General features: G+C 63.1%; 48 protein-coding genes (2 of these 48 running past the window's edge). 26 read left to right on the top strand and 22 right to left on the bottom strand.

The genetic code is table 11. The features are described 5' to 3' along the window. Both AB5Y81_RS12100 and AB5Y81_RS12095 read left to right on the top strand, forming a co-directional pair. Positions 1-489 carry the end of an ATP-binding protein gene (locus AB5Y81_RS12100; protein WP_279484093.1) on the top strand. 843 nt of this gene lie to the left of the window's left edge, so only the last 489 of its 1,332 coding nucleotides appear in the window; its start codon lies beyond the left edge, outside the window; it ends in the stop codon at positions 487-489. Positions 490-513: 24 nt separating this feature from the next. Next, positions 514-1,239: a hypothetical protein gene (locus AB5Y81_RS12095; RefSeq protein WP_279484092.1), complete on the top strand. Its 726-nt coding sequence runs from the start codon at positions 514-516 to the stop codon at positions 1,237-1,239. 149 nt (positions 1,240-1,388) lie between these two features. On the opposite strand, the gene AB5Y81_RS12090 is transcribed toward AB5Y81_RS12095, so the two are convergent. Further along, positions 1,389-1,916, bottom strand: coding sequence for a metal-dependent hydrolase (locus AB5Y81_RS12090; RefSeq protein ID WP_368146672.1), 528 nt, complete (start codon positions 1,914-1,916; stop codon positions 1,389-1,391). A gap of 276 nt (positions 1,917-2,192) precedes the next feature. Between AB5Y81_RS12090 and AB5Y81_RS12085 the strand changes: the two genes are divergently transcribed. From AB5Y81_RS12085 to AB5Y81_RS12070, 4 genes are all read left to right on the top strand, one after another. Beyond that, positions 2,193-2,489 (top strand): helix-turn-helix domain-containing protein, encoded by a 297-nt coding sequence (locus AB5Y81_RS12085; protein ID WP_341536309.1) that lies wholly within the window; start codon positions 2,193-2,195, stop codon positions 2,487-2,489. Further along, entirely contained in the window at positions 2,473-3,789 is a 1,317-nt protein-coding gene (locus AB5Y81_RS12080; RefSeq protein ID WP_279484089.1) for a HipA domain-containing protein, read from the top strand. The genes AB5Y81_RS12085 and AB5Y81_RS12080 overlap by 17 nt, the downstream gene beginning before the upstream one ends. A 96-nt stretch (positions 3,790-3,885) precedes the next feature. Beyond that, positions 3,886-4,128 carry a DUF3297 family protein gene (locus AB5Y81_RS12075; protein WP_005302916.1) on the top strand — a complete coding sequence of 81 codons (243 nt, stop codon included), beginning with the start codon at positions 3,886-3,888 and terminating at the stop codon, positions 4,126-4,128. Between the two features lie 197 nt (positions 4,129-4,325). Continuing rightward, positions 4,326-4,868, top strand: coding sequence for a beta/gamma crystallin-related protein (locus AB5Y81_RS12070; RefSeq protein WP_279484088.1), 543 nt, complete (start codon positions 4,326-4,328; stop codon positions 4,866-4,868). A 69-nt stretch (positions 4,869-4,937) separates the two neighbouring features. On the opposite strand, the gene AB5Y81_RS12065 is transcribed toward AB5Y81_RS12070, so the two are convergent. Next, positions 4,938-5,381, bottom strand: a complete 444-nt coding sequence (locus AB5Y81_RS12065; protein WP_279484087.1) for an inhibitor of vertebrate lysozyme family protein — start codon at positions 5,379-5,381, stop codon at positions 4,938-4,940. A gap of 181 nt (positions 5,382-5,562) precedes the next feature. Further along, positions 5,563-6,774: a NupC/NupG family nucleoside CNT transporter gene (locus AB5Y81_RS12060; RefSeq protein ID WP_211028522.1), complete on the bottom strand. Its 1,212-nt coding sequence runs from the start codon at positions 6,772-6,774 to the stop codon at positions 5,563-5,565. Positions 6,775-7,256: 482 nt separating this feature from the next. Between AB5Y81_RS12060 and AB5Y81_RS12055 the strand changes: the two genes are divergently transcribed. From AB5Y81_RS12055 to AB5Y81_RS12030, 6 genes are all read left to right on the top strand, one after another. Further along, positions 7,257-8,411, top strand: coding sequence for an ElyC/SanA/YdcF family protein (locus tag AB5Y81_RS12055; RefSeq protein ID WP_279484086.1), 1,155 nt, complete (start codon positions 7,257-7,259; stop codon positions 8,409-8,411). Between the two features lie 372 nt (positions 8,412-8,783). After that, positions 8,784-9,758, top strand: coding sequence for a taurine ABC transporter substrate-binding protein (tauA, locus tag AB5Y81_RS12050; RefSeq protein WP_279484085.1), 975 nt, complete (start codon positions 8,784-8,786; stop codon positions 9,756-9,758). A gap of 23 nt (positions 9,759-9,781) precedes the next feature. Next, positions 9,782-10,549: a taurine ABC transporter ATP-binding subunit gene (tauB, locus tag AB5Y81_RS12045; protein ID WP_279484084.1), complete on the top strand. Its 768-nt coding sequence runs from the start codon at positions 9,782-9,784 to the stop codon at positions 10,547-10,549. Continuing rightward, on the top strand, positions 10,546-11,376 hold the full coding sequence (gene tauC / locus AB5Y81_RS12040; protein WP_268037217.1) for a taurine ABC transporter permease TauC: 831 nt from the start codon (positions 10,546-10,548) through the stop codon (positions 11,374-11,376). Before tauB ends, tauC begins: the two co-directional genes overlap by 4 nt. Further along, positions 11,373-12,227, top strand: a complete 855-nt coding sequence (gene tauD / locus AB5Y81_RS12035) for a taurine dioxygenase (RefSeq protein ID WP_213343863.1) — start codon at positions 11,373-11,375, stop codon at positions 12,225-12,227. Before tauC ends, tauD begins: the two co-directional genes overlap by 4 nt. A gap of 232 nt (positions 12,228-12,459) precedes the next feature. Then, positions 12,460-14,139 carry an alpha/beta hydrolase gene (locus tag AB5Y81_RS12030; RefSeq protein ID WP_279484083.1) on the top strand — a complete coding sequence of 560 codons (1,680 nt, stop codon included), beginning with the start codon at positions 12,460-12,462 and terminating at the stop codon, positions 14,137-14,139. 104 nt (positions 14,140-14,243) lie between these two features. Here AB5Y81_RS12030 and AB5Y81_RS12025 read toward each other — a convergent pair whose 3' ends face one another. The 6 genes from AB5Y81_RS12025 to cyoA form a co-directional block, all read right to left on the bottom strand. Next, on the bottom strand, positions 14,244-15,605 hold the full coding sequence (locus AB5Y81_RS12025) for an MFS transporter (RefSeq protein WP_279484082.1): 1,362 nt from the start codon (positions 15,603-15,605) through the stop codon (positions 14,244-14,246). Positions 15,606-15,772: 167 nt separating this feature from the next. Beyond that, positions 15,773-16,669 carry a heme o synthase gene (cyoE, locus tag AB5Y81_RS12020; RefSeq protein ID WP_017780806.1) on the bottom strand — a complete coding sequence of 299 codons (897 nt, stop codon included), beginning with the start codon at positions 16,667-16,669 and terminating at the stop codon, positions 15,773-15,775. A gap of 11 nt (positions 16,670-16,680) precedes the next feature. Then, positions 16,681-17,010, bottom strand: a complete 330-nt coding sequence (locus AB5Y81_RS12015) for a cytochrome o ubiquinol oxidase subunit IV (protein WP_005302933.1) — start codon at positions 17,008-17,010, stop codon at positions 16,681-16,683. Then, positions 17,010-17,621 carry a cytochrome o ubiquinol oxidase subunit III gene (locus AB5Y81_RS12010; RefSeq protein ID WP_005302934.1) on the bottom strand — a complete coding sequence of 204 codons (612 nt, stop codon included), beginning with the start codon at positions 17,619-17,621 and terminating at the stop codon, positions 17,010-17,012. Before AB5Y81_RS12010 ends, AB5Y81_RS12015 begins: the two co-directional genes overlap by 1 nt. A 4-nt stretch (positions 17,622-17,625) precedes the next feature. After that, on the bottom strand, positions 17,626-19,602 hold the full coding sequence (gene cyoB, locus AB5Y81_RS12005; RefSeq protein ID WP_005302935.1) for a cytochrome o ubiquinol oxidase subunit I: 1,977 nt from the start codon (positions 19,600-19,602) through the stop codon (positions 17,626-17,628). After that, positions 19,602-20,672 (bottom strand): cytochrome o ubiquinol oxidase subunit II, encoded by a 1,071-nt coding sequence (gene cyoA / locus AB5Y81_RS12000; protein ID WP_080630592.1) that lies wholly within the window; start codon positions 20,670-20,672, stop codon positions 19,602-19,604. The genes cyoB and cyoA overlap by 1 nt, the downstream gene beginning before the upstream one ends. Before the next feature lie 607 nt (positions 20,673-21,279). Here cyoA and AB5Y81_RS11995 point away from each other — a divergent pair. After that, a complete protein-coding gene (locus AB5Y81_RS11995; protein WP_279484081.1) occupies positions 21,280-23,205 on the top strand; it encodes an NAD(P)/FAD-dependent oxidoreductase in 1,926 nt (641 codons plus the stop codon). Next, positions 23,202-24,395, top strand: a complete 1,194-nt coding sequence (locus tag AB5Y81_RS11990) for a cytochrome c (RefSeq protein ID WP_279484080.1) — start codon at positions 23,202-23,204, stop codon at positions 24,393-24,395. Before AB5Y81_RS11995 ends, AB5Y81_RS11990 begins: the two co-directional genes overlap by 4 nt. Before the next feature lie 62 nt (positions 24,396-24,457). Here the strand turns inward: AB5Y81_RS11990 and AB5Y81_RS11985 are convergent, their stop codons facing one another. Both AB5Y81_RS11985 and AB5Y81_RS11980 read right to left on the bottom strand, forming a co-directional pair. Further along, positions 24,458-24,793 carry a DUF3634 family protein gene (locus tag AB5Y81_RS11985; protein ID WP_042049182.1) on the bottom strand — a complete coding sequence of 112 codons (336 nt, stop codon included), beginning with the start codon at positions 24,791-24,793 and terminating at the stop codon, positions 24,458-24,460. A gap of 121 nt (positions 24,794-24,914) precedes the next feature. Then, positions 24,915-25,883, bottom strand: a complete 969-nt coding sequence (locus AB5Y81_RS11980) for a nucleoside hydrolase (protein ID WP_216973143.1) — start codon at positions 25,881-25,883, stop codon at positions 24,915-24,917. Between the two features lie 292 nt (positions 25,884-26,175). On the opposite strand from AB5Y81_RS11980, the gene AB5Y81_RS11975 reads away from it, so the two are divergent. Beyond that, positions 26,176-26,733: a HutD family protein gene (locus AB5Y81_RS11975; protein ID WP_279484077.1), complete on the top strand. Its 558-nt coding sequence runs from the start codon at positions 26,176-26,178 to the stop codon at positions 26,731-26,733. Between the two features lie 24 nt (positions 26,734-26,757). Here the strand turns inward: AB5Y81_RS11975 and AB5Y81_RS11970 are convergent, their stop codons facing one another. Continuing rightward, on the bottom strand, positions 26,758-26,964 hold the full coding sequence (locus AB5Y81_RS11970) for a hypothetical protein (protein ID WP_268037225.1): 207 nt from the start codon (positions 26,962-26,964) through the stop codon (positions 26,758-26,760). Positions 26,965-27,152: 188 nt separating this feature from the next. Further along, positions 27,153-27,593, bottom strand: a complete 441-nt coding sequence (azu, locus tag AB5Y81_RS11965) for an azurin (protein ID WP_005302949.1) — start codon at positions 27,591-27,593, stop codon at positions 27,153-27,155. Between the two features lie 332 nt (positions 27,594-27,925). On the opposite strand from azu, the gene AB5Y81_RS11960 reads away from it, so the two are divergent. Further along, entirely contained in the window at positions 27,926-28,966 is a 1,041-nt protein-coding gene (locus AB5Y81_RS11960; RefSeq protein ID WP_139398452.1) for an FAD:protein FMN transferase, read from the top strand. A 155-nt stretch (positions 28,967-29,121) separates the two neighbouring features. On the opposite strand, the gene AB5Y81_RS11955 is transcribed toward AB5Y81_RS11960, so the two are convergent. Together AB5Y81_RS11955 and AB5Y81_RS11950 are read right to left on the bottom strand one after the other, a co-directional pair. Then, positions 29,122-30,327, bottom strand: a complete 1,206-nt coding sequence (locus AB5Y81_RS11955; RefSeq protein ID WP_279484076.1) for an MFS transporter — start codon at positions 30,325-30,327, stop codon at positions 29,122-29,124. Between the two features lie 255 nt (positions 30,328-30,582). Continuing rightward, positions 30,583-31,008, bottom strand: coding sequence for an Hsp20/alpha crystallin family protein (locus AB5Y81_RS11950; protein ID WP_042051231.1), 426 nt, complete (start codon positions 31,006-31,008; stop codon positions 30,583-30,585). Between the two features lie 255 nt (positions 31,009-31,263). On the opposite strand from AB5Y81_RS11950, the gene AB5Y81_RS11945 reads away from it, so the two are divergent. The 5 genes from AB5Y81_RS11945 (at position 31,264) to AB5Y81_RS11925 (ending at position 39,494) form a co-directional block, all read left to right on the top strand. Continuing rightward, complete coding sequence (locus AB5Y81_RS11945) at positions 31,264-32,910, top strand: tetratricopeptide repeat-containing response regulator (RefSeq protein ID WP_010633387.1); 1,647 nt, start codon at positions 31,264-31,266, stop codon at positions 32,908-32,910. A 49-nt stretch (positions 32,911-32,959) separates the two neighbouring features. After that, a complete protein-coding gene (locus AB5Y81_RS11940) occupies positions 32,960-33,922 on the top strand; it encodes an ion channel (protein WP_211028501.1) in 963 nt (320 codons plus the stop codon). 112 nt (positions 33,923-34,034) lie between these two features. Continuing rightward, positions 34,035-34,841 (top strand): exodeoxyribonuclease III, encoded by an 807-nt coding sequence (gene xthA / locus AB5Y81_RS11935; RefSeq protein WP_005302963.1) that lies wholly within the window; start codon positions 34,035-34,037, stop codon positions 34,839-34,841. Between the two features lie 339 nt (positions 34,842-35,180). Beyond that, positions 35,181-36,380 (top strand): efflux RND transporter periplasmic adaptor subunit, encoded by a 1,200-nt coding sequence (locus AB5Y81_RS11930; protein WP_017784850.1) that lies wholly within the window; start codon positions 35,181-35,183, stop codon positions 36,378-36,380. A gap of 9 nt (positions 36,381-36,389) precedes the next feature. Continuing rightward, complete coding sequence (locus tag AB5Y81_RS11925; protein ID WP_043172023.1) at positions 36,390-39,494, top strand: efflux RND transporter permease subunit; 3,105 nt, start codon at positions 36,390-36,392, stop codon at positions 39,492-39,494. Between the two features lie 113 nt (positions 39,495-39,607). On the opposite strand, the gene AB5Y81_RS11920 is transcribed toward AB5Y81_RS11925, so the two are convergent. Beyond that, positions 39,608-40,792, bottom strand: a complete 1,185-nt coding sequence (locus AB5Y81_RS11920) for an OmpP1/FadL family transporter (protein WP_279484075.1) — start codon at positions 40,790-40,792, stop codon at positions 39,608-39,610. A gap of 255 nt (positions 40,793-41,047) precedes the next feature. On the opposite strand from AB5Y81_RS11920, the gene AB5Y81_RS11915 reads away from it, so the two are divergent. From AB5Y81_RS11915 to AB5Y81_RS11900, 4 genes are all read left to right on the top strand, one after another. Then, a complete protein-coding gene (locus AB5Y81_RS11915) occupies positions 41,048-41,485 on the top strand; it encodes a hypothetical protein (RefSeq protein ID WP_005302969.1) in 438 nt (145 codons plus the stop codon). 309 nt (positions 41,486-41,794) lie between these two features. Further along, on the top strand, positions 41,795-43,303 hold the full coding sequence (locus AB5Y81_RS11910) for an efflux RND transporter periplasmic adaptor subunit (RefSeq protein ID WP_279484074.1): 1,509 nt from the start codon (positions 41,795-41,797) through the stop codon (positions 43,301-43,303). A gap of 73 nt (positions 43,304-43,376) precedes the next feature. Then, positions 43,377-46,526, top strand: coding sequence for an efflux RND transporter permease subunit (locus AB5Y81_RS11905; RefSeq protein ID WP_052815048.1), 3,150 nt, complete (start codon positions 43,377-43,379; stop codon positions 46,524-46,526). Between the two features lie 31 nt (positions 46,527-46,557). Continuing rightward, positions 46,558-46,920 carry a copper-binding protein gene (locus tag AB5Y81_RS11900; protein WP_279484073.1) on the top strand — a complete coding sequence of 121 codons (363 nt, stop codon included), beginning with the start codon at positions 46,558-46,560 and terminating at the stop codon, positions 46,918-46,920. Between the two features lie 77 nt (positions 46,921-46,997). Here AB5Y81_RS11900 and AB5Y81_RS11895 read toward each other — a convergent pair whose 3' ends face one another. Continuing rightward, positions 46,998-48,692 (bottom strand): pyridoxal-dependent decarboxylase, encoded by a 1,695-nt coding sequence (locus AB5Y81_RS11895; protein WP_279484072.1) that lies wholly within the window; start codon positions 48,690-48,692, stop codon positions 46,998-47,000. Positions 48,693-48,880: 188 nt separating this feature from the next. Further along, a complete protein-coding gene (locus AB5Y81_RS11890) occupies positions 48,881-49,897 on the bottom strand; it encodes a lipoate--protein ligase A (RefSeq protein ID WP_279484071.1) in 1,017 nt (338 codons plus the stop codon). 437 nt (positions 49,898-50,334) lie between these two features. Here AB5Y81_RS11890 and AB5Y81_RS11885 point away from each other — a divergent pair, with 437 nt between their 5' ends. Then, the gene (locus tag AB5Y81_RS11885; RefSeq protein ID WP_005302980.1) at positions 50,335-52,770 is read left to right on the top strand and encodes a diguanylate cyclase; all 2,436 of its coding nucleotides are present in this window, start codon (positions 50,335-50,337) and stop codon (positions 52,768-52,770) included. Between the two features lie 68 nt (positions 52,771-52,838). Here AB5Y81_RS11885 and AB5Y81_RS11880 read toward each other — a convergent pair whose 3' ends face one another. The 4 genes in view from AB5Y81_RS11880 to AB5Y81_RS11865 are tightly spaced (at most 35 nt apart) and all read right to left on the bottom strand, a layout consistent with a single transcriptional unit that may run on beyond the window. Then, complete coding sequence (locus AB5Y81_RS11880; RefSeq protein ID WP_279485509.1) at positions 52,839-56,024, bottom strand: efflux RND transporter permease subunit; 3,186 nt, start codon at positions 56,022-56,024, stop codon at positions 52,839-52,841. Then, entirely contained in the window at positions 56,017-57,066 is a 1,050-nt protein-coding gene (locus AB5Y81_RS11875) for an efflux RND transporter periplasmic adaptor subunit (protein ID WP_279485508.1), read from the bottom strand. Before AB5Y81_RS11875 ends, AB5Y81_RS11880 begins: the two co-directional genes overlap by 8 nt. A gap of 35 nt (positions 57,067-57,101) precedes the next feature. Then, positions 57,102-57,548, bottom strand: coding sequence for a YeeE/YedE family protein (locus tag AB5Y81_RS11870; protein ID WP_201877587.1), 447 nt, complete (start codon positions 57,546-57,548; stop codon positions 57,102-57,104). A 12-nt stretch (positions 57,549-57,560) separates the two neighbouring features. Then, a protein-coding gene (locus tag AB5Y81_RS11865) for a YeeE/YedE thiosulfate transporter family protein (RefSeq protein ID WP_279485507.1) crosses the window boundary here: on the bottom strand, positions 57,561-57,671 show its end. It continues 303 nt past the right edge of the window; the window shows 111 of its 414 coding nt (coding positions 304-414); the start codon falls outside the window, past its right edge — the gene reads right to left on this strand; its stop codon occupies positions 57,561-57,563.

The following is a 57,671-nucleotide window of genomic DNA, read 5'->3' as shown; positions in this document are numbered from 1 at the left end:
GGCGAGTTCAGCATGTACTCCACTATTCTCGCAGTTGGATTCGGGATTGAGAAAACTGGCGTGATTTTAATTGATGAGCCCGAGAATAATCTTCACCCACAATGGCAGCGAGACCTGATGGAGGCCATCTTCAACGTGTGCTCTGAAGTGCTTGAGAACAGCCATATCATTATCAGCACCCATTCTCCTTTAATTGTTGGTGCTGCTCGTCCAGGTAGTTTCATCGTAGACATGACGAATGAACACCCCAGTACACAGGTCGTCTCGTATGGAGCGTCCGCTGATGAGTTACTTCTAGCTCAGTTTGGTGTTGGATCGAGTAGAAACAAGGTTGTGGTCGATACGGTTCAAAAGGCAGTTGCTATGGTTGAAAGCGGTAACTTTGAAAGTGCTGAATTCCGTCAGCAAATCCCTCAACTTAAGCGCATCCGAGATTCGCTTTCGGCTGATGACCCTATGATTGACGTCATTGAAGCGCTTCTTGAATAATATGATGAGGTAGTTGGAGGATTAATGAACATCGGTTTCGAGAAAATATTCCCAACCCCAGTTGTTTTAGCCCAAACGCTTGTTGCGTTAAATGCTTACACTTGGAATTCAGGCGCAAATGAAGTTATAAACTTTAAAGGGAATCTGAAAGTAGCTCTACGGAAGGCTCAATGTGGTAGATGCTGTTTTTGTCGGCGTCAATTATATGATGACTACGCAACCCATCTTGAACATTTTTTAGATAAAGAAAGTTTTAATGAGTATCGTTTTGAAGTCTTCAACTTAGCTTTATCTTGTGGAACTTGTAACGGTAAAAAGAATGGGGCTTTCTCAACCTGGAGTAAAAGCAACAGAAGGGCGATTGCAAATTTTATTGGCCCCATAACACCATCCCGTTTGAGCCCGTTTTTAAATGGGCCATTGTCGCCGAACTCTCAATACCCAAACCAGCCCGCAGCATTCAGCTGGGTACACCCTCATTTTCATTCATATTCAGAGCATATTTCAATTTCTCGCGGATGGGTGTTCAAATACCTGACAAATGAGGGAAAAAATACGATTAAGGGTGTGAAGCTAAATGATGTAGGTGAAATTGAAAGACGTGCTCTAGCAGAGAAACTTGAAAACCGAGGTAGTCGGCTGTCAAAGCTAGTCTGTGCCATGTCTGAACTAGAATTTCATCGTGCCAGTGACGTAGGAACAGCCTTGGCCAAGGCCATACGAAGAAAACGAGCTTCTATAGGGCAATAAGATGAGTTGACATCGTTTTTAGAAAAGGAAAATCAGAACACCCATCTTTTTGAGCAAAACGTGACATTGCTAGAGCCCAAAAGATGGGTGTCCAAGTATTGATTTTTGTGCAACCACTATATATCCAGCAGATATTCTCAATCCCACCATTACCTCCTCCACACCCGCCATCCCATCAACACCAGCATCAATACACCCCCCGGCAGCCAGACCCAGTAGAGCTCGGAGAGGATCACCGCTTCACCTCGGGCGGTGAGATAGGCCTCCAGCTTGAAGGGGGCGACCCGGATCACCTGCCAGGGGGCAAAGAAACGCTCGTCACGCCACGGCCAGAGCCAGACAACCCCCTTGCCGCCGGTGGTGAGGGAATCGAGCAGGCTGTGGGAGAGCAGAGAGACCAGCAGAAACGACCAGACGGTGGCAGCGCTGGCCCGAAATTGGCGGTGAAACAGCATGGCCAGTGTGGGCAGGGCAAAGGCGAACAACAGGGAGTGGGTAAAGCCGCGGTGGCCAAAGATATGGCCGTAGTCGACCCCCAGTTTGAAGGCGAGCACATCGGCATCGGGCAGCATGGCGATGGCAACCCCTGCCAGCAGCAGGCGCGGCGGGATAATCCGGCTGCCAAGCCCCAGTCCAAGGCAGAGAGGGACGGCGGCGTGAGTGACTATGGTGGGCATAGGGTGAAGCTCCAACTGAAAACATGAGCCTACCCTATCCCCGCTCGGTGAAGCGAAGGTGAAGTGCCATGCTGCTCTGCACACAACATCCTCCCGGCCCCTCTATCATCCCCCAGACCCCCCCTAACCACCTTTCTGTTCTAAAAAGTGAACACTTCTACACTTTTTTATCGCAAACAACGCTGAGACTATAAAAAGTGCACCATCGTACACTTTTTGTTGCTGTTTGCTCTTACCATGAGTTAAGGTGTAACAACCTACACTTTTTCCGTGATCATGATGGCAGATACACCGTTGCCAACCGGCCTGAAAGAACTGGATCCCGCCTCGCTGGGACTGGCGATACGAGAGAGACGCAAAGCAGCCAAGATGACCCAAGAGGTGACTGCCTCACTGTGTGGCATCTCCAAGAAGACCCTGATCAAGATTGAAAAAGGGGGGGATGTCTACCTCTCGACCCTGCTGCAGGTGATGAAGGCGCTGGGACTGAGGTTGCAACTGGTGCAGGAAGCGGGATCACAGGTAACGAGCAGCTACAGCCAACCAGAGGTCGGTGATGATGAATGGTTCTGAGCACCATCGGCTGGAACTTCGGCTGGGTAATCAGCTGATCGGCCATCTCGAATATGACTCCAACCGGGATTCGTTTCAGCTCGGCTATCTGCCAGAGTGGCAAGCGCGCGGATTCCCACTCTCACCGCCACTGGCGTTGGATGGCTCGGCCAGCAGCGCTCAGATCCGGGCGTATCTCGGCAACTTACTGCCAGAAAATCGCGGGCTGGATCATCTGATTGAGGTACTCTCCGTTTCGCGCAGCAATCTCTTTGCCCTGATCCACGGTATCGGCCGCGATGTATCCGGGGCTGTCACCTTCACCCTACCCGCAGAGCCCGACATTCCCACCCGGTTTCGCCCCATCACACCAGAGGAGTTGATGCTGCGCCTCGATCAACCCGAGATTTGGCCGCTGGAAGTCTGGGATGGCCGCCCCCGACTCTCGGTTGCGGGTGTGCAGGCCAAACTCAACCTGCTGCGACTCGAGGGGAGGCTAGGATTTGGCGAAGGTGAACTCTGTTCAACCCACCTCATCAAGTTCGAGCATCACCCTCATCTGGTGATCAATGAATTTGTAACCATGCAGCTGGCCGCACAGCTTAGCATGCCGGTGGCGCGGGTCGAACTGCATACTGTGGGTCAGGGTGAGAAGTCCCACAGAAGCTTGCTGGTGGAACGGTTCGACCGTCGTCTTGATGAGGATGGCATGAGGGTCCGCCGTCGCCACATGATCGATGCCTGTCAGGGGCTGGGGTTCCCCGTCGCCCGAAAATATGAACGCAACTTCGGTGATGGTCGGGACGTGGCCCATATTCGGGAAGGGGTGAGCCTGCCACGGCTGTTCAGCCTTAGCGCTCTCTGCGTCAATCCAGCGCAGGCCAGACTGGACATGCTGCAATGGCTGCTCTTCAACCTCTGCGTCAACAATCACGATGCCCACGGCAAGAACTACAGCTTCTTCGTATCAAAAGCAGGGCTGACGCCCACCCCTTGGTACGATCTGGTCAATGTGGGGCTTTACCCCGAGTTCAACCAGCATCTGGCCATGGCCATAGGCGACGAATTTGCTCCCGAGGCGATCAACGCATGGCAGTTGCTGGAAATGGCCGAGGCATGTGACCTGCCCGAACGCCTGCTGCAACAGACCTTGCAGAAGATAGCCAGCGACATCCTCCACCATTTGGATGCCGCTATAGCCATGGTCGAGACAGACCATCCCGCCGAGCTGGATTATCTGGCACGCTATAAAGATGACGTTGAGCGCCGTTGCCACCATTTTCAGGAGCAGGCGGGGCTGTTGCCCGAACTGCAGCTATAGCCAAACCTTGCCCCCCCATGGGACGTAACCCAGCCTTGAGCCCATGGCGGGCATTGCCTACAATGACCCACTTTTTATCACACTCAGGTAAATAAAATGAGCGACAACAAACCTGCCCTGCCCGACCGTCTGGCGGCCAACCCGCGCAGCCCGCACCATGTGGCAGAGTGCTTCCAGCACGAGATCGGCATTCGCGTGAACGGCAAGGAGCGCACCAATGTCGAGGAGTACTGCATCAGCGAAGGTTGGGTGAAGATCCCCTCCCCCAAGGCCAAGGATCGCTATGGCAACCCCATGCTGATCACCGTCAAGGGCACCGTTGAGGCCTTCTACGCCTAAGCCGCCCTGACCGCGCGCCCCGCCGGGTCCGCCGCCATGCTGTTCAGAACACCGGCCTTGCGCCGGTGTTCTGCTTTGGGCCTTTCATCTTTACGTCGATGGCGGGCAAGGAGTGTCGCAGCGGGCGCCGTCCCCACTTGCGTCGAGGCTGCGTCTCGGCAATCCTTGCCGCCCCTTGAACTGGCAAGATCTCATCCATGCACAAGCTGTTTGTCCTGCTGGCGCTGTTGACCCTGAGCACAGCGGTCCGCGCCGATATCCTTATCAATCCCCAGATCGTGGTGAACGGCCAGAGCCAGGGTGGCGGGCGTATCCACATCTGTACCCTGACCCCCTTCAACAGCGTCTATGCCGATGCGGGGCGCAGCGAGTGGCTGGCGCGCCAGAAGGTGAGCCGCCGCTGCCAGCAGGGCCAAGGCAAAAACAGCCTGTTCTGCGAGGCGGCCAAGGCAAGCTGCATCACCACCACACTCGATGAGAGCGACGATGCCAGCACCCTGCTGGTATTTGACGGTGCCCACCAGAGCGGCGACGCCCTGCGCATCGACCGGGATATTGCGGATCTCGGCCGCTACGGCTTTGCCGACCGCATATCCTCCTTCACCGTGCCGGCTGGCTGGGTGGTACGTTTCTTCGAGGAGACCGACTTTCGCGGTGGCTACTACACCCGCAAGGGCGGCGAGCAAGAGGCGACCGACTTCAACAATCGCATCCGCTCGGTGCGGATCCTGAGCCGCTAGCGCCCAGCCCCATCACCTCTTCGCCATAAAAAAACCTCTGCCTGGGCAGAGGTTTTTGCTTTTCGATGCTTACTGCCAGTTGGGATCGGCCTCAACCTGCTTCATCAGGGCGGCCTGCATCTCCTTGTCCGGCTGGCCGAGCCAGGTGTAGCGGGCAAACTTGGACGGGGTTTCGCGGGCGACGTCGCTATCTGGCAGGTCGATCAGCACACCCCACACCCGCTTGGCCTTGGCATCTACCAGCAGCTGCATGTAGTGGTTGGCGCAGTCGTGGGGCTTGCAGACCGAACCGCTCTGATAGGGGGTGCCGGCCACGGCTTCGAGCGGGGAGCTGGTACCGTTGCCGCTGCGCACCCACTTGGGCAGGTTCTTGATGCCCTGGGTCGCCTTGGCCCAGGGGGCCTTGAAGTCCGCCGACAGCAGCAGATCCGAGGTATAGGTAGCGGCGGCAAACGCCGGCGCGGCGCCGGCCAGCAGCAGGGAGAGCGCCAATGCGCGAGAGAAACGGGTCATGGTGTGATTCCTTGTTATATGAATGCCTGAACGGACGCGGGCTGGCCGCGCGCCATCACGCTACCGCCTGCGCCCGCCCCTGTCGAGCCCACGCCGTGCCGAGGCGTCAGTGGTTGGCGCCAGATGGACGACACCCCGCCGCGCCAGTGGCGAGACGGGGTGTGCATGGGGCAAGAACTGCTTAGCCGAGGGAGGCGAACAGCCCCGCCAGAGTGGCGCTCATCAGGTTGGCCAGGGTCGCCGCCAGCACCGCCTTGAAGCCGAGGCTCGCCACGTCGTGGCGGCGCTCCGGCGCCATGGTGCCGATGGAGCCAAGCTGCACCGCAATGGAGCCCAGGTTGGCAAAACCGCACAGCGCGAAGGTAATGATGATCTGGGTGTGGGCACTGAGATCCTGCTTGATGTTGGCAAAGTCCAGGTAGGCGACGAACTCGTTCATGATCACCTTCTGGCCAATCAAGGATCCTGCCGCCATCATCTCGCTGGCCGGCACGCCGATGAGCCAGGCCACCGGGGCAAACAGGTAACCCAGCACTTGCTGCAGGGAGAGATCGGCCCAGCCGAACCACTCGCCCACCGTGGTGAGACCTGCGTTGATCATGGTAATGACGCTGACAAAGGCCAGCAGGATAGTGCCGATGGCCACCGCGATCTTCATGCCGCTCATGGCGCCACCCGCCAGGGCGTCGATGGCATTGCTGTAGTCGCTCTTGTCGAGGGTGATCTCGGCCTGATCGTTCACCTGCTGCTGCTCAGGCACCAGCAGTTTCGCCATCAAGAGGCCCCCCGGCGCCGCCATGAAAGAGGCCGCAATCAGGTATTTCAGATCCACCCCCAGTCCGGCGTAGCCGCCCAGCACGGAGCCTGCCACCGAGGCCATGCCGCAGGTCATCACCGCAAACAGCTCGGAGCGGGTCATGCCAGCCAGGAAGGGGCGAATAAGCAGCGGGGATTCCCCCTGGGAGAGGAAGATGTTGCCGGTGGCCACCAGGGATTCGGCGCGGCTGGTGCCGAGCAGGCGGTGAATACCGCCCCCCAGCACCCGGATCACCCACTGCATGATGCCGAAGTGATAGAGCACGGCGATCAGCGCGCTGATGAAGATCACCAGCGGCAGTACCCGCACGGCGAAGATGAAGCCGTTGCTGGCCAGATCGCCAAACACGAAGCGGATGCCGCTGTCGGCAAAGCCGAGCAGGGCGGAGACGCCGTTGCTCATGGCGCCGAGCATGATTTGGCCGGGGGGAAAGTAGAGCACCAGGGCGGCAAAGCCGGTTTGCAGGGCGAGGGCCCCGAGCACGGTCCGCCAGCGGATGGCACGGCGGTTTTCACTGGCCAGCCAGGCGATAAACATCAGGGCCAGCATACCGACCAGACTCAATAACAGCGTCATCTTGCACCTATGAAGAGAGAAGTTTCATACGGCAAGTCTGCAGACAGGCATCGCAGGGAGCGGGCGGGAGAGGTGCCGACCCCGCGACACGCAGACCACAAACCTACAGGTTAGTGGCGGGTCCCATCCTGGGGTCATTCACGTTCCGGGTGACGGCGAGTATCGGGTGACGCCAACCAGAACGCAGGGAGCCGCGCGCCGGGTGGCAGGTCGGGCGGCGATGGTACAGTGATCGCCGTCACAGAAAAAGCGGTAAAACGATTGGCACCGTCAACTTTTTCACGGCCGTTCTCCTTTTCGCCGAAAACGCGGCAGGATTGCGCCACAACTGAGCCACTTCACAGGAAAACCACACCTCGCTCCCCCCGAATAGGGCAAACACCGCCCCCTTCCCCGGATAACCGAAGCGGTTCACGTTTTTTCATGCCACGACGCGGTACACTGACCAATCACCAAGTTTATGTTTTTATTGAAAAAGCCCCATGGTCCTGGAATGGCCTGGTGCCATCAACCTTCGGTGGAACGCCATCATGATGAAAAGAACCGCGATTGCCCTGACGCTGGCCGGCCTGCTGACACTGCCTGCCGTGCTCCCTTCCGCAGCCTGGGCTGCCCCGGTACGCTCCCTGCAAAAGGAGCAGAATTACGACCAGTACATCAGCAAGCGCCAAGTGGTGGATCAGCTGCTGACGGACGCCTGGCAGATCTTCAAATCCCCCGCCCGCATCTCTACCGCCGGCTTCACCGCCAAGATGCCGAGCAACATGGAACAGGTGACCGAACTGCTGCTGCAGGCCTACCAGCTCGAGCCCTATCGCACCGACCTGCTCATCTCGGCGGCCAACGCCCAGATCTACAACGGCAACGTGGACAAGGCCATCGGCCTGTTCGAGCAGGCCCTCAGCACCGCGCCCGATGACATCGACCTGCTGACCTACCTCGCCACCTGGCAGACCTTCAAGCACAACGAGGCCGCCGCCAAGGGGTATCAGAGCAAGCTGGCGACCCTCAATCCCGGCCGGGCCGCCGATCTGCAGCGCATCTTCGACACGGTCGAGCGTGTCGTCGCCACCCCGCTCAAGGAGCAGGGTGAGCGCTCACCCAAGCCGGGCAACCGGGCCATCGTCACCCTGGGTTATGCCCTCAATCCCGATGGCTCCATGCACGACATCCTGCTGGGCCGGCTGGAAACCACCCGGGCGCTGGCCAAGGCCAACCCGGCGGCCCTCATCATTCTGACCGGCGGCGTGCCCCAGAACCGTCAAACCGAGGGCAAGCTGATGGCCGACTGGCTGGTGAAAAAGGGGATCGACCGCTCCCGCATCATCGAGGAGAACTACGCCACCAGCACGGTGGAGAACGCCCTCTACAGCGGCTATGCCCTCGCCCGCCACCAGATCGAGTACGCCACCCTGGTGAGCTCCGCCAGCCATGTGCGCCGGGGCCAGACATTGCTGGAGATCGCCTGCTGGCAGAGCGGGCCGGCCGGGATCCGGATAGATAGCGTCAGCTACCCCGACAAGCCGCTCTCCGAGCTTGCCAAGGTTAGCGACAGCGAGCTGCTCGGCATCTACCGGGATGCCCTGCGCACCTATGGGCTCTGGAGCTACCGCTCCGCCCCCCTGCTGGAGCGATGAGCTCAGGCACGCACGCTCACCCGGCCCGTTGCCAGCGCTCCTCTTGCCTCAGCGGCATCCCCTGCCCCATACTAACCCGCCCAACCGGCGGGTTTTATTTTATCCGCCCAATAAGCCAAACCGGTTCGATATTCAATAAATGGGCAAGCATTGCCGTATCTGAATATAGCTTGCCGATATTTTCAGCATTTTTTCAACACCCATTGCCAACCACTAAATATCGACTTGCCATATTGAGATATATGAATAAACGGATTTTATTGCCGTTCTTTTTCTAAGAATCATATTTCATCAGCCATATATTTTCGGTCTTTCCTCAGCGCCCCGATAAATGGGAAAACTGCCGCTTCATTCCCCCGATGGAGCAATATCATGACAGGAAAAGGACATTCCCTCTGGCTGGCGGCGCTCACCCTGCTCAGCCTGCAAGCCAGGGCCGTGGACGTTACTGTGGCCTACCAGACCTCTGCCGAACCGGCCAAGGTGGCCCAGGCCGACGACACCTTTGCCCGCACCAGCGGCGCCACGGTGAAGTGGCTCAAGTTCGACAGCGGCGCCAGCGTGGTGCGGGCGCTCGCCTCCGGCGACGTGCAGATCGGCAACATAGGCTCCAGCCCGCTGGCGGTGGCCGTCAACCAGCAGGTGCCCATCGAGGTGTTTCTGCTCGCCTCCAAGCTCGGCAACTCGGAAGCGCTGGTGGTCAAGCCCGGGCTCAACTCCCCCGCAGCCCTGGCCGGCAAGCGCATCGCCGTCCCCTTTACCTCCACCACCCACTACAGCCTGCTGGCCGCGCTGCGGCACTGGGGAGTGGATCCGGCCAGCCTGCAGATCGTCAACCTGCAGCCACCGGCCATCATCGCCGCCTGGCAGCGGGGTGACATCGATGGCGCCTATGTCTGGGCGCCAACCCTCAACGAGCTGACCAAGGGCGGCAAGGTGCTGACCGACTCGGCCCAGGTGGGCGAGTGGGGCGCCCCCACCCTGGATGTCTGGGTGGTGCGCAAGGCGTTCGCCAAGGCCCATCCCGAGCTGGTGCAGGCCTTCGTCGACAGCACCCTGGCGGCCCAGCGCGACTACCTGGCCAACCCCGACGGCTGGCTCGCCAAGCCGGACAACCTTGCCAAACTGGCCAGCCTGAGCGGCGTGCCGGCCAGCGACGTGCCCGCGCTGGTCAGGGGCAACACCTACCTGAGCGCCAGCCAGCAGGGCGCCGAGCTGGGGGATCTGGTGAACCAGACCCTGGTGGACACCAGCCGCTTTCTCAAGGAGCAAGGCAAGGTACGAAGCGCTGGCCACGATTATCGCGCCTACGTGACCGACCGCTTCGTCAAGGCTCACGCCCGCTGACCCCACATCACAAGGAGGCATGCATGCTGCAGCTCACCCACCTTTGCGCCGATTACGCCGGGCGCAGAGTCCTCGACAACATCAACCTGACCCTGGATGCGGGCGAGCTGATGGTGGTGCTCGGCCCCTCCGGCTGCGGCAAGACCACCTTGCTCAACCTCATCGCCGGTTTTCAGCCCGCCCAGCAGGGCACCATCAGCCTGCAGGGGCGGCCGGTGCGCGGCCCCGGCGCCGAGCGGGGGGTGGTCTTTCAGCACGAGGGGCTGCTGCCCTGGCGCAACGTGCTGGACAACGTCGCCTTCGGCCTGCAGCTGGCCGGCGTGCCGCGCCGCGAACGCGAAGCCAGCGCGCTGGCCATGCTGCGCAAGGTGGGGCTGGAGGAGGCCCAGGCCAAACCGGTCTGGCAGCTCTCCGGCGGCCAACGCCAGCGGGTCGGCATAGCCCGGGCGCTGGCCACCCAGCCGCAACTGCTGCTGCTCGACGAACCCTTCGGCGCCCTCGACGCCTTTACCCGCGAGCAGATGCAGACCCTGCTGCTGCGCCTGTGGCACGAGCAGCGCCGGCAGGTACTGCTCATCACCCACGATATCGAGGAGGCAGTGTTCATGGCCACCGAGCTGGTGCTGCTCTCCCCGGCGCCGGGGCGAGTCATGGAGCGGTTCACCCTGGACTTCGGCAGCCGCTTCGCCGCCGGCGAGCCCTGCCGCAGCATCAAGTCGGATCCCGCCTTCATCGCGCAGCGCGAGTACGTGCTGGAGCGGGTCTTTGCCGAGCGGGAGGTGTTTGCATGAGCCTCACCCTCTCCCGTCCGCTCGACCCTGCCCGCCGGATACGCCTGCGCTGGCCGCTGCCACGCCGGCTTGGGATAAGTCTGCTGACCCTGGGTTCCCTCCTAGCGCTCTGGTGGCTGGTGGCCAGGCTCGGGCTGATAAGCCCGCTGTTCCTACCCCCTCCCGCCCAGGTGCTGCAGCAGTTTGCCACCCTCGCCGGGCCGCAAGGCTTCATGGACGCCACCCTCTGGCAGCATCTCGCCGCCAGTTTACAGCGCATCCTCATCGCCCTCGCGGCCGCCACCCTGTGCGGTGTGACGGTGGGCCTCGCCATGGGGCTCAGCCCCACCCTGCGCGGCATGCTCGACCCGCTGATCGAGCTCTACCGGCCGGTGCCGCCCCTTGCCTACCTGCCACTCATGGTGATCTGGTTTGGCATCGGCGAAACCTCCAAGGTGCTGCTCATCTATCTGGCCATCTTCGCGCCGGTCGCCATGGCCACTCTGGCGGGGGTGCAGGGCAGCAGGCAAGTGCGTCTGCGGGCCGCCCGGGCGCTCGGCGCCAACCGCTGGCAGGTGCTCTGGTACGTCATCGTGCCCGGCGCCCTGCCGGACATGCTCACCGGGCTGCGTATCGGGCTCGGGGTCGGTTGGTCCACTCTGGTGGCGGCCGAGCTCATCGCCGCCACCCGCGGCGTGGGCTTCATGGTGCAAGCCGCCGGCGAGTTTCTCGCCACCGACGTGGTGCTGGCGGGCATTCTGGTGATCGCCCTGATCGCCTTCACTCTGGAACTTGGTTTACGTGCGCTGCAGCGTCGCCTGACGCCGTGGCATGGAGAAGGACTATGAGCAATTCCCTGCATATCACCCCCCTCGGCCCCCACATCGGCGCCGAGATCAGCGGCATCAGCCTGGCCGGGCCGCTCGATGAGGGCCAGTTCGCGCAGTTGCAGCAGGCCCTGCTGACCCATCAGGTGCTGTTCTTTCGAGATCAGCCCATCAATCCTCGCCAGCAGCGGGCGCTGGCCAACCGCTTCGGCGATCTGCACATTCACCCTGTCTATCCCCACGCGCCGGAGGCCGAGGAGATCATCGTGCTCGACACCCACGACGACAACCCACCGGACAACGACAACTGGCACACCGACGTCACCTTCATCGAGACGCCGCCGGCGCTGGCCATTCTGGCCGCCAAGCAGCTGCCGCCGGTGGGGGGCGATACCCTGTGGGCCAGTGGCATCGCCGCCTTCGAGGGGCTCTCCCCCCGTCTGCAGCAGTTGCTGACGGGGCTGGAAGCCGAGCACGACTTCACCAAGTCGTTCCCGGCCCATCGCCACAGCGCCAGCCCGGCCGAGTACCAGCGCTGGCAGGAGGCGGCGGCCCGTCACCCGCCGCTGCGCCACCCTGTGGTTCGCACCCACCCCTTGAGCGGTCGGCAGGCACTGTTCGTCAATGAAGGCTTCACCACCCGCCTGCCCGACTTGCCGGCGCAAGAGAGCGAGGCACTGCTCGCCTTCCTGTTTCGCCATGTCACCAAGCCTGAGTATCAGGTGCGCTGGCGCTGGCGGGAGCACGACATCGCCATCTGGGACAACCGGGTCACCCAGCATTACGCCAACGCCGACTATCTGCCGGCCCGGCGAGTGATGCACAGGGCCACCGTGCTGGGGGACAAGCCGTTCTGGCGCGCGCCCGCGTAACGCCAACATCTGCCCAGCACCGACCGGTTGCGTCGCTGTTATTGATCCCGCATAAAATAACGGTGCGCGTTACCGGTCATTATTTTCAAACAGATCAATGAGACCACCAAATATCACCAGAAATATGTAAATCGACACACCTTGCAATATTTCCATACAACTTCCGGCTGCCATCCGGTCGGCCCCTCCCCGTACTATTTCGGGGTTCAGGCTAGATAAATGGAAATAGACAATGAAATACACGCTGCTCATGACCCTGCTGGCACCGGCATTGCTGGCAGGTTGCAATCTGGAAAAGAGAGAAGAGCCCTTCCAGGCTCGCCATGTTCGCGCCGGCTATGACGCCGGTCAGGTCTGCCAACAGCTGCGCCAGGGCTGGCAGGAGGACGGCATCGCCATTCCCGCCAGTCAGGTCAGCTGTCACTACCTGACGGTGCCGCTCGATTACGACAAGGAGTGGGTCCAGATCAAGGAGACCAAGTGGGAGAAAAGCTCCACCTCGCGCACCGGCAGTGGCTTTTTCTCCGGCGACAGCCGCCATTTCTCCTCCTGGTCGGACAATCCCAGCCGCACCCAGATCAAGCAGCAGACCCGCACGGTCAAGGGCGACACCCTGGATATCTTCTATCTGCACTATCGCGCCAGCGGCGACTATCGCGGCACCCTGTTCTACAACCCGGGCGGCCCCACCTCCGCCACCCCGGATCTCGGCCTCCTGCTCGACCTGCTGCGCAGCGCCAACCCCGCCATCCTTGAGCACTACGACATCGTCACCCTGGATCCCCGCGGGGCCGGTTACAGTGCCCTTGGCCACGAGCTGCGCAGCTGCCTGCTGACCGACAAACAGGGCGTGCGGCCAGACATGACCCCGGCGCAGCTCGCCCAGCTCTTTGCCAGCCGTGACAAGGGTGCCCTGCCGGCGCTCCAGAGCGGGGCCGATCAGGGCCAAGCCTTCGGCGCCACCCTGCGCGAGCGCTGCGACGAGCCGTTGCGGCTGCATGCGCCGCATCTGGGCTCCCGGGCGGTGGTCGAGGACATGGAGCGCCTGCGCCAGCACCTAGGGCGCGATCGTATCACCCCCATCACCTTCTCCTACGGCACTCGTCTGGCCGCCCTCTATGCCGCCCGCTACCCGAGCCACGTGGCCAATCTGGTGGTCGACTCGCCGATGTCTCCCGCCGAGAGCCGCTACCCGGCCATCTTTCGCGGCGATGGCGAGAATGCCAACCGCATCCTGGCCTGGCGCTTCGGGGAGCAGGCGCTGCAGCGCAGCATGGCGGTGACCCGGCAGGTACGCGACAACGGCCGCTATGTGGACAACCAAGGCAATGTGCTCGACCGCGCCCGCTGGGAGGCGGTACTGATCGATGCCATCAGCGGCAGCGAGCGCGACGATCAGCTCGCCTTCTGGCAGCAGGACGACGCCGGCCCCCTGCTGACCCGCCTCGCCGATCAGGCCGACGACAACCCCTATCAGGAACTGCAGGAGATGCCCTTCTTCAGCGCCATCCACTGCACCGACAACAGCGAGCCCTATGGCTGGCAGGGGCTGGACCCGGAAGATGCCGCCTTCCAGGGGGCCGGCGCCCTGCTGCTGGCCAAGAGCTTCCACACCTGCGCAGACTGGCCTTATCCGCGCCAGCCCATCGCCAGCTACGGCGCCGGCGAGATAAAGCTGCCGGATGATGCCAAGGCCCTGGTGCTCGGCGCCGAGTACGACCCCAATACCCCCTTCGCCGGTGCCCGCCAGATGCAGGCCGCCTTTGGCAGCGCCGCCCGCCTGATTCGGGTGGAGCAGAGCAACCAGCACGGCCAGCTCAGCAGCTCCCGCTGCGCCAGGGCGGCCCTCAGCACCCTGCTGCTGGGGGATGGCGCCAGCCTGCCCGCCGAGCAGCGTTGCCTGGCCGACTGAGCCCGCCCCCTGTTGCACACAGCCCAGCTGAGCACAATCCAGCTGAATACTGCCCAATAAAAAGCCCGCCGAATTGGCGGGCTTTTTCATGCCGGCAGGCGTCCTCAGGCGGCGACCAGCGACTCCAGATCGCGCCGGCTCAGGCGCTTGCTGTCCACCTTCACATAGACGGAGTGCTCGGCAGCGGCCAGCAGCACGTCGCTCACCCCCTCGCAGGCGCGGATCTTCTGCTCCAGCGCCGCGTTGGCCTCCACCCCTTCCGGCAACACGATGCGCAGGCTGCTCACGTAGGGTGGCTCGGCCATGGTGAGGCTGACCCCGAGCCAGACCAGCGCCAGCGCGGCGCAGCCGCCAAACACCAGGGCGCCGCCACCCAGGCTGTAGAGCAGGCCGCCGAGGCTGCCGCCGATGGCCACCCCGATAAACTGGCTGGTGGAGTAGATCCCCATGGCGGTGCCCTTGTAGCCGGGGGGCGACTCCTTGCTGATAAGGGACGGCAGCAGCGCCTCCATCACGTTGAAACCGATGAAGAAGATCTGCAGGCCGGCGAGCAGGCCCCACAGCTGCAGGCCGCTTTGCCAGAGCACCAGCTCGGCGACGAGCATCACCAGCACGCAGATCTGGAACACCCGCTTCATCTTTCTGCGCTTTTCGGCATAGATGATGAACGGCACCACGCTGACGAAAGCGATCAGCATGGTGACCAGATAAGCCTGCCACTGACTGTCACGGGGCAGGCCGGCACGCTCCAGCAGCGGCGGCAGCGCCACGAAGCTCGACATCAGCAGGGTGTGCACGCAGAGGATGCCGAAGTTGAGCTTGAGCAGGCGCGGGTTGGTCAGCACGGTGCGCATCCCCCCCTTCACCATGCCGGACTCGCGATTGAGCAGGTGACCGCTCGGGGTCGGCACCAGCCAGAGGGTGACGGCAATGCCCGCCAGCGCCAGCAGGGCGATCAGCCAGAAGAGACCACTGAGCCCCAGCGCATGGGTAATGAGGGGACCGGTCACCATGGCGATGGCGAAAGTGATGCCAAAGCTCACCCCGATGAAGGCCATCGCCTTGGTGCGGTTCTGCTCGCGGGTGAGATCCGACAAGAGCGCCATCACGGCGGCCGAGATGGCGCCGCTGCCCTGCAGGGCGCGGCCGAGGATCACGCCCCAGATGGAGTGGGTCAGCGCCGCGATCACGCTGCCAAGGGCAAACATCAGCAGACCGCCGACGATGAGGGGCTTGCGGCCCACCTTGTCGGAGAGCAGGCCGAACGGGATCTGGAACAGCGCCTGGGTCATGCCGTAGATGCCGATGGCCAGGCCGATGAGCGCCTCGGAGGCACCCGCGAGAGACATGCCGTAGGTGGTCAGCACCGGCAGCACCATAAACATGCCGAGCATGCGCAACGAGAAGACGGAGCCGAGCGCCCAGGTGGCACGGCGCTCGCCCCTCGTCATGGTGAAATCATTCATGATGGCCTCGATAGGTCAGGAAAAAGGAAGACTCAAGGGGTGGCCGACACGCGCCATGCCACACCCGACACAAGGGAAAAGTGCCCGACGGGGCGGCCCCATAATAACAGAGCCGGGAAGGTTCCCGGCTCTGGATTTCATGCATTTTAGGGGGGCAAGTCACACTATCAGGGCAGCATGCTCACCAGCACCGCAGGCTCGGCCTCCGGCTGGAAGTCCACCGACATCATCACGCTCAGGCAGGTAATGGTGACGATGGAGAACATGAACAGCTTGCGCGCCCAGAGGGAGTCGTCCACCGCCGCCTTGTAGCCAGACAGCGCCATCCCCAGCCACCAGACGCTGACCGCGGTGGCCACCACCAGATACTTGTAACCGGCGTAGCCGCCGAGGAACAGCATCAGGGTTGGCACCATAAAGGCCAGGATGTAGAGGGTGATGTGGTGTTTGGCCACGGAGATCCCCTTCACCACCGGCAACACCGGGATGTTGGCCGCCTGATAATCCTTGAAGCGGAAGATGGCGATCGCGTAGGAGTGCGGCATCTGCCACAGGCTGAAGATCGCCAGCAGGATCAGTGCCCCCGAGTCGAACTGACCGCTCACCGCGCAGTAGCCGATGACCGGCGGCGCGGCGCCGGAGAGGCTGCCGACCAGGGTGCCGTAGACCGAGTGACGCTTCATGTAGAGGCTGTAGACCCCCACATAGACAATGAAGCCCAGCACCGCCAGCAGGGCGGCCAACGGATTGGCCGCAAAGTAGAGCAGTGCAATGCCCGCAATGCCGAGGGCGCTCGCGTACCAGAGCGATACGCCGGGGGCGATCAGACCCTTCACCAGAGCACGGTTCTTGGTGCGCTCCATGATGCAGTCGATGTCCCGGTCGATGTAGTTGTTGAACACGCAACCGGAGGCGACCACCAGTGATACACCAGCCATGGTCAGGATGAAGAGGGGCACATCCAGGCTCCCCTTGGAGGCCAGCAGGAACCCTCCGATAACCGAGATGAGGTTACCGAAGATGATGCCCGGCTTGGTCACTTGCAGGTATTGCTTCATCATCATTGCCAACCTGCTCAGTGAACCATCATGTTGATGTTGAGGTTGTACATGATCCACAGGGAACCCACGACCACGATGGCGATGATGAGCACGGTAAAGATCAGTGCCACCAGGTTCCAGCGCTCCTCGGACGAGGTGTTCATGTGCAGGAAGTAGACCAGGTGCACGAAGATCTGCACCACCGCCATGCCGACCACGGTGGCCAGCACGGTGGTGTGGGAGGCAGAACCGTCCATCACCATCCAGAACGGCACTGCGGTCAGGATCAGGGACAGCACGAAGCCGATCAGGTAGCTCTTGGCGCTGCCGTGGCTGGCGCCGTGATTGTCAACGGAATGACTCATTACATGACCCCCATCAGATAGACCACGGTGAAGACGCAGATCCACACCACGTCGAGGAAGTGCCAGAACAGGCTCAGGCACATCAGACGGGTACGGTTGCGATCGGTCAGCCCCTTCTTGGCTACCAGCACCATCATCACGATGATCCAGACAAGACCGCTGGTCACGTGGATACCGTGGGTACCCACCAGGGTGAAGAAGGCGGAGAGGAAACCGCTGCGATCCGGACCGTAGCCCTCGGCAATCAGGTGATGGAACTCGTAGATCTCCATCGCGATAAAGCCGGCACCGAACAGGAAGGTGATGAACAGCCAGGTATTGACCGCCGCCACCTTGTTCTTGTTCATGGCCAGCATGCCAAAGCCGAAGGTGATGGAGCTCAGCAGCAGCAGCATGGTTTCGGCAAACACGAACGGCAGTTCGAAGATGTCCTTGCCGCTCGGACCGCCGGCGGTGCCGTTGACCAGGACCGCATAGGTCGCGAACAGGGTCGCGAACAGGATGCAGTCACTCATCAGGTAGATCCAGAAGCCGAATACCTTGTTGGCGCCGGCATCATGGTGCCCATCCTCATGGGCACCGTGAGTGTGATGTAGAACGTCAGTCGCCATGGAATTAAGCCACCTTGTTGAGATTTTCAAAATGCTGACGCTCGATCCGCTCGATCTCGTCAACCTGCACGTAGTAGTCCACGTCGTCATTGAAGCTGTGGATGATCCAGGTGGCGATCATGCCGACGAAGCCGGCGATGGCCATCCACCAGATGTGCCAGATCATGGCAAAGCCGAACAGGGTGCTGAAGGCGGCGATGATGACGCCGGCACCGGAGTTTTTCGGCATGTGGATCGGGTCATAGTGCTTGGGCTGCTGATAGGCAGAACCGTCCTGCTTGGCTTCCCAGAACGCATCCAGCCCTTTGATCTTCGGCTCGATGGCGAAGTTGTAGAAGGGGGGCGGCGAGGAAGTGGACCACTCCAGGGTACGGCCACCCCAGGGATCGCCGGTCAGGTCGCGGTTCTTCTCGCGGTCGCGGATGCTGACCACGATCTGGATCACCTGGCACAGTACGCCCAGCGCAATCAGACCGGCGCCGCAGGCAGCCACCACCAGCCAGCCGTGGAACTCGGGATCGATGTTCTGGCTGACACGACGGGTCATACCCATGAAGCCCAGCACGTAGAGCGGCATGAAGGCCACGAAGAAGCCGGTGATCCAGCACCAGAAGGCACGCTTGCCCCAGACGTCATCCAGCTTGAAGCCGAACGCTTTCGGGAACCAGTAGGTGATACCGGCGAAGCAGCCGAACACCACACCGCCGATGATGACGTTGTGGAAGTGGGCGATCAGGAACAGGCTGTTGTGCAGCACGAAGTTGGCGGCCGGCACGGAGAGCAGTACCCCGGTCATGCCACCCACGGTAAAGGTGATGATGAAGCCGACGGTCCACAGCATGGGCGAGGTGAACTCGATGCGACCGCGGTACATGGTGAACAGCCAGTTGAAGATCTTCACCCCGGTCGGGATGGAGATGATCATGGTGGTGATGCCGAAGAAGGCATTCACGTTGGCGCCGGACCCCATGGTGAAGAAGTGGTGCAGCCAGACGATGAAGGAGAGCACGGTAATGGCGATGGTCGCCCACACCAGCGAGGTGTAACCGAACAGCTTCTTCTTGCAGAAGGTCGCCACCACTTCGGAGAAGATCCCGAACACCGGCAGTACCAGGATGTACACCTCGGGGTGACCCCAGGCCCAGATCAGGTTGATGTACATCATCATGTTGCCACCCATGTCATTGGTAAAGAAATGGGTACCCAGGTAGCGGTCTGCGGTCAGCAGGGCGATGGTGACGGTCAGGATCGGGAAGGAGGCGATGATCAGCACGTTGGCGCACAGGGCGGTCCAGGTGAACACCGGCAGGCGCATCATGGTCATGCCAGGGGCGCGCATCTTGATGATGGTGGCGAAGAAGTTCACGCCGGTCAGCAAGGTCCCCAGACCCGAGATCTGCAGACTCCAGATCCAGTAGTCGACCCCGACCCCCGGACTGAACTCCAGCCCCGACAAGGGCGGATAGGCCAGCCAGCCGGTCTGGGCGAATTCACCGACCCCGAGGGAGACGTTGATCAGCACCACGGCCGCGGCGGTGAACCAGAAGCTCAGGTTGTTCAGGAAGGGGAAGGCGACGTCACGGGCACCGATCTGCAGCGGCACCACGATGTTCATCAGACCGATCACCAGCGGCATGGCCACGAAGAAGATCATGATGACGCCGTGGGCGGTGAAGATCTGGTCGTAGTGGTGCGGTGGCAGTATGCCCTCGCCGCCGGCCGAGGCCATGACCTGCTGGGTACGCATCATCACCGCATCGGCAAAGCCGCGCAGCAGCATGACCATGCCGAGGATGAGATACATGATACCGAGGCGTTTGTGGTCGACCGAGGTCAGCCACTCTTTCCACAGATATTGCCACTTGCCGAAATAGGTGATGAGACCGGCGATACCCAGCCCACCCAGAATGATGCCGGCGATCGTGACCATGATGATGGGTTCATGGTACGGAATGGCATCGAGAGTTAATTTTCCAAACATCAGTTAGTACCCGCTTTCACAGTCTTGTCGGCCGGCATGTGACCGGCGTGGTCCATCTGCTCGCCCTGGGCCTCATGGTGCATGGCGTCGCCGTGCTCCATGCCTTCATGGCTCATGGAGGCGTCATGCTCCATGCCTTCGTGGCTCATGGAGGCATCATGCGGCATCGCAGCCGATGCTTCGCCGTGTTGCATGGCAGCGTGCTCGCCGTGCTTCATGTCGCCCATGAACTTGTTGATGATGTTGACGAACAGCTTGGGATCGGCGCTGGCGAAGTACTCCACCGGGTGGTTTTCGCTCTTCTTGGCCAGGGTGTTGAACTCATCCATGGTGTTGAGCGCCTTGGAAGAGGCTTTCACCTTGGCGACCCAGGCGTCGAAACCGGCCTGATCCTGAGTGGCGATGGCGTTGAACTTCATGCCGGAGAAACCGGCGCCGCTGTAGCCACCCGAGATGCCCTTGTACTGGCCTGCCTCGTTGGCGATCAGGTGCAGCTTGGTCTGCATGCCCGCCATGGCGTAGATCTGGCCGCCCAGCTGGGGAATGAAGAAGGAGTTCATCACGGTGTCGGAGGTCACCCGGAAATTGACCGGGGTGTTGACCGGGAATGCCAGCTCGTTGACCGAGGCGATACCCAGCTCCGGATAGACAAACAACCATTTCCAGTCAAGGGAGATGACATCGACCTGGATCGGTTTCACCTCGGATTCCAACGGTTTGTAGGGATCCAGAGAGTGGGAGGTCTTCCAGGTAATCACCGCCAGGATGGCGATAATGATGACGGGTACGGTCCAGACGACCGCTTCAATCTTGTTGGAGTGGGCCCAGTCAGGCGCATAGGTGGCATTGGTGTTGGACGCTCGGTATTTGTAAGCGAACGCCACTGCCATCACGATCACGGGCACCACCACGATCAGCATCAAGCCGAGTGCGGTCAATATCAGTGACTTCTGCTCCAGACCAACTTGCCCCTTGGGGCTCATCAGCGCCATGTCGCAGCCGCTCAGCAAGCCGGCAGTCGCGAGCAACAGCAAAGCGCCCAAGCCCCTCTTTACATCAAAAGGTCTCATGCAATGTCCTCATCTTCGCAAGGCTAAAGTGGTAAGAAAAACGCAGCATTCTATTTCACCGGGGGGGGATGTGAACAACATGAAAAATTAATCTTTCACTTGTGTGCTGTTTGCGATTTCTGTGTGTCGCATGTTAATGGCTTGACGCCGCTGAATTTATCCATATCGGGCCGTTCTCAATTAATCAGCGGCTGGCTCAATTTCATTCAATCAGCGTTGATTAAATGACCACTTCGTCGTTTAACCTTTTATTTTACAAGGATAAAGGGTGTCATTTGGTGGCCTTGCGGTGAAAATTCAGGCGATAATCAGGCCCTGTTTGTCGACCATGGCCGAATAAAGGTGAGACTCGAAATTAACCATAATTAATCAAATTAAATTTCAATTAATTCCTTGGTATTGATGTGGCTTTGCCCCACAAACATGCATATTTCATCCATCTCACCGCCATGGCCATCACATGATCCCCCATTTTGTTTAATAAGTTATTATCAAAGCCATGGACTCCATCGGGATATAGCGGTAGGTTGCGCCCCTTCGTTACTCGTCAGTCACGAATTCAACCCTATCCCACTTCTCATTCGACTCTTCATTTACAGGGATTGCCATGAGCATCACACGCAGAGACTTTCTCAACGGCGTCGCCATTGCCATTGCGGCCGGCGTCGCCCCCATCCAGCTGCTGCAGGCCGCCGAAGGCGGCAAGGCGCTGGCCGAGAAGACGCTGGTCTATCCGCCCGCTCTCACCGGCCTGCGCGGCAACCACCCGGGCTCCTTCGAGCCGGCTCACAGCATCGCCCGCGACGGCAAGCAGTATGACTTCGCCCACCTCCCGCTGGAGGGCGAGTACGATCTGGTGATCGTCGGCGCCGGCATCAGCGGCCTCTCCGCCGCCTGCTTCTACCAGCAACTGCTCGGGGCGGACAAAAAGATCCTGCTGCTCGACAACCACGACGACTTCGGCGGCCACGCCAAGCGCAACGAGTTCACCACCCCGGACGGTCTGCGGCTGGGTTACGGCGGCAGCGAATCCCTGCAATCACCGCGCTCCGTCTACAGCCCGGTGGCGCTGGGGCTGCTCAAGGCGCTCGAGGTCAACATCGACGAGCTGGCCAAAGGCTTCCAGCAGACCTTCTACCCGGATCTGGGTCTGAGCCGCGGCGTCTTCTTTGACGAGAAGCACTTCGGGGTCAACAAGATAGTGAGCGGCGATCCGGGCCACAGCGTGGCCGACGACATCCCGCGCGATCGCTTGAACGGCCGGCCGCTGGCCGAGTTCATCGGCGACTTCCCGTTCGACGACACCGACAAGGCCACCCTGCTGGCGCTGCACGAAGAGAAGACCGACTACCTGCATGGCATGACTCGCGAGCAGAAAGACGCCTGGATGGAGAGCAACAGCTACACCACCTTCCTGCGCGACAAGGTGGGGCTGAGCGAGCGGGCCATCACCTTCTTCCAGCAGCGCACCGACGACTTCCAGGCGGTCGGCATCGATGCCACCTCCTGCGCCGACGCCCGCCTGTGCGCCCTGCCGGGCTTTGCCGGCATGGATCTCACCCCGCTCGATGCAGAATCCCAGGCCGAGCTGGACGACCCCTACATCTTCCACTTCCCGGATGGCAACGCCGGCCTCACCCGCTTGATGGTGCGCAAGCTCATCCCGCAGGTGGCCCCAGGCCACACCATGCAGGATGTGGTGCTGGCCAGGTTCGACTACAGCCAGCTCGACCGCCCCGAGCACAAGGTGCAGCTGCGCCTTGGCAGCACGGCGCTGCAGGCCAGAAACGTGCCGCTCAAGGACGGCAAACAGGGGGTGGACGTCACCTACATCAAGGAGGGCAAGCTGCACCGGGTGCAGGCCAGACAGTGCATCATGGCCGGCTACAACATGATGATCCCCTACCTGGTGCCCGAGATGCCGGCGCCCCAGAAGGAGGCGCTGCGCCAGAACGTCAAGGCGCCGCTGGTCTACACCAAGGTGGTGATCAGAAACTGGCAGCCGTTCGTCAAACTCGGCGTGCACGAGGTCTATGCCCCGGCCGCCCCCTACAGCCGGGTCAAGCTCGACTACCCGGTCGACCTCGGCGGCTACGAGCATCCCAAGAACCCGGATCAGCCCATGTGCCTGCACATGGTCTATGTGCCGACCCTGCCGGGCAGCGGCCTGTCGGCCCGCGAGCAGTCCCGCAAGGGGCGCGCCATGCTCCTCGGCATGCCGTTCGAGCAGCACGAACAGATGATCCGCGAGCAGCTGCAGGCCATGCTGGGCGAGGCCGGCTTCAACCATGAGCAGGATATCCTCGCCATCACGGTCAACCGCTGGTCCCACGGCTACTCCTACATCGCCAACTCCCTGTTTGACGACGAAGAGCAGTCGGAGCGCTTCATTGAGCGGGGTCGCCAGCCGGTGGGCAACATCACCATCGCCAACTCGGACGCGGGCTGGAGCCCCTATGCCCACGCCGCCATCGACGAGGCGTGGCGCGCCGTCAACGAGCTGGTCGCCCTGACCAAGGGAGGTGCCAAATGATCCGTTCCCTGACTGCCAGTACCGTGCTGCTGGCCCTGCCCACCTTCGCCCTGCAAGCCGCCCCCGCCATGTCGGCGGGTGAATACGTGGCCAAGCTGGGGGACTGCGCCGCCTGCCACACCAGCGAGGCGAGCAAGCCACTCGCCGGCGGCAAGGGTTTCCCCACCCCGGTCGGCACCGTCTACGCCACCAACATCACCCCGGACAAGACCCACGGCATCGGCAACTACAGCCTGCCCGAGTTCATCAAGGTGATGCGCGAAGGGATCACCCGCAGCGGCGACCCCCTCTACCCGGCCATGCCCTACACCGCCTACGCCAAGATGAGCGATGAGGATCTCACCGCCCTCTACCACTACCTGATGCAGGATGTGCAGCCGCAGGCCATTGCCAACAAGGCGAGCGACATCCCCTGGCCGCTCAACATGCGCTGGCCACTCAGGGGCTGGAACTGGCTCTATCACGATGACGGCCGCTTCACCCCGGTCGCCGGCAAGAGTGAGGAGTGGAACCGTGGCGCCTATCTGGTGCAGGGAGCGGGCCACTGCGGCAGCTGCCACACCCCGCGCGGGATCGGCATGCAGGAGAAGGCCCTGACCGAGGCGGATCCCCTCTATCTGAGCGGCGCTACCCTGGATGGCTGGTATGCTCCCGACATCCGCGGTAGCCGCTACGACAAGCAGGCCCTCATCGATCTGTTGAAAACCGGCCGCAGCCAGTATCAGGCCGTCAGCGGCCCCATGGCGGAAGTGATCACTCACAGCAGCCAGTACTTCAGCGACGCGGATCTGGCCAGCATCGCCACCTACCTGACCGGGCTGGATGACGAGGCACCGGCCGCCAGGGGCAACCGGGCCTATGCCAGTGCCGGCGGCCAGGCGGATTACGCCATGTACTGCTCCACCTGCCACGGCAACAACGGGCGCGGCAACGACCACGTCATCCCCTCCCTGATCGGCAACCAGACCGTGCTGGCCGAGGATCCGGCCAGCCTGCTCAACGTGCTGCTGCACGGCGCTGAGACCCCGGTCACCCAGGGCAATATCGGCTACCACATGCCGGGCTACGGCTGGACCCTCAACGATCAGCAGATCGCCGAGCTGGTCAACACCCTGCGCGCCTCCTGGGGCAATGAAGGGGTGGCCATCAAGCCGGAGACGGTCAAGGCCCAGCGCACCCTGCACCCATAAGTCACGCCGACCCTAACAAAACGGGCCTCCAATGGAGGCCCGTTTGCTGTGTGAGTGACGACTCACCCCTTGCGCGGTTTGGAGCCGGAGAGCGGCACCGCCCCCAGCCGGTAATCACCATAGGGGAAGATGTTGCGAAAACGCTGGGCCACCGGCTCCGGAATGGAGCGGGAGAAGACCAGCCTGACCCCATCGCCATCGCGCTGACCCAGGATGCGCCCGCGCACCGTCTCGTGACGCAGGATCTGTTTGGCATGCTCGATGAATGCAGGAGACACCTTGCCCCGCTTGACCTGCACCTTGCCTGGCGCAAGCCGGATCTCGAACAGGGCGCCACGCCCCAGCTTCATCAACCACCAGATGAGGGCAATCGCCACCAGCAACGACAACCAGGCCATCCTGTTTCTCCTTCTTCACACGGTTGCTGCCAGTATAAGCCGCAACTGGCCCCCAATTGTTTGGTGCGGATCACAGCCGTACCTCAAGTCCGACCGCAAGCCACCCTGCTCGCCGAGCCCTCTAGCGGTTGCGACCCCAGGCCACCAGCGTCTCCCGATAGAGCGCCAGCAGCGCCTGATCCCGCACCGCCACCCCGACCTGCTGGGCCGGATGGTCGGCCCACTCGTCGTGGGGGTGGGACTTGCCGTCAAATTTCTGCAGGGTGTGGCCGATAGCAGGGCCGTCGTTGATGACCCGCACCGGCCCCGCGCGCAGGGTGAACAGGGTCGGATCGATCACGTAGGCGATGGCGGACGGGTCGTGCACGTGGCAACCGTCGAGCCCGATCCGCTCGGAGTAGAAGCGCAGGTAGAAGCGGCTGACATCCCACAGGAAACGGCCCGGCTCGCCCGCTTCGTCGCGCAGTGCGTCCAGATAGGCGCTGCTGAAGAAACTCTGCTGGGTCACGTCCAGCCCGATGATCACCACAGGCCAGCGGGCGGTGAACACCCGATCGGCGGCATCCGGATCGTCGTGGATGTTGGCCTCGGCATAGGGGGTCACATTGCCGCGATGGCCGTTGACGCCGAAGGCGCCGCCCATCACCACCACCTGCTTCACCAGGCCGGCAATCTCGGGGGCCGCCTGCAGCGCCAGCGCCAGGTTGGTGAGCGGCCCTATGGTGACCAGGGTGATCTCGCCGGGAGCAGCCTTCACCGCTTCGACGATATACTGCCAGGCCGGCCGGGGATCCGGAGTGAGCGTCACCTCCCCCGCCGTCACGTCGCCAAACCCGCTCGGGCCGTGTACCACAGTGGTCGGGCCCACCGGCTCGCGTCGCAGCGGGGCGGCCGCCCCCTGCGCCACATCCGCCTTCATGCCGTATTGCTGCTTGAGCCAGAGGGCGTTGTGGGTGCCGTTCTCGATGGTGGCATTGCCAAATACCGTGGTGATGGCGAGCAGCTCGATGGCGGGGTGGGCTTCGGCAAACAGAATTGCCATGGCGTCATCGATACCGGGATCGGTATCCAGAATGATCTTGTGAGTCATGGGGCCTCCTTGGGCAACAGAACCGCCAGTGTAGCGAGCCGCCGCCGCTTTAACAGCGACGGGATCACAGCCTGCCGTTTTGCCCTCTCGCCGCCCTGCACAAGTGGTTGCGTTTCATACAGCCGCGACGGGCAAGCAGCCAACGCAAGGGCGATGGCTGGCCTGACTGATGAAACTGATGAAATAGTGGGCGGGCAGTGCGGGACAGGCAGACGCAACCTTGTGGGCCGGCGGGCGGGATGGTATCACTGGGCCACACAATTCACTCCGCTCACCAACTGCCGAGGCGCCATTGATCACCCTGATAAAAGAGTCCGACCAGCTGAAGATGCCCTGGAAGAACAAGCAGGGCACCACAGCCCAGATCCTCATCTCCCCTGCCGGCGCCAGCCTCGACAAGCTCGATTTTGCCTATCGGCTGAGCTCGGCGCCCATCAAGGAGGCCGGCCCCTTCTCGAAATTCCCCGGCTATCAGCGCATCCTGCTGCCCATCAGCGGGGCCGGCTTCGTGCTAAACGGCCACCCCTACGCCACCTTCGAGGCGGCCCACTTCAGCGGGGATGACGACACCCACTGCGAGCTGCTGAAAAAAGAGGTGACGGATCTGGGGCTCATCTATGATCCGGCCCGCCTCAGCGCCAACGTGCGGGTGCTCAACCTCCCCTTCCCGCTCAGCCTCACCCTGGAGACGGACAAGACCTATCTCTGCTACCTGCTAAGCGGCCAGCTCACGGCAGCGGGCCAGCCCATGGCGGTCAACGAGACCCTGCTGATCAGCGGCGAGCAGAGCATCCAGTTCGACTGCCAGAAGAAGAGCGCCATCGCCTTTTTTACCCTGCAACCCAAATAGGTGGCAGGCGCAGGCCGAGCCCGGTCAGCGTTTCGGCGCCCGGCCGCCGCTGTCGAGGCAGGACTGCATGGAGTCATAGGGGGTGTAGTGCTTGGTGCGGCTGTAGTAGGTGCCGCCCTTGGGATGGCAGATGCCGTTGCGGCTCTTCTTCACCGGCGGCTCCGCTGCCAGCGCAATGGCGCATACCAGCAGCAGGCAACAGCCGACCACCCAGTTGATGGCGTTTCTCACGACAAACGGCTCCTCTCCCATGGGCATCAGGCCCGAAAGGGGCCTATCTTACCCGCTATGCTCCCCACTCACCCCGCGCCGGATCATAAAACGGCATACAACTCCCGTTGCAGAGCCAGGGTTCCCTGGCATGGCAAGTGGCCACAAAAAAGCCGGGCACTGCCCGGCTTCTGGGTCGGCACAACGTCTTAGCCGACCTTGAAGGTGCCCTTCATCATGGCGAAGTGGCCGGGGAAGGAGCAGAAGAAGGTGAGGTCTTTGCCGGCCAGGCCGTCGGTCTTGAAGGTGACGCTGGTGCTCTCACCGCCGCCCACCAGCTTGGTGTGGGCCAGTACGCGGGGATCATCCTTGGGCAGGTAGTTGTTCTCGGCGCCGGCGCTCATGCCCGCAGTGGCAACGGCCTGATAGTCGGCGGTATTGGCCAGCGCCCAGTTGTGGCCCATGGCGGTCACCGGCATCTTGCCGGTGTGGTTCAGGGTCACGGTCACCTCTTTGCAGGTGGCCGGTACGCTCATCTCCTTGAGGTTGTACTGCATGGCATCATTGCCTTCGATGACCAACGCGCACTCATCGGCCAGAGCCGGGGCAGCCAGGGTGCTCAGAAACAGCAGGGTAATCGCCTTTTTCATCATCCTCTCCTTTGATTGGCAATAGATGGCAACACAATTGCCTGCAGGCTCGCACCATGGCTGGCAAACATGCTGTCAAAATCGACCTTATTCTACTCAACTGTCGTCATTCGGCTATGCCTTTAGCGCAAAGCTGCGGGTCAGGTCACCAGATTGTTCCCATTATTTGACTGGACAAACCGGCCGCGCCGCCCATTAACCACTCTTTGTTTAATTATCTCCCGCGCTTTTCTCCAGCCGACGCTCGCCCGCCGCCGCGCCCTTGGCTAAGCTGGCGGCCCCGGCACGCGGCCAAGGCCCGTGCCATCCGTTTTTAGCCAGAGAGATCCCGCATGTCGCTCCTTGCTCGCCCGGCCCCCCGCGGCCTGTTGTTGACCCTGCTGCTGATGCTGACCGCCTGTCAGCCAGCCCCGACCCAGACCCGCATCCAGGGCAAGACCATGGGCACCTATTATGCGGTGACCCTGAGCGATCCCTTCCCGGGCGGGGAGCCTGCGCTGCAGCAGGAGGTCGACGCCCTGCTGGCGCGCATGAACCACGAGATCTCCACCTACGACCCGAACTCCCTTATCTCCCGCTTCAATCAGGGCAGCGGCCAGCCCCCCATGGCCATTCCCGCCACCATGGCCAAAATCGTGCAGCAGGGCATCGATGCCGGCCATCTCACCAAAGGCAAGCTCGACGTCACCGTGGGCCCGCTGGTCAACCTGTGGGGATTCGGGCCGGACAAACGTCCGGTCAAGCGCCCCAGCGCCGAGCAGATCGCCAGCGCCCGCCAGAGGGTGGGCATCGACCGGCTGACCTTGACCCCAGAGGGGGATCACTTCCTGCTCGGCAAGGGCATTCCCGATCTCTACCTCGATCTCTCCACCCTGGGCGAGGGGGCGGCCTCCGACGAGATTGCCGGCCTGCTGGAGCAAAAGGGGGTGCACAACTACCTCATCGAGGTGGCCGGCGCCGTGCGCAGCAAGGGCAACAACGCCAAGGGCAAACCCTGGCGGGTGGCCATCGTCGAGCCGTCCGACCAGCCCGGCGCCTTCTCGGACGTGGTGATCCCCAACGGCATGGCCCTCAGCACCGCCGGCAGCTATCGCAACTACTACGAGCTCGACGGCCAGCGCTACTCCCACATCATCGACCCTGCCAGCGGCCAGCCAATCACCCACAAGCTGGTCTCCGCCAGCGTCATCACCCCGACTGCGCTCGAGGCCGACGCCCTCGACACCGCCCTCATGGTGATGGGGCCGGAACAGGCGATGGCCTTTGCCAGGGCGCATGGGCTCGCGGTCTACCTCATCGTCAAGACCGAGCAGGGCTTCGCCGCCAGCCATACCCCCCAGTTCGCCCCCTATCTGGTGGCCAAACAGCCATAAACTGGCAGCCATAACCCAGCCACCATAAAAAAGAGGCCCCGCAGTGCGGGGCCTCGTTGCTTTCAAGCCGGTGTGATTCGATGGGAATGCAGTGAGGCATTGGCGCCTCCCCTCGGCGACAGCAAACCAGTGAGCGCCGTCAACGCGCTTGCGTGTTACTCCTCGCAGCCGGCAGGCGAAGCCGACGGACGCGCCTCCCGGCGACCCATCCCGTAGAGGGCAAACACCAGCATGCAGATCGCGGTCATCACGGCGAACAGGGCCGGGCCGCCCCACACTTGCAAGAACCAGCCCCCCACCATAGGCGAGAACGCCCAGCCGAGCCCGGCCAGGGCGCTGGCGCCGAAGTAGCTCCCCTTGAGGTGAGCCGGCGCCATCTGGTCGATCAGCACGTTGAAGAGCGGAAACAGCACCGCCTCCCCCACGCTCAGCAAGAACATCGCCACCAGCCAGGGCCACAGCAGGGCCGGGCTCGACAGGGCGAACATCACCTGGGCCGATGCCATCAGCAGGATGGAGAACTGCAGCCGCAGGCTCACCCGCCAGCGCCGGGTCAGGTGCAGCAGCGGAAACTGCAAGGTGATGATGGTGAGCGCATTGGTGGCCACCAGCAGGGCCACCAGCGTCTCCACCTCGGGGGCGCCGGCGCGGGTCAGGTACTGGATCAGCGGCGACTCCACCTGGGCGTAGACCAGATTCATCAGCAGGTTGGCGAGGATGAACAGCATGAAGGCGCGATCTCGCCCCACCACCCTGAGCATGGCCCCCAGGGAGAGACCGGCATCCGGCCGGTTGGCGCAGTCGCGGCGAAAGCCGAGCAGGAAGGCGATGCCGAGCAGGCCATAGGTGGCGGCCGTCACCACGAAGGTCTCCTGGCGCGCACCCAGCCCCACCATGACGCCGATGAGGGGCCCCACCCCCGCCCCCACGTTGAGCAGGAAGTAGCGCAGGTGCAGAGCCAGCTCCCGCAGCGCCTTCTCGGGCAGCAGATCCCCCATCAGCGCCTTGCCCGGGGTATCGATAAAGGCGTAGGAGAGGCCCGAGCCAAACACCCCGAGGGTGATGAGCCAGAGGGAGTGGCCGAATCCGAGCAACAGGTAGGCACCGCACGACAGGGCGCAGCCGAGCAGCAGTATGGTGCGCCGGCCGAGCCGGTCGGAGAGCCAGCCGACGTAGAAGCCGATGAGGCAGGAGAGCACCGCCGCGCCACCCAGCAGCATCCCGATACCGGAGGCCGACAGGCCATACTCCCGGTAGAGCAGGATGGAGAGGAAGGGCCAGACCATGAAGAAACTGGTGCGCACCATGAAGGTGCCCAGGATCACGATCCAGACCAGCGGGGGAAAGGGTGGCAGGCGCATGGGAACTCCTTGTCGCGCAATGGTGGCTGATCCGCAGGGAAATCATTCAGTGGTATCAAAAGAAACCCACTTGCACAATCCCCTTCTGAAAAAATCCACCCGGAGGGCTGTCCGGGGCCGAGCGGCGGGTGGCCTTGTGATCAGGAACGAGTCGGGGTCGCCGCCAGCTATCCCTGCCCTCTCCCCAGCCTGCACCCCAACCGCCAGAAAGAGCGAGGCCCCACACTGCGGGGCCTCGTGGTGTGCAAGCCGGCGCTACTCGATGGGGATGCGGTGGGGCGCCGGAGTCATCGCCTGCTTGGGCAGTTGCAGGGTGAGGATGCCGTTGTCGAAGCGGGCGACCACCTGCTCCGGCGTCACCTCCACCGGCAGTTCGACGGTGCGCGATACGCTGCCGAAATAGCGCTCGCTGCGCAGGGTGCGCTCATCCTGGCTCTGGCTGTCGTGCTGGCGGATCTCCGCCTTCAGGGTCACCAGCTTGCCGTGCACATCCACGTGGATGTCCTCCTTCGCCACCCCGGGCAGCTCCGCCTGCAGCAGATAGCCGCCGTCGCTCTCCTTGAGGTCCAGCTTGATCTGGCTCGGCAGCGGATCCCCGTGCAGGGGCCGGATGTAGAAACCGGAGGCCATGTCGTGAAACAGGTCATCAAACAGACTGGTACGGCCTGGTAGCAAACTCATGTGATTCCTCCTTGTGGTCACTGGATGGTCGAAGGCAGGCCCGCGGCCCGCCTCTTTTCAGTCTAAAAACCGGCGTGGGCGCCGCCAGTGCAATCCAGCGCCCGCTTGACCGGGATCAAGGGCCGCGGCGGTTTTTTTCAGGCCCGGCGCCCCCTTGCCAGAGGAAAAACGGCGGCGGCATGGATGTTCAATTGCCTGTCTGCGCGCTTTGGTGGCACACTTCTGTTATCCGCCCGTAGCGCCCTGACCAGACAGATGCAGACACCGGAATCCGAGCCAGAGAAAAAAGCCCCACCCAAACCGAAGCGCATCCTGCTGGTCAACGAACAGCGCTCCTTTCAGGTGATGATGAAGGCGATGCTGATCAACATCGGCATCAGTCGCATCACCTATGTCAACTCGGCCGAAGAGGCCAGACGACGCTGCCAGAAAGAGTCCTTCGACATCTACCTCATCGATTACGAGCTGGGGGTTGGCGAGAACGGTCGTCAGCTGCTGGAGAGCCTGCGCGATCAGAAGCTCATCCCGCCCCAGAGCGTGGTGATCATGGTGAGCGGCGACAGCTCCCGCGCCATGGTGCTGAGCGCGCTGGAGGCCGAGCCCGACGAATACCTGATGAAGCCCTTCTCCCAGGAGCAGTTCTCGTTTCGCCTCAAACGTGCCCTCGCCCGTCGCCAGGCGCTGGAGAGCGTGTTCAGCGCCCTCGCCGAGGAGAACCTGACCACCCTGCTCGCCGCCTGCGCCGAGCGGGCCGATGCGGTGCCGCGCTTTGCCAACTTCTGCCGCTGTCTGCAGGCCGATACCCAGCTCAAGCTGGGCCAGGCCAAGGAGGCCCGCAGCCTGATGCGCCAGCTGCTGGCCGGCCAGGAGAACAGCTGGGCCCGGCTCACTCTGGGCAAGGCGTGCCACACCCTGGGTCTGCACGAGGAGGCGGTGAGCCACCTGCAGGCGACCCTCAAGAACACCCCGCTGATGGTGGAGGCCCACCTCTGGCTGGCGGAATCCCTGCTGGCGCTCGGCAATGACGAGCAGGCCCAGCAGGAGCTCAAGCGGGCGGTGGACATCTCGCCCCAGTCGGTACAGCTTTCCCGCCGGCTGGCGGAGGTGTGCCTGCTGCGCCACGACTACGCCCAGGCCAAGGACGTGCTGCTCTCCCTCATCGATCTGTCGCGCAACTCGATCCACCGCACCCCCCACTATCTGGGGGCCTATATCCAGGCACTGACCCTCTACGCCCTCAACAGCAACGACATCTACCACATCGCCAACCTGCAAAAGCAGGTCAACTCGGCCCTGTCGCGCATTCGCGACTCGTTGATGATGGCGGAGTTCAACTACCCGGTGTTCGAGCAGATCTGCCAGGCCCGGGTGCAGATCGCCCTGGGGGAACTGCTCAAGGGCAAGAAGATGCTCTACCGCGCCAACCAGAACTGGCTCGATCAGCCGGCCACCATGCCCCCCAGCCTGCTGGGCGAGACCATACTCGCCCTCTATCAGCTCGGCGAGTTTGAATATGCCGAGAGCCTGCAGGCACTGCTGGCCGAAGACGAGGATCGGCTGCTCACCACCTGCATCCAGGCCACCCGCGACGACAAGACGGTGCTGGAACGCCGCCAGCGCTACCAGCAGCTCAACGAGCTGGGCATCAAGGCCTATCAGTCCGGCGAGCTGGAACAGGCGCTCGGCCACTTTCGCGAGGCGCTGCGCCGGGCCCCGGCCAATACCGGTGCCGCCCTCAACAAGATCCAGGTGCTGCTGCAGCTGATGCAGAAAAACCGCAAGAGCCCGGAGTTTGGCGCCGAGTGCAAGGAGACCCTGGAGGTGCTGGACGGCATCCCCCTCAACCCGGCCCAGCAGGACCGTTTTCGCAAGCTGCGTCAGGAGTTTACCCAGCTCAGCTGACCCCGCTCGCCTATGCTGATACTGACTCGGCAAGGGGAGGAGACGGGCGATGGCCATGTGTCGATATCTGGTGGCGGATGGCCGCCACTGCAGCGAAGAGGCGGGGGAGCATGATCTGTGCCGCTGGCACGATCCCCATGGCCAGCATCAGGATCCCCACACCGCTCGCGAGCTGGAGCACTACGTCCACCAGGGCGGCCTGTGCCACGGCCTGCAACTGGCCCGCGCCAACCTGGCGGGCCTCAATCTGGTGAAGAAGGGCTCGCCGCACGGCTTTCTGCTGGAGCAGTGCAACCTCTACCGGGCCAATCTGCAGGGGGCTCATCTCTACGGCCTGCGCATGAAGGGGGGCAGCCTGATGAAGGCCGATCTGAGCGATGCCAACCTGCACTGCGCCACCCTCGACGACGTCAACCTGCTCGGCATCCGCTGGCACAACACCCGCCTCGACAACCTGGATACCGGCAAACGGCTGATGCAGGACAGAAAGGGGCGCCGCGAGCGGGACCCGGCGCAGGCCCGGATCTGGTTCAAGGAGGCCGAGGAGACCTACCGGGATCTGCGCAAGGCCTCGGAAGCCCAGGGCATCTTCACCATGTCCGGCCGCTACATCCAGCAGGAGCTCACCATGCGCCGGCTGCAGCTGCCATTCTGGTCCGGCCGCCGCTTCACCTCCTGGATAGTCGATCTCTTCTGCGGCTACGGCGAGGCCCCCATGCGGGTGGTGCTCTTCTCCCTGCTGCTCATCTTCATCTGCAGCCTCTTCTACTTCTTCTTTGGCCTGAGCTTCAACGGCAACCACCTCGTCTATCGGCCCGGCGCCCCTTTCGAGCAGAACGCCATCTTCCTGCTGGAGTGCCTCTACTACAGCGTGGTGACCTTCACCACGCTGGGGTACGGGGACTTCACCCCGGTGGGGCTGTCGCGGATCTTCGCCGCCTTCGAGGCCTTCACCGGCAGCTTTACCCTGGCGCTGTTTGTGGTGGTGTTTGTCAAGAAGATGACCCGTTGAGCCCAGGCGCAACGGGCATGCCACCTCAGAGGTGGCAGCTCGCCTTCACTTGCATCCACCGCCGATTCCTAGTCCAATAGCCACTTATAAAAATGACATGAGCATCCCGGACATGAAGATCATCTCTTTCAATATCAATGGCCTGCGCGCCCGTCTGCACCAGCTGCAAGCCATCATCGACAAGCATCAGCCGGATGTGATCGGCCTGCAGGAGATCAAGGTACACGACGAAGCCTTCCCGCTGGCCGACGTGGAGGCCATGGGCTATCACGTCGAGTTCCACGGCCAGAAGGCCCACTACGGGGTCGCCATCATGAGCAAGCAGAAGCCGGTCAAGGTGGAGAAAGGCTTCCCCACCGACGATGAAGAGGCCCAGCGCCGCATGATCATGGCCACCTTCGAGCGCGAAGACGGCTCCCTCATCAAGGTGATGAACGGCTACTTCCCGCAGGGTGAGAGCCAGGATCACGAGACCAAGTTCCCGGCCAAGCAGAAGTTCTACGAGGATCTGCAGCACTACCTCGAGACCAATCACACCCCGGGCGATCAACTGGTGCTGATCGGGGATATGAATATCTCCCCCACCGATCTCGACATCGGCATCGGCGAGGCGAACCGCAAGCGCTGGCTGCGGGATGGCAAGTGCTCCTTCCTGCCCATCGAGCGCGAGTGGATGGAGCGTCTGAAAGGGTTCGGCCTGACCGACACCTTCCGCGCCGCCAACCCCACCGAGTGCGAGCGTTTCTCCTGGTTCGACTACCGCTCCAAGGGCTTTGACGAGAACCGCGGCCTGCGCATCGACCTCATCATGGCCTCCGACGCCCTCAAGGACAAGGTGACAGAGACCGGCATCGACTACGAGCTGCGCGGCATCGAGAAGCCCTCCGACCACGCCCCCATCTGGGCCTGCTTCGCCTGACAATGACAACTTAGGGGGCATTTGACGCCCCCTCTGTGACCAAGCCCCCACTTCCCCCGTTTTTTCCTTCTTATAATTTCTCCCTGAGCCCTCGCATCCGGGCAACACCACGCCGAAAGAGGCCTGCGGGCTGACACCGACTGTCGCTGGCCCCTCGCCCCCATGCCGCCAGATGCAAACAACTTTCACTGCCGAGCAGCTTGGGTTCAATATTCGTGCTTTATCATTAAAAAACTGTCAGTAATCCAATAAGTTAAATTTGTAACCATGCAGTTAACCATGTTCATGAAGAGAAAGGGTGGGCGCGGCAATCGTGCACCATCCCACAGGAGTGTGATGATGAAGGTGCAATCCGTCAGGGAAGAGATGTTCAAGCGCGGCTGTATCGCCCTGGCACTGGCCAGCGCACTGACCGCCTGTGGTGATGAACCCGCCGCCGGTGCCCAGGCACTGCCAGCGGTGCCCGTGGTGGTGGCCGAGGTCAAACTGACCGACGTGCCACTGACCACCGAGATGGTGGGCGAGACCGCCGGCTTTCGCGAAATTGACGTGCGCTCCCGGGTGAGCGGCATCCTGCTCAAACGCACCTACATCGAAGGGCAGCCGGTCACCGCCGGTCAGGCGCTGTTCCTGATCGACCCCGAGCCCTACAAGGTAGCGCTGGAGCAGGCCAAGGGCACCCTGGCCCAGGAGCAGGCGCGCCTCAACAAGGCCCGTGCCGACCGCGATCGCATCATCCCGCTGTTCAAGCGTCAGGTGGTGAGCCGCAAGGACTATGACGACACCATCGCCAACTACGAAGCCGCCGTCGCCAGCCACCAGGCCGCCCAGGCCAAGGTGAAAGAGGCCGAGCTCAACCTCAGCTACACCCAGGTCACCGCCCCCATCAGCGGCATGGCGAGCAAGAGCTCCCAGTCCGAGGGGAGCCTCATCTCCACCAGCGGCGAGAACGGCCTGCTCACCACCATCACCCAGTTCGACCCGCTCTACGTCAACTTCTCCTACTCGGAGCAGGATCGCCTCAACTTCGATAATGCGGTGAAGCAAGGGTTGATTGAAGCCAAGGACGCCACCAACTGGCGTACCCACATCCGGCTGGCGGATGGCTCCGTCTATCCCCAGGCGGGCAAGCTCAACTTCTCCGACAGCCGGGTCGACCCGGCCACCGGCACCATTCGCGCCCGCGCCATCTTCGACAACAAGAACGGGGTTCTGCTGCCCGGCCAGTTCGTGCGCATGACCATCGATCTGGGCACCCGCAAGAACGCCATCGTGGTGCCGCCCCGCGCCATCGTCCAGTCCCAGGCCGACCGCATGGTGATGGTGGTGGATGCCGACAACAAGGTGGTGCCCCGTCCGGTCAAGCTGGGGTCGGTGGTCGACAGCGGCGTATTGATCGACAAAGGCCTGCAGGCCGGCGATCGCTACATCGTCGAGGGGCTGATGAAGGCTCGTCCCGGCGCAGTGGTCAAACCGGTTTCCGCCGAGGAGATGAAGGCGATCAACGCCAAGATCACCCAGGGTGCCGCTGGCAAATAAGGAGCCCCCATGTTTTCCAAGTTCTTTATCGAACGCCCCATCTTCGCCAGCGTGATTTCGATCATCATAGTGCTGGGCGGGATGGCGGCAATGCGCGCGCTCCCGGTGGAGCAGTATCCCCAGATCACCCCCGCCGTGGTCTCGGTGACCGCCTTCTACCCGGGAGCCACCCCGGAGGTGATCTCCCAGACCGTGGCCGCCCCCATTGAACAGCAGGTCAACGGGGTCGAGAACATGATCTACATGCAATCCGGCTCCGCCTCCAACGGCCAGATGAACCTCAACGTCTACTTCGACATCGGGGTCGATCCCGATCAGGCGACCATCGACGTCAACAACCGGGTCTCGGCCGCCATGGCCCAGCTGCCGGAAGAGGTGAAGAAGCAGGGGGTGACGGTGCGCAAGAAGTCCACCTCCATCCTGCAGGTGATCACCCTGCAGTCCCCCAGCGGCTCGTTTGATACCACCTATCTGTCAAACTACGCCCTGCTCAACATCATCGACGAGCTCAAGCGTATTCCCGGCGTGGGGGACACCTCCCTGTTCGGCGGTACCGACTACGCCATGCGGATCTGGCTGCGCCCGGACCGGCTGGCCCAGCTGCAGCTCACCCCGAGCGACGTGATCGGCGCCATCCGCGAGCAGAACACCCAGTTCGCGGCGGGCAAGATCGGCTCCCAGCCCACCAGTACCCCCACCGACTTCACCTACACGGTGCAGACCAAGGGGCGCCTCGATGACGTGAAGGAGTTCCAGAACATCATCATCCGCGCCATGCCGGACGGCTCCAAGATCCGGGTCAAAGACGTGGCCCGGGTCGAGCTCGGCGGCAAGGACTACGACGTGCTGGCCCGTGCCAACGGCAAGCCGGCCATCGGTATCGCCACCTACCTGCAACCGGGTGCCAACGCGGTGGCGGTGGCCGATCAGGTGCGCGAGACCATGGATCGCCTGCAGGGCCGTTTCCCGCAGGACGTGGAGTACCAGATCCCCTACGACACCACAGAGTTCGTGAAGATCTCCATCGAGGAGGTGGTCAAGACCCTGCTCGAGGCGATCGTGCTGGTGTTCGTGGTGGTCTACCTCTTCCTGCAGAACTTCCGAGCCACCCTGATCCCCTGTATCGCGGTGCCGGTGTCACTCATCGGTACCTTCGCCGGCATGCTGATGCTGGGCTTCTCCATCAACCTGCTGACCCTGTTCGGCATGGTGCTCGCCATCGGTATCGTGGTGGATGACGCCATCGTGGTGCTGGAGAACGTCGAGCGGATCATGAGCGAGAAGAAGTGCTCCGCCAAGGAGGCTGCCATCCTCGCCATGCAGGAGGTCTCCGGCCCCGTGGTCGCCATCGTGCTGGTGCTCTGCGCCGTGTTCCTGCCGGTCGCCTTCATGGGCGGCATGACCGGGGTGATGTACAAGCAGTTCGCCATCACCATCGCCGTGTCGGTGGCCATCTCCGGCCTGGTGGCACTCACCCTGTCGCCGGCCCTGTGCGCCATCCTGCTCAAAGAGGGCCACCATCAGCCGGCCCGCTTCTTCGTCTGGTTCAACAATGCCTTTGATCAGCTGACCCGCCGCTATGTGCGCGGGGTGGCCTTCCTCAACCGCCGGGTCGGCGTGGCCTTTGGCATCATCGCCATCATCCTCGCCAGCAGCTATGTGCTGTTCCACAAGGTGCCGGGCGCCCTGGTGCCGGACGAGGATCAGGGCTATCTCATCGGCTCCGTGATGCTGCCCGATGCCGCCGCCCTGACCCGTACCCAGGCGGTCGCCAATGACTTTGACAAGATGGCCATGGCCAACCCCAGCGTGAAGGACGTGGTCACCTTCTCGGGCTTTGACATCCTGTCCGGCTCCATCATCAGCAACCGCGGCCTCACCTTCATCACCCTGAAAGACTGGAAAGAGCGTCAGGGCGAGGGTCAGGACTCCTTCTCCCTGGCCAAGACCTTCCAGGGGATGAGCCTGATGGGGCTGGCCGATGGCTTCACCGCCACCTTCAACCCGCCTCCCATCCAGGGCATGTCCACCACCGGCGGCCTCGAAGGCTATCTGCAGAACCGCGGCACCGGCGACGTGCACGCCTTCGCGGGCGAGGTGCAACGCCTGATCGATGCCGCCAAGCAGCGTCCTGAGTTCGCCAGCGTGAGCACCACCTTCCGCGCCAACGTGCCCCAGGTCTACCTGGATCTCGACCGCGAGAAGGCCAAGGCGCTGGGGCTGCCCATCAACGCCGTGTTCGACACCATGCAGGCCACCTTCGGCCAGGTCTACGTCAACGACTTCAACCAGTTTGGTCGTACCTACCGGGTCCAGTTGCAGTCCGAGGCGGACTACCGTGCCAAGAAGGATGACATCCGCAACGTCTATGTCCGCTCCAACAGCGGCGAGATGATCCCCCTCACCAGCCTGGTGACGGTGCGCGATGCCACCGGCCCCGAACTGGTGGAGCGTTTCAACATCTTCCCGGCCGCCAAGATCATGGCCCAGCCGGCGCCAGGGGTGAGCTCGGGTCAGGCCATTGCCGCCCTGGAGGAGATCGCCGCCCAGACCCTTGGCAACGACGCCAAGCTGGAGTGGACCGGCGCCGCCTACCAGGAGAAAGCGGCTGCCGGCAGCGCCGCCACGGCGTTTGGCTTTGGCATCGTGATGATCTTCCTCATCCTGGCCGCCCAGTATGAGCGCTGGAGCCTGCCGTTTGCGGTGATCACCGCCGTGCCGTTCGCCCTGTTCGGCGCCCTGCTCGCCACCTGGGCCGTGGGGCTCACCAACAACGTCTACTTCCAGATAGGTCTGGTGACGCTCGTCGGGCTGGCGGCCAAGAACGCCATCCTGATCGTGGAGTTCGCGGTGATGAAGCATGAAGAAGGGATGAGCCTCATCGAGTCGGCCTTGGAGGCGGCGCGCCTGCGTTTTCGCCCCATCGTGATGACCTCGCTGGCGTTTATCCTCGGCTGTGTGCCCCTGGTCACCTCCAGCGGCGCCGGTGCGGCGAGCCGCCACGCCCTCGGCTGGCCGGTCATCGGCGGCATGCTGGCGGCGACCTTCATCGCCATCTTCTTCATCCCGCTCTTCTTCCGCCTCATCATGCGGCGCTCGGAAAAACGGGCCTGACCACTCAAGTCACGCTCACCCGGCCCCTCCCTCAAGGAGGGGCTTTTTTTATCGTCATCGTTCGCCGGCAAGAGAACACACAGCCGGCCACCTCCCAACGGACCAGTCAGGCCTCAGAACTGGTGCTGCACCCCTATGCTCAAGAAGTTCAGGTAGCTGTTGTGGTAGGTACCTGACAGCTGGGGGCGACCTACCCCCTGTTGATCCACCGCCATGTCGCCCAGCCAGGCCAGGGTATAGCTGGCTTCCAGCCTGGTGGCTGGTGTCAGCTGATAGCTGGCCCCCAGACCCCAGCGCCAGCTCTCGCCCAGCGGGAGGGTAACAGTGCGGTGCACGTCGTCCACGGCGCTGCTGTCATAGCTGATGCCGCTGCTCAGGCGCAGGGCCGGCGTCACATCGAACTGGGTGCCCAGGCTCAGGTGCCAGGTGTCCTGGTATTGCATGTCAAGGGTTCTGCTCTGCTGTCCCGACGCGAGATCCACCTCGCCAAAGCGGGACCACTGCTGCCAGTTGGCACTGGCCAGCAGGGCCCACTGCGGGTTGAGCTGGTGATAGCCACTCAGGGTCAGGGTCTGCGGGATCATCATCTCCACCCCCAGCCCGGCTCCATTCAGCCGGCTCAACGGCTGATCGTCCAGCTCCCACTTCAATTCGGAGACGTAGCTCAACCCGATGCGGGAGTCCTGATCCAGCTCGTAGAGCACCCCGAAGGAGGCACCGTACGCCCAGTCGCTGTCGGAAAATGCCTGACTGGTTGAACCGTTCGGCGTCATGTCCAGTGAGGCCTCCAGCGCCCCATGCATGGCGATCAGGCTGGCCCCCACCGACCAGTGGTCATCGACGCGATACGCCAGGCTGGGAGCAAAGGCGATCCCGGTCAGCTTGGCGGACTGCACATAGCCACGCCCCTGCCACCCCTCGCCATAATCGATCCCCAGACCGTGGCTGCCGAAGAGTCCGAGGCCGGCGACCCACTGCTCATCGATGGCGTGGGTCAGATAGAGGCTGCCAAGCGGGGCGCTCTGCAGGGCATTGCCGCCGTTGTTGCCCCCCTGCTTCAGATCCAACTCGAGGTCGCCGTATACAGCGCCGCCATTGACCTGCAACTGGGTGCCTGCCAGCCTGGTCATACCGGCCGGATTGCTGGCGATGGTCTCCGCCCCCTGGGCGCGGGCGGCCGCCCCTGCGTTGGCAAGGGCACTGTTGGCCGCGCTGGTTTCATACAAGGCAAGGCCGCCGGCCATGGCAGAGGGACTCAGCAAGGCTGCAAGCATCAGCGCCAGCCATCGTTGCTGCATATCGTTACTCCCGAACAATGAACTGGATGGAGACTCGCCAGAGAGACAGCTCAACCCCCCGGTTTGATGCCCTGGCAACTTCTGACCGGTACGCATCCTAACGAGCAAAGGAGCTGGCTTCATTAGGGTTGGCTATACGCCATCGTTAAGTGGCGTTTACGATTCATCAGGCCCCTCTCTGATACGGCCGGGGCCATTGACCTTCTCCTCAAGGCAAGGTTTACAGTGTCCCCAGTCATTGTCAGGATTTTCCCCATGCTCTCATCGAGATTGCCCACAGAACGCATTGCCCGGCTGCTGCTGGGGCTGATGCTCGTCTGCAATCTCACCCTCTGCATCGGCTGGCACGGGCTGGATGCCCTCAACGCCGCCATGGCGCAAGAGAATCAGGCCATGAGCAGCAGCGCCATGCAGGGACTCTCCTGCCACGGGGCATCCCAGGATGCCGGGGCACCAGATGCCGCCAGCCAGGAGTGCCAGATGCACGGCGGACTCACCTCGAGCAGCAGCCCTGGCTTGCCGCTGCTGGCCGCCCTGCTGACCCTGCTCGCCCTGCCGTTGTTGCTGCTGCCCCTCGGGACGGCTGGCAGCGTGCTGGACAACTGGCTGCGGGATCCCTTCCTGCGATCCCGCGGTACCCACCCTCCCTCCTGGCCGCGCCGACACCTGATGCTGTCGGTGCTGCGCCACTAGAACGCTCTTCTCCCGCGGCCGCGACAAGCCTCGACTTGTCCGTTTTCGGCCGCCTTGCCTGACCCTGTGCCCTGGCCGATTCGGCACACGCACAGGGAGCCGTGCGCACGCTGACCATTCAGCCGCGCCCAGTTTGCCGCCCGGACTCTGGTGATGCCTTGCCTGCACACCCCCTCCGGCGCTCTGACAGAAGAGAAGAAGTATCATGTCATATGCCCCGATCCCCGGCCCCGTGGCCGAACACGGCCGCCCCGCGCCTCTTGCCCACTGCGCCGACCTGCCCCACCCGTCCCGGACAGGAGGTGTGCGATGAGCCGGACCCTGCTGCTATCCACTCTGCTGCTCGCCCTCGGGGCTGGCGGCGGCTACTGGGCCGCCACCAAGATGGGCGGCGCTACTACCGCCAGGGAGAAGGCCCCCCTCTACTGGGTCAATCCCATGGATCCCCGCGACAAGCGCGATGCCCCCGCCAAGGACAACATGGGGATGGACTTCATCCCCGTCTATGAAGAGAAACAGGGCGGCTCGCCGGGCACCGTTACCATCAGCCCCGAGATCCAGCAGAACCTGGGGGTGCGGCTCGCCAAGGTGGAAAAACTGCCCGTCCACCAGCAGATCGAGACGGTGGGCTACGTGGGCTATGACGAGGAGCGCCTCGAAGCCATCAACTCCCGGATGGCGGGCTGGATCCGCAACCTCGCCATCAAGAACGAGGGGCAGCAGGTGGCCAGGGGCAGCTTCATCTACGATCTCTACGCCCCGGATCTGGTGAACGCCCAGCACGAGTACCTGCTGGCGCTCAATACCACCAACCCGCTGCTGCTGCGCGCCGCCGAAGGCAAGCTCAAGTCCCTGCAGGTACCGGCGGATCAGATAGCGGCCCTCAAGCGCACCCGCAAGGTGCAGGAGACGGTGCGCATCTATGCCCCGAGCAGCGGCTATGTGTCAGAGCTCAAGGTGCGTGAAGGCCAGTATGTGGAGCCCGCCGCCCCCCTCTTCAACATCAGTACCCTCAAGCAGGTGTGGGTGAGCGCCGAGGTGTTCGAGCGCCAGGCCGCCCAGATCAAGGTCGGCGATCCGGTCACCATGACCCTGGACTATGCCCCGGGCCGCCGCTGGCAGGGTCGGGTGGATTACCTCTACCCGACGCTCGATGCGAGCACCCGCACCCTGCGGGTCCGCCTGCGCTTCGACAACCCGGACGAGTTCCTGAAACCCAACATGTTCGCCAAGGTGAGCATCGGCACCGGCAAGGGGGAACCCCGCCTGGTGGTGCCGAGCGAAGCGGTGATCCGCACCGGCAGCCAGGACAGGCTGGTGCTGGCGCTGGGGGATGGCAACTTCAAGTCGGTGGCCGTCACCCTGGGCCCCCAGTTTGGTGACAAGGTCGCCATCCAGGAGGGGGTCGAAGCCGGTGACAGCATCGTCAGCTCGGCCCAGTTCCTGCTCGACTCCGAGTCGGCCATCGATTCGGACTTCCAGCGCATGACGGCGGTGCGTCCCATGCAGGTGTGGACCCAGGGTCAGGTGCAGAACATCGATCTCGCCGGGCGTACCCTCGGCATCTCTCACCAGCCCATTCCCGAGTGGCAGTGGCCCGCCATGGAGATGGACTTCACCGTGGCCGACGGCGTGGACATCAGCCAGCTGAAACCGGATCAGACCCTGCATCTGCAGGTGGAGCAGGAGGGGGACGAGTACCGCATCATCCAGATCCATGTGGAAGACAAACCGGCAGCAGACGAGCCGATGAAAGAGGCCAAGGGCGAGATGCCAGGCATGGATCACAGCCAGCACCAGATGGGGGATAAATCATGATCCCGGCCATGCTTCGCTGCATTGAGCACAAACCCAATCGGCTGCCAGCCCACCGAATGAGAGGAGCCCAGTCATGATCCCTGCCATCATTCGCTGGTCCGTCGGCAACCGCTTCCTGGTGCTGCTGCTGACCGTCATGCTCACCGCCTGGGGCCTCTGGTCGGTCAAGCAGACCCCGGTGGACGCCCTGCCGGATCTCTCCGACGTGCAGGTGATCATCAAGACCTCCTACCCGGGCCAGGCGCCCCAGGTGGTGGAGGATCAGGTGACCTACCCCCTCACCACCGCCATGCTGGCGGTGCCGGGGGCCACCACGGTGCGCGGCTACTCCTTCTTCGGCGACTCCTTCGTCTACGTGCTGTTTGACGACGACACCGACCTCTACTGGGCGCGCGCCCGGGTGCTGGAGTACCTGAGCCAGGTGGCCCCCAATCTGCCCGCCGGGGCCCAGCCCCAGCTCGGGCCGGACGCCACCGGGGTGGGCTGGGTCTACCAGTACGCCCTGGTGGACAAGAGCGGCAAGCACGATCTCAGCGAGCTCACGTCACTGCAGAACTGGTTTCTGAAATACGAGCTGCAGACGGTGAACGGCGTCTCCGAAGTCGCCACTGTGGGCGGCATGGTGCGCCAGTACCAGGTGCGGGTCGATCCGGACAAGCTGCGGGCCTACGGCATTCCGCTCTCCCTCATCGAGACCGCCATCAAGCAGGGCAACCAGGAGACCGGCGCCTCCGTCATCGAGATGGCGGAAGCGGAGTACATGGTACGTTCGAATGGCTATTTGAAGAGCGTCGAGGATCTGAAGCAGATCCCGCTCGGCACCAATGTGCGGGGCGCCCCCCTGCTGCTGGGTGACGTGGCGGATGTAGTCACCGGCCCCCAGAGCCGGCGCGGTATCGCCGAGCTCAACGGCGAAGGGGAAGTGGTGGGCGGCATCATCGTCATGCGTTTTGGCGAGAATGCCCAGCACACCATCGACGGGGTCAAGGCACGGCTGGCCGAGCTCAAATCCAGCCTGCCCGACGGGGTGGAGATCGTCACCGTGTACGATCGATCCGACCTTATCCAGCGCGCCATCGACAACCTCTCCGCCAAGCTGGTGGAAGAGTTCGCCGTGGTGGTGCTGGTGTGTCTCGCCTTCCTGTTCCACCTGCGCTCGTCCCTGGTGGTGGTCATCACCCTCCCTATCGCGATTTTGACCGCCTTTATCGTGATGCACCTGCAGGGGATCAACGCCAACATCATGTCGCTGGGGGGCATCGCCATCGCCATCGGCGCCATGGTGGACGGCGCCATCGTGATGATAGAGAACGTCCACAAGCACATGGAGCGGGAGGCGCTTACCGACAAGAACCGCTGGCGGATCATCACGGAGGCAAGCATCGAGGTGGGGCCGGCGATTTTCTTCTCCCTGCTCATCATCACCATGAGCTTCCTGCCGGTGTTTGCCCTGGAGGCGCAGGAGGGGCGCATGTTCCACCCGCTGGCCTACACCAAGACCTACGCCATGGCCGCCGCCGCCGCGCTCGCCATCACGCTGGTGCCGGTCATCATGGGCTATTTCATCCGCGGCAAGGTATTGCCCGAGCAGGCCAACCCCCTCAACCGTGGCTTGAGCCAGGCCTATGTGCCCCTGCTCAATGCCGTGCTGGCCCGTCCCAAGACCACCCTCGCCGCCGCCCTGGTGGTCACTGTCGCGGGTTTCTGGCCGCTCCAGCACCTGGGCTCCGAGTTCATACCGCCGCTCGATGAGGGGGACATCATGTACATGCCCACCACGGCGACCAACATCTCGGTGGGCAAGGCGCGGGAGATTTTGCAGCAGACCGACAAACTCATCCGCACCGTGCCCGAGGTACAGAACGTGTTCGGCAAGGCGGGGCGCGCCGACTCGGCCACCGACCCGGCGGATCTGGTGATGATGGAGACCAGCATCCAGCTCAAGCCCCGCGATCAGTGGCGTCCCGGCATGACCCCGGAGAAGCTGAAAGAAGAGCTCGACTCCCTCATCCGCTTCCCCGGCCTCACCAACGCCTGGGTGCCCCCCATCAAGACCCGTATCGACATGCTGGCCACCGGCATCAAGACCCCGGTGGGGATCAAGATCGCCGGCCCCGACCTCAAGGTGGTCCAGCAGATTGGCCAGCAGCTCGAGCAGATAGTCGGCAAGGTGGAAGGCGCCGCCTCCGTCTACGCCGAGCGGGTGGCGGGCGGTCGCTACGTCAAGGTGGATATCGATCGGCTCAAGGCGGCCCGCTACGGCCTCAATATCGCCGACGTGCAGGCGGTGCTCGCCACCGCGGTAGGCGGCATGGACGTGGGGCAGACCATTGAGGGGCGCGAACGTTACCCCATCAACCTGCGCTATCCCCAGAGCTATCGCGACTCCGTGGCCAGCCTCGAACTGCTGCCCCTGGTCACCCCCAAGGGTGAGCGGATCGCCCTGGCGGACGTGGCCCGGGTCTACATCAGCGACGAGGCACCCATGCTGCGCAGCGAAAACGCACGCCTCAACGGCTGGGTCTACGTGGACATCCGTGGCCGCGACATCGGCTCCTTTGTGGCAGAGGCCAAGGCCGAGGTGGACAAGCAGCTGGTGCTGCCACCGGGTTACGCCCTCACCTGGTCAGGTCAGTACGAATACATGGAGCGGGCCATGGAGCGCCTCACCTACGTGGTGCCCCTGACCCTCGCCATTATCGTGCTGCTGCTCTATCTCGCGTTTCACCGCTTCCAGGAGGTGCTGCTCATCCTCACCACCCTGCCGCTGGCGGTGGTCGGGGGGATCTGGGCCGTCTGGCTGCTCGACTTCAACCTCTCGGTGGGCGTCGGCGTCGGCTTCATCGCCCTGGCCGGGGTGGCCGTGGAGACGGGGGTGCTGATGCTGGTCTACCTCAATCACGCCTGGGACGATCTGGTGGCCAGCGGCAAACCGGACAAGGCCGGCCTGCACCAGGCGGTCATTCACGGCGCCGCCCTGCGCCTGCGCCCCAAGATGATGACGGTGGTCACCATCATCGCCGGCCTTCTGCCGATCATGTGGAGCCATGGCACCGGCTCAGAGGTGATGCAGCGCATCGCCGCCCCCATGATCGGCGGCATGGTGACGGCGCTGGTGCTGACCCTGCTGGTGCTGCCCGCCGCCTACTACCTGTGGCGCAGCCGCACCCTGAAAACCCTTGAACACACGACGTCGCAGACGGATACCCCGACTGCGCCCTGATCAACCGGACAACACAAACAAGGAAACCATCATGAACTACAAGACGCTGACGCTGACCCTGCTATTGGGCCTCGCCACCCACACCGGCCTGCAGGCCGAGGAGATGATGAACCACGAAGGGCACGACATGAGCCAGATGGGGGAGATGGGCCAGATGGAGGGCATGGAGGAGAAGGTGATGACCAAGGGGGTCATCAGCCGTATCGACGTGCAAAACGGCAAGGTAGGCATCAAGCACGAGGCCATCGAGAACCTCAAGATGCCCCCCATGACCATGGTCTTCCAGGTGGCCGACCCCACCCTGCTGGAAGGGTTCAAGGTCGGGGACGCGGTGAGCTTCCACGCCGAAAGTCCGGCTGGAAAGCTCACGGTGAAGGAGCTGAAGAAGCAGTAACCACTCACAAGGGCAGTAAAAAAACGGCGGGTTGAACCCGCCGTTTTGCTGTCTGCTTGTCAGCGCCGGGCCGATCCTCAGCCGCGAATGTGGTCGATAAAGGCGTCGATCTGCTCGCGGCTGCAAGCCGGGTTCATGAAGACCGCCTTCTCCCCGGCGATGTAGGAGTAACGGCCCCGCGCGTCGTAATCGGAGCGGGCCACCGCCTCCACCCAGTTGGTGTAGAGCCCCACCTTGCCGCGCCCGGTGAAGAGGCTGCGGTGGTATTCGGTGTTGCGCGCCAGCCGCGCCTTGTAGGCGGGGTCGGGGCTGCGGGCCAGCTCGAAGGCGAACTCGGCCTCCGGATCCTGCACCCACTCGGGGTTGTAGATCTTGAAGCCCACGCTCGGCCCCTGGTTCTCCTGGGCCACCAGCTTGACGTTGCCGAGCTGGCTCAGACGGAAGCGGAAGTAGTTGGCGTTTTGCAGGCAGTGGGCCAGCACGGTGCGATACCCCTCGACCCCCAGGTAGTTGAGGGCCGCGTAGGCGCCGAACAGGCCACTCGCCCCGCGGGAGCACTCTATGGTGGACTGCAGGTGGGTGTGGCCCTGGATGTCGCGCTCGAAGTAGGAGAAGTTCTCCGGATCGTTCTCCATCGCCTTGAGGTCGTTCTGCTCCTTGATCATCACCAGGCTGGAGGTGTAGGGCACATAGCCCCACTTCTGGAAGTCGACGGTGAACGAATCGGCGTATTTGAGCTCGGCAAAGCGCGCCACGTTGCGCTCGATGCCGGCCAGGGTCGCGGCGTTGATGGCCAGCGGGTTGGCGGCAAAGTCGTAACCCAGGAAGAAGATCATCGACCAGCCGATGGCGGCGTCCACGTGGATGTGGGGCTTGACCGCCACCTCGAAGCGCTCGCACAGGCGATCCCGCAGGTCCACCACGGGTTTGACCTGATCCACCCCGAAGGTGTCGGTGGTACCCATGGTGAGCATGATGGTGGGCACCACGTGCTTCAAGGCAAAACAGGCGGTCAGGGTGCGCTCGAGATCCGCGAGATCGATGTCGTTGTTCTCCCCGACCTGGATGCGGATGGTCTTGTTCTCGATGTCCACCCCGAGCAGGGAGAGGTTGGTGATGTTGGAGTAGTGGCCGCCCTGGGAGTTGATGATGCGGTAGTCCTGATAGTGGCCGAGCCCCTTGTGCTTGGCTTCCGGCAGGCTCTTGCGAATGCCGAGCAGGTAGCCGTAGAGGTTACAGAAGGTCCCCCCCTGGGTGAAGATGCCGGTGGCACGGGCCGGATCGTAACCCGCCAGCAGGGCAATCTGGCGCACCACCTTCCTCTCCAGCTCCTCGGCCACCCCGGCGTATTCGGAGTAGACCAGGTTGGGGTTGGCCAGAATGCCCATCTGGGCGCCGTAGATGGCGGGATCCGCCGACATGGTGATGACGTTCTCGACGCTGGAGGGGTTCTCCCAGTCCTTGGAGAGGGCGCCGGCAAACAGCAGTTCAGCCATGGGCTCCCCCGGGGTGCGCATGGCCGCCGGCACCGGCATGGTCTCGCACAGATCGGCGAGGCGGGCGCGGCCGTCCGGCCAGGCATTCAGGCGCGCATCCGGGGCCAGCCCCCGGGCGCGAAACTCGTTGAGGGTGGCAAAACCGGGCTCGCGAAACACCGGCCAGAGATCCGGGTTACGGGAGAAAAAGTGGGCCTTGACGGTGGCGAAGCGGGCGGCGAATTCGGGGGAGATGGCGTTGACGCCGTCGTCTTTCAGATAGACCAAGTCACTCATTTTTATACCATTAGTACAGCAAATGTGCTGCCCTTATACGCCCGGGTCGCCGTTTGAAACAGCGACAATATCTAATGGCCTCCCCTACTTTTTGTCATGCATGAGGGCGGACAACGGCTGGCAAAAAGGCGCCTTTCGGGCGCCTCTTTTGATTTTGTGATCCACCCGCCCCAGCGGCGAGAAAAGCGTCAGCGCAGCGATGCCAGCAACCAGCGCGAGAATGCCTCCAGCTCGCTCTGCAGGGCTGGGAACTCGCCGCGCCACTGGCGCAATAGCTCGTCGATGGCCTCCACCTGATAAGCCACCCCGGGCAAGCGCGCGGCCAGCGTATCCAGCGGGGCCGGCTCCAGGCTGTCGCTGAAGATCTGCGCTCGCCCTATCACCCCCTTTTCCACATCGAAGTGCAGCTCCACCCCGCCCCAGCCGAAACGCTCGTCCAGCTGATGGGTAAACGCCGGGGCGTGGCCGAAGTTCCACTCCCAGCTGCGCTGGCGGGCGAAGGTCTCGGCAAAGCCGGGCAAGTCTGGCAGCCGCTCGGGGGAGATGTGCTCTGGCTGTACCCGCTCACCGTAATGGCTGAAGAAGGCCTCCTGCAGCGCCTCGCTCACCCCTTGATGCTCGATGCCTGGCAGCAGCTCGCCGAGGTTAGCCACCCGGCTGCGCACCGAACTGATCCCCTTGGCCGCCAGCTTCTTGGGGTCGGGATTGAGGTAGTGGGCGAGCCGGCCAAGATCGGCATCCAGCAGCAGGGTGCCGTGGTGAAAGCCGCGATCATGGGTCTCCCGATAGGCCGAGCCCGACACCTTGCGCTCCCCGTCCGGGGTCGCCACCAGCAGATCGTTGCGACCGGAGGCGAAAGCCTCGACCCCGAGCCGCTTGAGCGCGTCCAGCACGATGGCGGTGGAAATGCTCTTGTCATACTCCGGCTTGCCCGCCATGAAGGTGAAGCAGCTGTTGCCAAGGTCGTGAAACACGGCGCCACCACCGCTGCTGCGGCGAGCCAGGGTCACCCCGTCCTCTTCCATGCGGCGGGTATTGCACTCCTTCCAGGGGTTCTGGGCCCGGCCGATCACCACGGTATTGGCGTTGCGCCACAGAAACAGCACCCGCTGATGCGGGTTCATCTGGCGAAAAATGCACTCTTCCACCGCCAGATTGAACAAAGGATCGTGGGAGTCGGACAACAACAGACGCAATCGGGACATGAGAAGGCCTCATCGGGATGGGAGAACCGCTATCATACCACCCGGGCAGCAAGGATCCGCTTCCCCCCTCCCGCCAATAATTGACTCATAACGCAATAATCGCAGTTTCGACACATTTCGACAGCAAGTTGAAAGTATCCCGTGATACGGCGACACAGACTGACGCATTGCGCTAAAAAGAGCCCAAACACTCGCGCTTATTGAGGTAATCGACAATCAAATACGACTAAAATGCGACCATTTTTATAGGTCATATGGCTCCGTAATTCTTCGCTTAATTGCCAAAAATAACGAGCAGGAAGGCCAAATGTGATGAATGACACAGAAATCATTTTTTCTGTTACGCATCCCCTGTTATAGCGCCCTTTCGCCCCCTTGCGGGCAACAAGGAATTGTTTGACTCTAGGACGGACCATCGTCTCCCGAGAGGAATGAGTATGAGCGTCGTAAATTCCTCCCTTCATCGCCTGCTCTGGTACCTGCCAATGCTTGGTTCGGCGATGTTTTGCGCCTTTTTTTCACCGCCGTCGAAGGCGGTGATTGACAAGGTGACAGTGCAGTTGCCCTGGCAACACCAGTTCCAGTTTGCCGGCTATTACGCGGCCCAGGCCAAGGGTTTCTATCGAGCCGCCGGTCTGGATGTCACGCTGCGACCCGCCATGACCGGCACCGATGTGGTCAACGAGGTGATGTCGGGCAATGCCCAGTTCGGGATCAGCGGCAGCGATCTGCTGCTGGCCCGCGCCAGCGGCCAGCCCATCGTGGTGCTGGCCTCCATGTTGCAGCACTCGCCACTGGTGCTGCTCACCCTGGAGCGACCCGACATTCGCCAGCCGGCGGATCTGGCGGGCAAGCGGCTGATGCTGGAGCCCGGCTCCCAAGAGCTGCAGATCTACCTCAACCGCCACACGCCGCCGGAGAGCTGGATAAAGCAGCCCTACCGGCAGGGCTTGAAGGCATTGCTGGCGGGCAAGACGGATGCCATCAGCGCCTACAGCACCACCGAGCCCTTCTATCTGGCCAAGATGGGCATCCCCTACCGGGTGTTCTCCCCCCGCAGCATCGACTTCGACTTCTATGGTGACAACCTGTTCACCTCGGAGCGCGAGCTGAACAGCAGGCCGGAGCGGGTCTATGCCTTCCAGCAGGCGACCCTCAAGGGGTGGCGCTACGCCATGGACAACCCGGCCGAGATGATCGACTGGATCGTGACCAACTACCCGAGCGGCGCCGGCCGTGATCTGCTGCAGTTCGAGGCCGACACCACCCGGGAGCTGATGCAGCCCGATCTGGTCGAGCCCGGTTACATGCAGCCGGAGCGCTGGCAGCAGATCGCCAGGAACTACCTCGATGCCGGTCTGCTGTCGGCCCTGCCCGACCTGGAGCACTTCCTCTACAACCCGGATCGGGAGCGGATCCGCCAGCAGCGCCAGCTGCTCGACAAGAGCGTGGCGGTGGCCATGCTGATCACCCTCTCCCTGCTGACCCTGCTCGGCATCTTCTGCTACCTCTATCTGCGCCTGCGCCAGGAGGCGCGCGGCCGACAGCGACTGACCCGCGAGCTGGCCCAGAGCGAGCAGCACTACCGTTTCGTGGCGGAGAACAGTGCCGACGTCATCTGGACCATGGACACCACCACCCTACGCTTTCGCTATGTCAGCCCCGCCATCCAGCCGCTCAGCGGTTACGACCCCACCGATGTGCTCACCCTCCCCCTCAGGCAGCTTATTCCGGAGACATCCAGAAAGCAGCTGCGCGCCGAGCTGAGCGGCTCCCTCGCCGCCTGGCAACGCGGCGATCACGAGCAGACCCGCTGCGTCATTCGTACCCAGCTGCGTCACAAGGAGGGACATCTGGTGGCCACCGAGACCATCACCACCCTGCACGGCAACGAGCAGGGCCAGCCCGATGCGATCCTCGGGGTCACCCGCGACATCACCGAGCGGGCCGCCAGGGAGGAGATGATGCGCCGGCTCGCCTTCTACGACCCGCTCACCAACCTGCCCAACCGCCGCCTGCTGCAGCAGCGGCTGAAGGAGGTCATGGAGGGCAAGGTGGCCCAGCTCGCCCTGCTGTTCATCGATCTCGACCACTTCAAGCCGATCAACGACACCTTCGGCCACGAGACAGGTGACGTGCTGCTCAACATGGTGGCCGAGCGGATGCGCCACTGCGTGCGGGAGCGGGATCTGGTGGCCCGCCTGGGTGGGGACGAGTTCGTGATCCTGCTGCCCGATACCGGTGACGAGGCGCTGACGGTGGCCGATCACCTGCACCAGCGCCTGCGCCACCCGTTTCGCATCGACGAGGAGCAGGAGCTGCGCATCTCCAGCAGCATAGGGGTGGCCCTCTACCCGGAGCACGGCACCGACCCCAAGACCCTGATGCACCACGCCGATCAGGCCATGTATCAGGCCAAGGGACGAGGGCGCGGCCGGGTCTGTCTCTATACCGCCGGGCTGGATCCGGAACAGGGCTCGCTGGTGTGGCAGAGCAGCCACGAGTGTGGCCACCCGCGCATCGATGCCGAGCATCGCCAGCTGTTCGTGCTGACCAACCGGCTGCTGGAGCACATGAAGGATCACCAGGAGCACCCCGCCCTGTTCCTGGAGTGCATGGAGAATCTGTTCGACGTGGCACGCCACCACTTCACCTTCGAAGAGCAGGTGCTGGCCGAGCTGGGTTACCCCGAGTTCACCAGCCACCAGCAAGACCACCAGCTGCTGCTGCAAAAGGCTGACCAGCTGATGACCGCCGCCAGGGCGGGTACCCTTGGCAACGACGAGTTGCTCAACTTCATCATTCAGGAGCTGGTGGTCGGCCACATGAGCCAGGCCGACCGGCGCTACTTCCCGCTGATGAAGGGGCGCTGAGCCCCGCCAGCCGGCATTCTCCTCCCTGAACGTGTGAAACGAGAAGGGCCACCCGGGTGGCCCTTCTGTCATTGTGCGCCCGGCACATCTGCCGTGCCCCCCTCCGCCCGGCGCGACATCAGGCTGTAGTAGAGCAGCGGGATCACCACCAGGGTGAGCAGGGTGGAGACCAGAATGCCGAAGATGAGGCTGATGGCCAGCCCGTTGAAGATGGGGTCATCGAGGATGAACAGGGCACCGATCATGGCCGCCAGCGCCGTCAGCAGGATGGGTTTGGCCCGCACCTGGGCGGCGCCGATCACCGCCTGCTCGAACGCCATGCCGGCGCTGCGTTGCTGCTCGATGAAATCCACCAGCAAGATGCTGTTGCGCACTATGATCCCGGCCAGGGCTATCATGCCGATCATCGAGGTGGCGGTGAACTGGGCCCCCAGCAGGGCGTGGCCCGGCATCACTCCGATCAGGGTGAGCGGGATGGGCGCCATGATGATGAGCGGCACCAGATAGGAGCGGAACTGGGCCACCACCAGCAGGTAGATAAGGATCATCCCCACTCCGTAGGCAATGCCCATGTCGCGGAAGGTCTCGTAGGTGATCTTCCACTCCCCGTCCCACAACAGCGCCACCTCCCCCAATTTATCCGGCTGCTGCACGTAATACTGGTGCAGCGAGATGTCGGCTCCGGCGGCAAACATGCCGTAGAGGGGGCTGTCGGCATGGCCCCCCATGTCGGCCACCACCATCACCATGGGCCGCATGTTCTTGTGCATGATGTAGCTGGGCGCCACCTCGTCACGGCGGCTCACCAGCTCGGAGACCCGGATGAGCTGCCCGCTCTGGCTGCGCACCTTGAGCGCCAGGATGCCGGCCAGATCCCGCTTGTCGCCGGGGGCGAGCTCGACACGGATCGGTACCGGGTACTTGGCGCCCTGACCATGCAGCCAGCTGGCATCCTGATAGCCGATGCCGCCGTTGAGGGTCGCCACCAGATCGCCGAGATCAACCCCAAAGCGAGCCGCCTTGCTGCGATCCACCACCAGCCGCCACTTGGGCTGGGGGTCGGTCAGATAGATGTCCACATCCACCAGATCCGCCGTCGCCACGAAGCGGGCCTCTACGGCGCGGGCCGCCGCTTCACGGGTAGCAGGCGTGGGGCCATACACTTCGGCGACGATGGGTGACCAGACCGGCGGGCCCGGGGGCACTTCTACCACCTTGAGATTGCCTCCTACCGCGCTGGCGATGGCCTGCAGCGGCGCCCGCACCGACCGGGCAATCTGGTGGCTGCTGCGATGGCGATCGTGCTTGTCTACCAGATTGACCTGGATATCCCCCACGTTGGCGCCGCTGCGGATAAAGTAGTGGCGCACCAGGCCATTGAAATTGATGGGGGCGGCGCTGCCGGCGTAAATCTGGTAATCCCGCACCTCGGGCACCCTGGCAAGCTCCCGCCCCACCGCCAGCAGGGTGCGCTCGGTCTGCTCCAGGGTCACCCCCTCCGGCATGTCGAGCACCAGCTGGAATTCCGACTTGTTGTCGAAGGGGAGCATCTTGAGCACTACCCACTGCACCATGGGCATGGCGGCGGCCCCCGCCACCAGCAACAGGATGGCCAGCCAGAGCTTGCGTCTCGCGCTCCTGGCGCCAGCGCCAATCAGAAAGGGGGTCATCAGTCGGTGAAAGAGGCCGGCCCTGGCCTCGCCGTGGGCGACATGCCCCTCGCTCTTGAGCAGATGGCCCGCCAGCCAGGGGGAGAAGATAAAGGCCACCAGCAGCGAGATAAGCATCCCCATGCTGGCATTGATGGGGATGGGGCTCATGTAGGGGCCCATCAGGCCGCTGACAAACGCCATCGGCAACAGGGCCGCGATCACGGTCAGGGTGGCGAGTATGGTGGGGCCACCCACCTCGTCCACCGCGCCCGGAATGAGATCCTTGAGGGAACCCTTGCCCAGGCCGCGATGGCGGTGGATGTTCTCTACCACGACTATGGCGTCATCCACCAGGATGCCGATGGAGAAGATAAGGGCAAAGAGGGACACCCGGTTGAGGGTAAAGCCCCACGCCCAGCTGGCAAAGAGGGTCAGTGCCAGGGTGATGACGATGGCGATGCCCACCACCAGCGCCTCGCGCCACCCCATGCTCACCAGCACCAGCAGCACCACCGCCGTGGTGGCGAAGATGAGCTTGCCGATGAGGGTGTTGGATTTGGTTTCGGCGGTGACGCCATAGTCCCGGGTCACCGTCACCTCGACCCCGGCCGGGATGAGCCGATTCTTGAGGCTCTCGACCCGGGCTTCCACCCGCTTGGCCACCTCTACCGCGTTCTGCCCGGGCTGTTTGCCTATGGCCAGGGTCACTGCCGGATAGCTCTGCTCCCCCTGCCCCATCCAGCTGCGCTGCACCGGAGTCTCCTCCCCAAGGGACACCTGGGCCACCTCACCGAGGTAGACCGGTTTGCCATCGTGCAACCCCACCACCAGCTCGCGGGCCTCCTGCTCGCTTTGCAGGAACTGGCCCACCTGCACCTTGATCTCCCGGTTGTCCTGCACCACGGCCTGCTCGCTGCCCGCCTGGTTGGCGGCGGCGAAACGTTGGTTCAGCTCGCCCCAGCTGATGCCGTGGGCGCTGAGGGCCGCCGGATCCAGCATCACCCTCAGCACGGCGCGCTGGCCGCCCAGGCTGTAGATGTCGCGGGTGCCGGGCAATCGCTTGAGCTCGGTCTCCAGCTCGTGGGCGACCCGGGTCAGCTCGGCGGCCCCCAGCTGCTTGCTCCAGAGCGTCAGGCTGACGATGGGCACATCGTCGATCCCCCTGGGTTTGACCAGCGGCTGACCGACGCCAAGCCCCTGGGGCAGCCAGTCCCGGTTCGAGTCGAGCTGGTTGTTGAGATCGACGATGGCCTGCTCGCGGCTCACCCCGACCTTGAACACCACCACCAGCAGGGCGCCATCGGGGCGAGAGAAGGAGTAGAGGGTATCAATACCCTTTATCTGGGAGACCACCTGCTCGGCAGGGGTGGTGACGAGGGATTCGACCTCGGCCGGGCTGGCCCCCGGGAAAGGGATATAGACGTCGGCGAAGGTGACATCGATCTGCGGCTCCTCCTCCTTGGGGGTCACCAGCACCGCAAAGAGGCCGAGCAAGAGCCCCACCAGCGCCAGCAACGGGGTGATGGCCGAGCCCTGAAACAGGGCCGCCAACCGGCCGGCTGGCCCCAGTTTGTTCTTGCTGTCGTGAGCGTCGTTACTCATGAGCCACCGCCTGCTGGCGCGCCCAGCCATCCGGTGCCACCCGATCGCCGCTCTGGACGCCCGCCAGGATCTCGCACTGCCCTGCCTGGCAATGGCCGACCCGCACCGGCGTCAGCACCCAGCGCTCTCCTTCCTTCAGGTAGAGACCGCTGAACTCACCCTGCCTGAGCAGGGCCTGCTCCGGCACCTGCAGCAGCTGACGTTCGCCCTGCTTGAGCTGCACCTTGAGCCACATGCCGGGCAGCACCCCTGCCGTGCTCGGCGGCAGATCGAGGCGCAGCCGAAAGGCGTGGCTCTGGCTGTCGGCATAGTTGAAGCGGGTCAGTTTGAGGGGGGTAACGGCCTTGCCATCCGGCAGTAGCACCTGCGCATCCGACGGCTGGCCGGCGAGGGCCAGCGCGGACTGGGGCAGCTCCACCTCTACCCGCAGGGCATCGAGGGAAAAGCCCGAGAGCAGCGGGGTACCGGGGGCCACCGTCTCCCCCAGCTCCACCAGTCGCTTGGTGACCACCCCGGCGTAGGGGGCGAGGATGCGGGTATAGCCGTAGGCCTCCCGAGCCTGGGTGAGGGCGGCCTCGGCGGCGTTCACCTCGGCGCGGGCAGATCTGTCGCTCGACAGGGCGCTGTCGAGCTGGGCGCGGGTGATCACCCCCTTGGCTATCAGCGCCTGGAAGCGGGCGAGCTGGCGCTCGGCTTCCACCTGCTGGGCCTGAGCCCGGGCCAGTCGCGCCTCGGCGCCGGTCACGGCGGCAAACTGCTCCTTGCCGCTGATCTCCAGCAGGGGTTGCCCGGCCACCACCTCATCGTTCACATCCACCAGCATGCGGGAGACCCGACCGCCAGTCTGGGCCGCCACCGTCCCCTGATGGATGGCACTGACGGTGCCATCCAGGGTGAGCCAGTCAGTCACCTGACGGGGAGCCAGAATCAGGGCCGCCTCGCCATTCGTCTCGGCAGACCATGCCGTCGACAGCGTCATGGGAGAGACAAGCGCAGAGGTCACGGCCAGCAGAATGGCCCCCGGCAAGCGGATCGGTTCCATGATAGTCCTCCTTCCCCGGCAGCGGGGCAATCCATTCAGGCGGAGCGGGCGTGGCAGCGCTTCTCCCGCACCTTCACCAGGACCCGATCAACCAGCAAGATCCCGGCCACCATGGCGGCTACGAACAACAATATCATGGGCTGGCCGCTGGAAATGAGACTCAAGGCAGGCCCCGGGCAGATACCGACCAATCCCCAACCTATGCCGAACAGGGCAGATCCCCCGATGAGGCGGCGATCCAGCTTGGGGGCTGGCACCACAGCCATGGGCTCTCCCAGCAGGCTCAGGCACCGCGGCTTCACCAGCAAGAAATAACCCGGCATGAAGACCAGCAGGGCGCCCCCCATCACGAACCCCAGGCTGGGATCCCAGGCGCCGGCCAGATCGAGAAAACCGGTGACCCGGGCGGGGTCTATCATGCCTGAGATGGCCAGACCCAGACCAAACAGCAAACCGGCGAGCAGACTTGTCAACAAGGTCATCGCAATAGCCTCCTAGAAGAGATGATGAGTCAGAAACACGGTCAGCACACCGGTTGCCATGAAGGTGAGGGTCGCCACTATGGAGCGCACGGAGAGCCGCCCCATGCCACAGATGCCGTGGCC

This window comes from Aeromonas sp. s2 (assembly GCF_040907935.1).
GTDB lineage: Bacteria > Pseudomonadota > Gammaproteobacteria > Enterobacterales > Aeromonadaceae > Aeromonas > Aeromonas dhakensis.
Note: the sequence above shows the minus strand (reverse complement) of the source record. Positions and strands in the feature narration are given on the sequence as shown.

Excerpts from the sequence above, each read along its gene's own strand:
- tauA (WP_279484085.1), top strand. The coding sequence starts at position 8,784 with ATGACAGGAAAAGGACATTCCCTCTGGCTGGCGGCGCTCACCCTGCTC.
- AB5Y81_RS11940 (WP_211028501.1), top strand. The coding sequence starts at position 32,960 with ATGGCCATGTGTCGATATCTGGTGGCGGATGGCCGCCACTGCAGCGAA.
- AB5Y81_RS12060 (WP_211028522.1), bottom strand. The coding sequence starts at position 6,774 with ATGACGCTGTTATTGAGTCTGGTCGGTATGCTGGCCCTGATGTTTATC.
- AB5Y81_RS11955 (WP_279484076.1), bottom strand. The coding sequence starts at position 30,327 with ATGCGCCTGCCACCCTTTCCCCCGCTGGTCTGGATCGTGATCCTGGGC.
- AB5Y81_RS12070 (WP_279484088.1), top strand. The coding sequence starts at position 4,326 with ATGCACAAGCTGTTTGTCCTGCTGGCGCTGTTGACCCTGAGCACAGCG.
- AB5Y81_RS12030 (WP_279484083.1), top strand. The coding sequence starts at position 12,460 with ATGAAATACACGCTGCTCATGACCCTGCTGGCACCGGCATTGCTGGCA.
- cyoE (WP_017780806.1), bottom strand. The coding sequence starts at position 16,669 with ATGATGATGAAGCAATACCTGCAAGTGACCAAGCCGGGCATCATCTTC.
- AB5Y81_RS12090 (WP_368146672.1), bottom strand. The coding sequence starts at position 1,916 with ATGCCCACCATAGTCACTCACGCCGCCGTCCCTCTCTGCCTTGGACTG.
- AB5Y81_RS12095 (WP_279484092.1), top strand. The coding sequence starts at position 514 with ATGAACATCGGTTTCGAGAAAATATTCCCAACCCCAGTTGTTTTAGCC.
- AB5Y81_RS12080 (WP_279484089.1), top strand. The coding sequence starts at position 2,473 with ATGATGAATGGTTCTGAGCACCATCGGCTGGAACTTCGGCTGGGTAAT.
- AB5Y81_RS11910 (WP_279484074.1), top strand. The coding sequence starts at position 41,795 with ATGAGCCGGACCCTGCTGCTATCCACTCTGCTGCTCGCCCTCGGGGCT.
- AB5Y81_RS11870 (WP_201877587.1), bottom strand. The coding sequence starts at position 57,548 with ATGACCTTGTTGACAAGTCTGCTCGCCGGTTTGCTGTTTGGTCTGGGT.
- AB5Y81_RS11980 (WP_216973143.1), bottom strand. The coding sequence starts at position 25,883 with ATGACTCACAAGATCATTCTGGATACCGATCCCGGTATCGATGACGCC.
- AB5Y81_RS12010 (WP_005302934.1), bottom strand. The coding sequence starts at position 17,621 with ATGGCGACTGACGTTCTACATCACACTCACGGTGCCCATGAGGATGGG.
- AB5Y81_RS11905 (WP_052815048.1), top strand. The coding sequence starts at position 43,377 with ATGATCCCTGCCATCATTCGCTGGTCCGTCGGCAACCGCTTCCTGGTG.
- AB5Y81_RS12055 (WP_279484086.1), top strand. The coding sequence starts at position 7,257 with ATGGTCCTGGAATGGCCTGGTGCCATCAACCTTCGGTGGAACGCCATC.
- AB5Y81_RS11875 (WP_279485508.1), bottom strand. The coding sequence starts at position 57,066 with ATGGAACCGATCCGCTTGCCGGGGGCCATTCTGCTGGCCGTGACCTCT.
- AB5Y81_RS11925 (WP_043172023.1), top strand. The coding sequence starts at position 36,390 with ATGTTTTCCAAGTTCTTTATCGAACGCCCCATCTTCGCCAGCGTGATT.
- AB5Y81_RS12085 (WP_341536309.1), top strand. The coding sequence starts at position 2,193 with ATGATGGCAGATACACCGTTGCCAACCGGCCTGAAAGAACTGGATCCC.
- AB5Y81_RS11890 (WP_279484071.1), bottom strand. The coding sequence starts at position 49,897 with ATGTCCCGATTGCGTCTGTTGTTGTCCGACTCCCACGATCCTTTGTTC.
- xthA (WP_005302963.1), top strand. The coding sequence starts at position 34,035 with ATGAAGATCATCTCTTTCAATATCAATGGCCTGCGCGCCCGTCTGCAC.
- azu (WP_005302949.1), bottom strand. The coding sequence starts at position 27,593 with ATGAAAAAGGCGATTACCCTGCTGTTTCTGAGCACCCTGGCTGCCCCG.
- AB5Y81_RS11985 (WP_042049182.1), bottom strand. The coding sequence starts at position 24,793 with ATGGCCTGGTTGTCGTTGCTGGTGGCGATTGCCCTCATCTGGTGGTTG.
- AB5Y81_RS12075 (WP_005302916.1), top strand. The coding sequence starts at position 3,886 with ATGAGCGACAACAAACCTGCCCTGCCCGACCGTCTGGCGGCCAACCCG.
- AB5Y81_RS11930 (WP_017784850.1), top strand. The coding sequence starts at position 35,181 with ATGAAGGTGCAATCCGTCAGGGAAGAGATGTTCAAGCGCGGCTGTATC.
- cyoA (WP_080630592.1), bottom strand. The coding sequence starts at position 20,672 with ATGAGACCTTTTGATGTAAAGAGGGGCTTGGGCGCTTTGCTGTTGCTC.
- AB5Y81_RS11915 (WP_005302969.1), top strand. The coding sequence starts at position 41,048 with ATGCTCTCATCGAGATTGCCCACAGAACGCATTGCCCGGCTGCTGCTG.
- cyoB (WP_005302935.1), bottom strand. The coding sequence starts at position 19,602 with ATGTTTGGAAAATTAACTCTCGATGCCATTCCGTACCATGAACCCATC.
- tauB (WP_279484084.1), top strand. The coding sequence starts at position 9,782 with ATGCTGCAGCTCACCCACCTTTGCGCCGATTACGCCGGGCGCAGAGTC.
- AB5Y81_RS11900 (WP_279484073.1), top strand. The coding sequence starts at position 46,558 with ATGAACTACAAGACGCTGACGCTGACCCTGCTATTGGGCCTCGCCACC.
- AB5Y81_RS11880 (WP_279485509.1), bottom strand. The coding sequence starts at position 56,024 with ATGAGTAACGACGCTCACGACAGCAAGAACAAACTGGGGCCAGCCGGC.
- AB5Y81_RS11990 (WP_279484080.1), top strand. The coding sequence starts at position 23,202 with ATGATCCGTTCCCTGACTGCCAGTACCGTGCTGCTGGCCCTGCCCACC.
- AB5Y81_RS11995 (WP_279484081.1), top strand. The coding sequence starts at position 21,280 with ATGAGCATCACACGCAGAGACTTTCTCAACGGCGTCGCCATTGCCATT.
- AB5Y81_RS11950 (WP_042051231.1), bottom strand. The coding sequence starts at position 31,008 with ATGAGTTTGCTACCAGGCCGTACCAGTCTGTTTGATGACCTGTTTCAC.
- AB5Y81_RS12015 (WP_005302933.1), bottom strand. The coding sequence starts at position 17,010 with ATGAGTCATTCCGTTGACAATCACGGCGCCAGCCACGGCAGCGCCAAG.
- AB5Y81_RS11895 (WP_279484072.1), bottom strand. The coding sequence starts at position 48,692 with ATGAGTGACTTGGTCTATCTGAAAGACGACGGCGTCAACGCCATCTCC.
- AB5Y81_RS11885 (WP_005302980.1), top strand. The coding sequence starts at position 50,335 with ATGAGCGTCGTAAATTCCTCCCTTCATCGCCTGCTCTGGTACCTGCCA.
- tauD (WP_213343863.1), top strand. The coding sequence starts at position 11,373 with ATGAGCAATTCCCTGCATATCACCCCCCTCGGCCCCCACATCGGCGCC.
- AB5Y81_RS11960 (WP_139398452.1), top strand. The coding sequence starts at position 27,926 with ATGTCGCTCCTTGCTCGCCCGGCCCCCCGCGGCCTGTTGTTGACCCTG.
- AB5Y81_RS11920 (WP_279484075.1), bottom strand. The coding sequence starts at position 40,792 with ATGCAGCAACGATGGCTGGCGCTGATGCTTGCAGCCTTGCTGAGTCCC.
- AB5Y81_RS12025 (WP_279484082.1), bottom strand. The coding sequence starts at position 15,605 with ATGAATGATTTCACCATGACGAGGGGCGAGCGCCGTGCCACCTGGGCG.
- tauC (WP_268037217.1), top strand. The coding sequence starts at position 10,546 with ATGAGCCTCACCCTCTCCCGTCCGCTCGACCCTGCCCGCCGGATACGC.
- AB5Y81_RS12065 (WP_279484087.1), bottom strand. The coding sequence starts at position 5,381 with ATGACCCGTTTCTCTCGCGCATTGGCGCTCTCCCTGCTGCTGGCCGGC.
- AB5Y81_RS11945 (WP_010633387.1), top strand. The coding sequence starts at position 31,264 with ATGCAGACACCGGAATCCGAGCCAGAGAAAAAAGCCCCACCCAAACCG.